Source organism: uncultured Marinococcus sp. (assembly GCF_947493875.1).
Lineage (GTDB): Bacteria > Bacillota > Bacilli > Bacillales > Marinococcaceae > Marinococcus.
Genome location: NZ_CANLSU010000005.1, coordinates 1 through 55767, shown reverse-complemented (window position 1 = coordinate 55767; position 55767 = coordinate 1). Strand labels below are relative to the sequence as shown.

Here is a 55767-nt window from a genome sequence, read left to right as displayed (position 1 = left end):
AACGAATGCCACAAGTACCTAAAGTATTAACCATCGCCGGAACAGATCCCACCGGCGGTGCGGGAATTCAGGCTGATCTGAAGGCGTTTCAGGAGTGTGAAGCCTATGGAATGTCTGCTATTACGAGCGTTCTCGCACAGAACACGACCGGGGTCCAGCGGGTGGAGCATATGAGCATCAGCCTGCTGCAGGCCCAGCTGGATTCCGTATTTGACGACATTATGCCGGATGCGGTCAAAACCGGGATGATCGCGACTCCAGATATGATCCGCACCACGGTGAACATGCTGAAAAAATATGATCTACCGGTGGTTATTGACCCGGTGATGGTGGCCACAAGCGGAGATTCCCTGGCTGAGAAGGAGACGCTTGAGGTAATGAAAAATGAATTTCTTCCTCTGGCCGCGGTCGTTACGCCGAATATGGCAGAGGCTGCAAGTCTGACGGACTCTCAGGTTCATTCCCTGGAGGAGATGGAAGCGGCTGCAAAAACAATCGTTGACGAACTGGGGGCGAGGGCAGCGCTTGTAAAAGGCGGCCATATGAAGGAGGATGCGGTTGATATTTTGTACGTCGATGGGGAAATTCATTATTTCCGCTCCCCCCGGACAGATACCAAGCACACGCACGGCACAGGCTGTACACTGTCAGCCGCGATCGCCGCAAAGCTTGCGCGTGGTAAGTCCATTTATTTAGCTGTCCAGGAAAGCAAGGAATATATTACCAATGCGATTGCACACCCTCTTGAAATCGGTAAAGGCAATGGACCGGTTAATCACTGGGGAGCGCGCGTTCCACTCGATCAACTACTAAAATAAAGAAATGAGGGATCGGCATGAAAGCAAAGGAAGTTATGAGCCTGCTTGAGGAAGTACGAAAAACGCGGCCGCTGATTCATAATATTACGAACACAGTAGTAACCAATTTTACCGCGAATGGACTGCTGTCCATGGGCGTATCCCCGGTAATGGCAAACGCCCCGGAGGAAGCAGCGGAAATGGCTAAAGCGGCGAATGCGCTCGTATTAAATATCGGCACGCTGAACCGGGAACAGGTGAAAGCAATGCGCATCGCTGGGAAAGCGGCGAATGATAAAGGGATTCCGGTCGTTTTGGACCCGGTAGGTGCCGGAGCAACTGCTTACCGTACGGAAACGGCACTGGCGCTGCTCGAAGAACTGGATGTGGCACTGATCAGGGCTAACGCAGGAGAAATGGCCGCGCTGCTCGGTGAAAGCGGAAACGTCCAGGGCGTGGATGCTTCGGGGGAAGCAGATAACCCCGTGCTCGCGAAAGAAGCTGCCAGAAGGTTTGGAGCAATTGCAGCGGTGACCGGAGTGGAAGACGCGGTCGCTCATCAGGGGGAAGTGTTTATCGTGCAGAATGGGCACACGCTGCTGACAAGAGTAACCGGCACCGGCTGCCTTCTCAGCTCGATCGCAGCCTCCTTTTTAACCGTCCAGCATTCGGCCGGGGCAGTGGCAGCTGCGCTTGCCTATTACGGCGCAGCGGCAGAAATCGCAGGCAGCTTAACGACAAGGGAAGGCCCGGGCTCCTTTCAAATTGAGCTATTGAATGCCCTGCATGCAACGCAGGAAATGGATCTGCGCCACTACATCCGCGTCAAACAGGAATCATAGGGGGCTGAAACCATGGATAAAGAGATGCTGAAGCTGTATTTTATTATGGGAAGCAACAATACGGGCGGAAGAAATCCGGAGCAGGTATTGCAGGAAGCTCTTCAGGGCGGCATCACGTGCTTCCAGTTCCGCGAAAAGGGCCAGGGGGCGCTGCCCGAAGAGGAAAAGTGGCGGCTGGGCCGGAAGATGAAGGCTCAATGTGCTGCCTTTCATGTTCCGTTTATTGTAAATGACAACGTGGACATGGCGATCCGGCTTGAAGCAGACGGGATTCATATCGGGCAGGAGGACGATCCGGCCTCCAAAGTCAAGGAACGCTGCCCTTCCCGTATGATGGTTGGAGTGTCTGTGCGTACTGTTGAAGAAGCGCACCGGGCCGCTGCAGACGGGGCAGATTACCTGGGCGTGGGTCCGATGTTTGCGACTGATACGAAAGAAGATGCCAAAGCTCCAGTCGGACTTGAAGGCATTCGCCGGCTCCGGGCGGAAGGTATTACTCTTCCGATTGTAGGGATCGGTGGCATCGACGCCTCCAACGCCGCTGCTATTGTGGAGGCGGGGGCTGACGGAGTGTCGCTGATCTCTGCCATCAGTCTGGCAGAGGAGCCGGAGAAGGCCGCAAGGGAGCTTCGCAGCCGTCTGGGTGGATCAGCCAAAAAGCAGGAAAAATAAAAGGACCGGCGGGGAGCTTTGAGTTGACCCGCCGGTCCTTTGTGTTATATATGCTCTTGTAAGGTTTGTACGACGTCTTTTAATGTTTCTTTTTCTCCTACATTTCCCGGAAATATTACATATGGAATTTTCGGAAAACGGCTCTTGGCATCTGTCTGCCAGACGGGCACACCGGGAGCAATCTGCCCGAGCACTTCTGCTTTTTTAACGAGCAGCCCCTTCGTGCCGACATCGCTTGATGTAATACCGCCCTTGGCAACGACAAATGCCGGCTGGTGAGCAGCGTTCTTCACAAAGTTTGTTACTGCATCGGAAATTTTTACGGATAGCGCCAGCTCTTCTTCTTTCCTATTTTCCCCTAAGTCAATACGCTCCCGGGAAGTGTAGACACACACCGTAGTCCCCCGCTTGATGGAGTCATCAACAATTTGCTGAACACGACGGGTTTCCCTCTGGAATGCTTCCTCATCCATCACGGCAGGGCAATAAAATTCCACGAATTGAACATCGGTCAGCTGTTTTAGAGCTTCAAGCTGCTCCGTCGATTTTTGCACATGGGAGCCAATAATAATGAGGCCGCCATTGCTGCTTTGATGCTCGAAGAGACTGCCCGCGTCTAAATAAGGCTTGCGGGTGATGCCGCCAATTTCTTTCGTAAATGTAGCCGCCGTCCGGAACAGAAAGTTTTTTTGGTGTTGCACGGACCGGAACAGGGCGGTGCAGAATACTTTTACATCTGTTTCACTGACAGCGTTGACGATAATCTTTTGAAAGGAGGCGGCCTGTTCGAGTTTAGCTTCGATCGCTTCGAAGTCGAGAGCCCGGAGCTCGTCGATGGAAATGGAAATAACGTCTTCCTTTTTAAACCGGCCGTTTGTTTTTTCTTCTACATATTCCCCTAAGTGGCTTGAAGCAAATCCGAACATCCGGTCGCTGGCAAATTCCGTTTCCGCCACGGGTATAAAGGCTTCCCCCTGCTGAATGTAGTGCACGTCGAAGGCGGTCCGCCGGTTGCCCTGTTCAAAAAAAGGAAGAAGAATTTCTCCGTCCACAGCCTTGCCTGTCCGGGATTCTAGTGTATCCTTTAAAACCTCTGTTTCAAGCGGGTAGTGGCCCCTCAGGGTGGAATCTCCCCGGCTGATCAGCAGGAACGGCTGATTTTTTTCTTCGGCCACGCGGGCGATTCGCTCTGCGATGTCGGTATGAACCTTCGTTGTTTCGGCTTCAGAGAAGGATCGCGAATTTGTAAGAATGAACACCAGCTGCCGCGCGTCTTCAAATGCCTCCCGGATCGTCTCCTCCTCCCAGTCTGTGTATACCGGTACGCCGTGGACCGTCTGCACGCCTGTGGGATCATCGTCGAGGGAGATGATTTTATGAGGTATGTTTTGGGCTGCTTCCTTAAATAAAGCATCGACGTTCTTTTCATCATAATCTGGAAGGGAGTTAATATAATCATTGATCTGTGTCATTCGTATTTTCCTCCTTTTGGCACCGAATAGTTCGCAAGCATTTCGTAATGCTGGAGCACACCGCTGTGATCGTCGGATTTTTTGCCGTGTGCCACCATGGACTCATACATTTCAGCCACGTCCGACGAAAGCGGCAGGGGAACCCCTAGGGATTTCCCGGTTTGAAGCACGTTGGAGAGATCCTTTAAATTAATGTCAATCCGTCCGCCTGCAGTAAAGTCCCGTTCGAGAATTTTCGGAATTTTTGCATCAAGCACACTGCTGCCGGCCAGTCCGTTGCGGATAGCTTCATATACTTTATCAATGTCCGCTCCTGCCTTGGAAGCAAGGAGCACGGCCTCCGACATAGCTGCCATTGTGACATTGACTAATATTTGATTGGCAAGCTTCGTGGTGGAACCGGCGCCCACCTCCCCGACGTGTGTGACGTCTGTGCCAACAGCTCGAAGAACTGGATAGACAGCGGCAAAGGCGTGATCGCCCCCGCCAGCCATGATGGAGAGCGTACCGTCTATCGCTTTCGGCTCCCCGCCGCTTACCGGCGCATCCAGAAAAGCTGCTTCTTTTCCCTGAAGCTTTTCTGCCCAGCGTCTGGAATCCACGGGGGAAACAGAGCTCATATCAACAACGACGGCTCCTTTTTTCACGACCGGCAGAATATCATTTATTACTTCGTCGAGTATGGCTGTGGTTGGGAGCATGGTGATAATAATGTCACTGCCTTCGGCTGCTTCTATAGCGGAATCGACGGCCTCTCCTCCTGCTTCCGTGACCCGCTGCCTGGCTGTGGGGTGAATATCAAACCCCTTCAGCGTAAAACCAGCCTTTAGAAGATTTTCAGCCATCGGCCCTCCCATAATGCCTAAACCAATTTGTCCAATATTCATATCATTGCGCTCCTTTAGTTTTTGTGATGGGAAAACATTTTTTATTAAAATTGATAAGGTTTATATTGGAATTATTGTACACAATTTTGTTTTTATTGTATACATTAACAGGTAAGTTGTTTTAATTTCTATGAAATAGGTATAATGAGAATAAGAAATGAAGACAGAAGATTGCATTAGAAAGGGTGGGGCAACGATGAAGCAACAGCATTCTGCTTCAGATACGGCGTACGAAAAAATACGGGATGCCATATTTGAGGATAAATATGAACGCGGGGAAAAATTGACGGAAGTAAAACTGGCAGATGAACTTGGAGTCAGCCGGACGCCTGTAAGGGACGCCATGCGCAAGCTCGAAGAGGAGGGCTTGATTAAGGATAAGCGGGTGATTAACCCGACGATTAAAGATTTAATGAATACATTTGATGTGCGGATGCTGCTCGAAGGGTTTGCTGTCCGCCAGGCTGCCCGTTACATGGGGCCTGACCGGATGGAGGAACTGAAAAAATGTGTGGAGGCGGCAAAGCAGGGAACAACAGAAGAAATTATGGAAGCAAATAAAGAGTTTCACGACATTATTGTAAGGGCGAGCAATAACGACGTATTAATTGATACAATCGAGCGGATGCAGTCGGTCATTTTTTTGTTCCGGAGAACAGTGGTGTACCATCAGAGGCCGCGTCTGATTGAAGAGCACGAGGCGATCCTTGAAGCGATTCAAAACCATGAGGAGGATAAAGCAGAAGCATTGATGAAAAGTCATTTAAAGAAGGATCTGGATTTTTCTATCCATTCCTGGTGAGAGCCGGCGAAATACATCCGCAGCCCCCTTTCCGGAAAGAAAAATAAACCCCATGCAGACAGGTGGGATAAAAACCTTTCTGCATAGGGGTGAAGCGGGCATTTTTATTCATTGAATGATACTGAAATGACCCGTTTTTCCCAATCGCTTTTTTCAGCAAGCTCCAGCAGACGAATGACTCTGCTCGCTTCAATGGCGGTCACCGGATTTTTACCATCCTCCTGGATGGCCTGGGCTATCTGTTCATAATAGGATTCATACGATCCCTGATGCGTAGGAATTTTTTCCGTACCTCCATATGCATCAGTAAACGTACCATAGTAAGCTTCATTCTCCACAGCCCATCCCCGGTCGCCGGGCATTTTTCCATTGATCAGCATATCCTCCTGGGGATCAAAGCCGTATTTTACAAAGCTGCCTTTTGTTCCGTGCACAATATACCGTGGGACCTCTCCGACGGCAAGAAGGCTGGATTGTAAAATAACCCGCTGGTTTGGATATCCGAGAATCACGTGAAAATAATCGGTATTGTTTGTCTTCGGGCGCTGGATTTCAAGGTCGGCGAAAATTGTTTCCGGCATGCCAAACAGTTCAAGCGCCTGATCAATGAAATGAGCGCCTAAGTCAAACCAGCTGCCCGAGCCTGGCAGGTCCTGTTCGCGCCAGAGACCCTCCACCTCCGGGGCGTAGTCGTTCCATGCAGCCTGAAAGGTATGAATATCGCCAAGTGCCCCTGCTTCCATCAGGGAACGAATCGTTAAAAAATCACCGTCCCAACGGCGGTTGTGATATACACTCAAAACGACATCATTCGCTTCGGCGAGCTCTGTCAGCTCTACGGCTTCCTCATATGTAGGCACGAATGGTTTTTCCAGAACAACGTGCTTGCCGTTTTCAATTGCAGCTTTAGCCAAAGGGTAATGCGTGGTGTTTGGACTCGTAATGACAACAAGATCAATATCCTCGCGCTGGCAGGCTTCCTCTGCTTCATCGGTCACTTCAACACCCGGAAGCCGCTCATGTACCTTTTCTGCACTCGATGATGAAACAAGCCGGATATTAAAGTGATCGCTTTTTTCAATAATAGGTGTATGAAACACAGAACCTGAAAAACCAAAAGCGATGATAGCAGTATTGATCGGCTGCATGACTGACGACCTCCTCAAAAGTTATTAATAAACTTTTCCCCCCGGACCGGAAAAGGAAACGTCACCATCACAGAAAAAAGCGGCAGTCGCCCTGCCGCTTTAAAGTGTTTCGTATGAACATGCTATTTCCATTTCGGCTGGTCAAAAAATTTCGGACGATACTTTGCGATAACAAACAGAATAATCACAGTAATAATGGTTTGCGGAATTAAATACGAAGCGTTGTACAGTGCTGAATAAGCCACAACAGGTGTACCTTCCGGGGCGTAGCTGCCAAACCAGATGACGCCTGAGACAAAGTGGTCGATATAGCGAAGCAGCGCTCCAAAGACAATGCCAATAAGCATCAAAAGATAAGGAATACGTTCACGGAAAACAGCGTGGGTCGTGAAAATAGCGGCAAAGCCGAGCACGGTATAGGCGATTGGGTATTCAAGCACAAGCTGAACGGGATGGACGATGGTTGCCCCCTGCAGAAGCTGGAGCATTCCTGCCAAAAATCCTGTCGCAATCCCTGCTTTCCAACCACGGCGAAAAGCCATCAGAAAAATAGGAACCATAATAAAAGAAATCGAACCGCCGGCGAGCCACGGTCCGCCGAATTCAAGAAATCCTAAAATAAAAGAGAGAGCAGCCATGAATGCTGTTTCTATCATAATTGCCAAACGTTTACCCCTCTCCAACGATGAACACCTCCCTAGAAATTACCGATACTATCTTAGCATAATAGGAAAAAGAAAGAAACGCCAAGCAGGCGGGTTTGTCTGATATAATATGAAAAGAAGGAAGAAACAGGGAGAGGGGTTACATGGAAACATCGACAGATATGCTGAGGGAGTATTTAAAGGGCAGTGGAGCCGCCTGTACGGTGACCCTGCTGTTATTTATATTTTATACAATTATACTGGGAGAAGTGCAGCTTTTCCCCAATCTGGCCTTTCTTTTAGCAGTATGCACGTATCTTGGCTCGATCGTCGGCGTTCTGCTGCTCAAGCTCGTGGAGCCGTATCAGTATCATATTCTGTATCCAATTCTGGGTACGTTTTTTTTCGGTTTTCTTGGCATTTTCTACGGCGTATCAATTATCTACGCCTACCAGCTTGACGGCTTTTTTGTCATTGTAACAATGGCTTCCTCGATGTCATTTTTTATTTCCCAGTTTGTGAAGGCACAGACGATTGTCTGGATCATGGCAGGCTCCGGACCGTTTTTTTTAGCGGTCATCATGTTTTCAAATCAATTAGCCCGTTCGCTCGGGCAGTGAAGGAGGAAAAGCAGTGAACTATCACGGCAGACAGTTTGCAGGCATAGAAAACAGCGCAGGTGGAGAGGTCTCAGGTCAGACCGTTTTTCATTACGAGCAGGACGGGTCAGTGCTTCGGGCCCGCTATTCTGGAGGCGAAGTCGTTTCCGGTGTTTTAATTGGAAAGGTGTATGCCAATGGCGAGCTGGAATTCCGCTACAATCACGTAAACGAGGACTGGAGCCTCCGCGGCGGCAAGTGTTACTCAGTCCCGCAAGTGCTGGAAGACGGAAGAATCCGCCTGCATGAACAGTGGCAGTGGCAGGATGAAAGCAGTGAAGAGGGGACGTCCATCGTAGAGGAATTAAAAAGCGATATGGTTTAAAATGCTGGCATAGGAGGAAAAGTATGTTCGACTACGCATTATATAAAGGAGACTTTCAGCATGGAACATACTTCAATTGCCGGCACGAATCTGCGTCCGTCCCGGATAGGGCTCGGAACGTGGGCGATTGGCGGCACGCAGTGGGGTGGAACAGATGAAAAGCAGTCGATTGATACGATTCATGCAGCGCTTGATAAAGGCATCACCCTTGTGGATACTGCTCCTGCTTACGGGTTCGGAGAATCAGAAAAAATCGTAGGGAGGGCGCTGCAGCAGGATAATAAACGGCAAAATGTCGTACTGTCGAGCAAGTGCGCGATGAACTGGAACGAGGATGGCGTCTTCCGGGACGGCACAGCTGCCAGGATCCGTCAGGAAATTGATGATTCCCTGCAGCGGCTGCAGACAGACCACATCGATATTTATCACGTGCACTGGCCGGATCCTAAAGCGGATATGACCGAAACGGCAGGAGCCATGAAAGAGATTCTCGATGCAGGAAAAATCCGCGCGATAGCGGTCAGCAATTTCACTGTTGAGCAGCTCGAAGAATTTCAAAAAACGGCGCCGGTTCATGTTATTCAGCCGCCGTATAATATTTTCGAACGGGGCATTGAGGAAGATATTCTCCCATATGCCGAAAAACAGGACATTTCCACACTGCTGTACGGTTCACTGTGCCGTGGGCTGTTAAGCGGTAAAATGACAGAAAACACGACATTTGAAGGTGATGACCTCCGTAACGGAGACCCTAAGTTTCAGTCGGACCGTTTTCCGCAGTACATTGCGGCGGTAAATGAACTCGATCAATACGTGCAGAATAAATACGACAAGCGCGTGATTCATCTGGCTGTCCGCTGGGTGCTCGACCAGCCTGGCACAAGCACAGCCCTTTGGGGCGGACGCCGCCCGGACCAGATGAACGGCATTGAGGAAATTATGAACTGGCAGCTCGACCAGACAGATATGAAAGCCGTGAACGAAATTGTAAACAAGCATGTAAAAGACCCGGTGGGACCCGAATTTATGGCCCCTCCGACCAGGTAAGAATCTAAAAATGCTGCGCCCAGGCGCGGCATTTTTTATGTAAATAAAGGATTCCCGGGAAAGGCCAGCGAAGAGGTGCATAAAAAGATGAATTTGCCAAACAGAAAAGATGCTTTGAGCCATTACCCCCAGCTTCTTTAATCATGTCAACATTGCTCCTGTCGTATTTGTATTTTCCTTTAATTGTGTTTACGCAGAAATCCCAATAAAATAAAGATGTAAGCGAATACTAAAAATGAATGGTCCATACTTCAACAAGAAATCATTTCATTATTGTCATCAATATATGTGGACCTGAAAAGGGGGAAACACAATGAGTGCATCAACAGAAAGTGCACCGCAGAAAAAAAGCATCCGTTCAAGGATTCAAAAGTTCGGCAGCTTTTTAAGCAGTATGATTATGCCGAATATTGGTGCTTTTATTGCATGGGGGCTGATTACGGCATTGTTTATCGAATCGGGGTGGCTGCCAAACGAAACATTGGCAGCGCTGGTAGACCCGATGATTATTTATCTGCTTCCGCTTTTGATTGGTTACACAGGCGGTAAAATTGTTCACGACGTGCGCGGCGGGGTCGTTGGCGCGGTGGCAACCATCGGTGTTATTGCAGGGGCCGACATTCCGATGTTTCTCGGAGCCATGGCGATGGGCCCTCTTGGCGGTATTGCCATTAAAGGATTCGACAAGCTGGTAGAAGGAAAGATCCGCCAGGGCTTTGAAATGCTGGTGAACAACTTTTCTGCAGGGATTATCGGCTTCTTCCTGGCTATCTTTGGCCTTCTTGCCATCGGGCCGATTGTGGAATGGTTAACTGGCGTTTTAAGCGGAGCGGTGGACTTCCTGGTCAATACAGGCCTGCTGCCGTTAACGAGCATTATTATTGAACCGGCGAAGGTTCTGTTTTTAAACAACGCTATTAACCACGGTGTGTTAAGTCCGATTGCAGCAGAACAGGTGGCATCTGCGGGCAAATCGATTTTGTACCTGCTTGAGCCAAACCCAGGGCCTGGTGTAGGGATCCTGCTTGCATTTGCGATATTTGGAACAGGCATTTCAAAGGCTTCCGCTCCAGGCGCTATGGTTATTCAATTCCTGGGCGGTATTCATGAAATTTACTTCCCGTATGTATTGTCAAAGCCTCTGACCATTCTTGCAGCTATCGCAGGCGGCATGACCGGGGTATTCACGTTCTCCCTGTTCAATGTTGGTCTCACAAGCGTTCCGTCACCAGGAAGTATCTTTCCGGTACTCGGACTCGCAGCTCCTGGAGACACCTTAGGAGTTCTGTTGGGCGTAGTGCTTTCAGCGGCGGTTTCATTTATTATTGCTTCTTTGATTCTGAAGTTCAGCTCCAATGAAGGAGAAACTCTTGAAGAATCCACAGCGAAAATGGAAAGCATGAAAGGCAAGAAAAGCTCGGCAGCCTCTGCACTTCATTCCAATGCAGATACAGCCGAAGCAGGTACAGGTGCTTATTTGGATAAAGATGTTAACAAAATTGTCTTTGCCTGCGACGCCGGCATGGGCTCAAGTGCCATGGGGGCGTCGGTCATGAAGGACAAAGTGAAAAAGGCCGGGCTTGATATCAGCGTTACGAACACCTCGATCTCGAATATTCCGGACGACGCGGACCTGATTATCACGCACAAGGATTTGACTGAACGGGCGCGGCAGAAACGGCCGGATGCTGAACACGTTTCAGTGGAAAACTTCCTCGGAAGCGACAAGTACGATGAGGTAGTCGAAGACCTTAAGCAGAAAAAAGGCGTGGAGGAAGGCTCCTCAGCTGGAACAGCAGCAGACGCAAAGCCGCCGGTTAACAAAATCATCTTTGCCTGCGATGCCGGTATGGGCTCGAGTGCCATGGGAGCATCGGTTATGAAGGACAAGGTGAAAAAGGCGGGACTCGATATTAGTGTATCGAACACCTCGATCTCGAACATTCCGGACAACGCGGACCTGATCATTACGCATAAGGATTTGACTGAACGGGCGCGGCAGAAACGGCCGGACGCTGAACACGTTTCAGTGGAAAACTTCCTCGGAAGCGACAAGTACGACGAAGTAGTTGAAGATTTGAAAACAAGAGAATAAGGAGGGAAACCGATGGAATACCTTACGGGCCGGGAACGGGAACTGCTGCTGCATCTTCTGCACCATCAGGAGCTGAAGCCAGTGGCTGAAATAGCTGAAGAGATGAATGTAAGCTCCCGTACTATCCATCGGGACCTTGATAAGCTGGAGGACTGGATTGCCGGCGAACAGGTTGAACTTGAAAGACGGACCGGAAGCGGTGTGCGGCTGAAGGGGGCGGAGGAGAATCTTGAAGAAATCAGACTCCGCCTCCAGCGTCCTGCCGTTATTGAATATACGCCGGATGAACGACGTACGCTGCTGATCTGTCTCATTCTGGAGTCAGACGGGCCCGTGAAATTAACGGCGCTTGGCGCAGAACTAAAAGTAACTATAGCAACGATCAGCCAGGATTTGGATAAACTCAAAGACTGGCTTGAGCTATTTTCCCTCATCCTTGTGAGACGAAGGGGCTACGGGGTGGAGGTTCAGGGCCCGGAAGCGGCTAAGCGCCGGGCGATGAGCAGCCTGATTGCAGAAAATGTGGAAGAAAAGGAGCTGCTCAGCTCAATCCGTCACCACATTTATGAACGAAATGTGCAAACCGAACAGGGGCGTGTAGCTGCACGTCTGCTTGATATGGTTGGAGAAAACCACTGGTCGACGGTGGAGCAGGTGCTGTCGAATATGCAGGACCAGCTTCCGCAGAATTTTGCCGACAGTGCCTATATCGGTTTAATTGTCCATCTCACCCTTGCTATTGAGCGCATCTCGGTGGGAGAGAGCATTGACATTAATGCGGATTACATGGAGAACCTGCGTGAAACGAAAGAGTTTGCGATTGCAGAAGCTATTATTCAAAAGCTTGAGCGTGTACTTGAGCTTTCCATTCCAGAAGCAGAAATCGGCTATATTACGATGCATCTGCGGGGGGCAAAGCTTCGGACGCCGGTGGAAAACCAGCTGGAGGTAGAGCACATGCCAGTGGCTATGAAAGCAAAAGCGTTAATTCAGGAGATGGAAAGGTTAACGGAGGAGCCACTTGGGAAAAACCATTCCCTGTACGAAGGGCTGGTGGCTCATCTCGAGCCGGCCCTGTACCGGCTTAGTGAAAACATGAGAATCCATAATCCGTTGATGGAATCTATTAAAGAGAATTATGCTGATTTGTTTGCAAAGCTTCGTCAGGCAGCTGATACCGTGTTTACGGAGAGCTATCTCCCGGATGCCGAGGTTGGTTTTCTCGTTCTTCATTTTGGAACGGCGATAGAGCATGAAGAAGCTGCCTCTCCTCTCCATGCGCTTGTGGTGTGCTCGAGCGGTATCGGCTCCTCGAAGCTGCTCGAAAGCCGGCTGCGGAAAGAGGTGCCCGTGCTCGGAGATCTCGAAAATGTGAGTCTGCTCGATCTCGAGGAAATGAATATGGACGACTATGATTTGATTATCTCTACGATTCCACTGGATCCTCAGCCGCTTCCTCATTTAGTTGTTCATCCTTTTTTAAATGAAGAAGATACAAAGGCAGTCCTCCGGGCAGCGGACTCCATCTACCGGCAGCAGAGCAGAGCCGGGGTGTCAGTGAAGCGGAAGGAAGCACTTGAAACGCCGCTCAGCTTATATGAAATACAGCTTTGTGCGGATTTAACCGTACAGATGTATCACCATTTTTATATGAGAAAAGTGATGGGCGGAAAGAACGCCGAAGAGGCAGTTCACTGGATCATGGGCGAGGTAAAGAAAGAAAATATCGTTCAGGATGCCGAAAGCATCGCAGAGGAAATCTGGGAAAAGCAGGCGAAGGGGTTTGCGATTCCAGGAACCAATGTGGCGTTGTTTCATACTCGAAGCACTCTGGTGAATCAACCGTCGCTGACGTTGTGGGAGCTCGAAGAACCGGAGGCGCTTACAGCCATGGATGGCAGAATCACGGACGTTGATCGTCTTTTGGTCATGCTTGCACCGGAGCAGGAACGAAAAGAAGTGTTTGAGCTGATGAGTGTCATCAGCGAAGAAATGCTGATGAACCCCGATCGGCTGGATGTCCTCAGGAGTGGAGAAGAAATTGACATTCAAAAGCATATTGATGAAGTTTTTCGGGAATGGTTGAAACGGAAAATAAATTAAGGAGAAGGAGAGAAATCATATGACTAAACCAGTACTGCAGCAGGAAAATGTGAAATTGAACGTATCGCTCGGGGGAAAAGAGGAAGCCATTCGTGAAGCGGGGGGCGTTCTTGTTGATAACGGATACGTGCAGCAAAAGTATATTGACAGCATGCTCGAGCGTGAAAAAGTGACATCGACCTTTATGGGAAACGGCGTTGCAATTCCGCACGGTACGGAGGATTCGCGCGAATGGGTGGACCATTCCGGGTTGTCAGTGGTCCAGGTGCCGGACGGAGTGGATTTTGACGGCAATGAAGTAAGAATTCTGATTGGTATCGCCGGCAAAGGTGATGAACATCTAAACATTTTATCGAAGATTGCAATTGTGTGTTCCGACGAAGACAATATCGAAAAAATGGTCCAGGCTTCCTCTAAGGAAGAGCTGCTTGATGTAATCGGAGAGGTTGAACTTTCATGATCGCGGTACAGATAGGCGCTGGAAACATCGGCCGTGGGTTTATCGGACAGGTGCTGTCTGATGCCGGATACGAGCTGTATTTTGCTGATGTTAATGATTCCCTGATCGATCAGCTGAAGGAAAAGGGCGAATATGTGGTGGAGCTCGCTGAAGACGGAGCTTCTGCGCAGACCATTTCAGGAGTGCAGGCCTTTCACAGTGCGAAAGAGGAAGACGCTCTTGTACAGAAGCTGGCGGAAGCGGATTTGATTACGACGGCTGTCGGACCGGCAGTATTAAAGCATGTAGCTCCCGTTATTGCAAAAGCATTAAAGCAAAAAGCTGCTGAAGGAAACGCCAGCCCGGTCAATATTATCGCCTGCGAAAACATGGTGGCCGGAACAGCGGAATTAAGGAAATACATCTGGGAGCAGCTGACGGAGGACGAAAAAACAGAAGCCGGCAGTTTTGCCGGATTCGCCAATGCTGCCGTGGACCGTATTGTACCTAACCAGCCTGAGGGTCAGGGGCTGAAGGTAGTCGTTGAACCATTTTTAGAATGGGCGGTGGAAGAACCTTCGCTGAAAGGAAAAACGCCGGACATCCCGGCTGTGACCTACGTGGATGACCTCACTCCGTATATTGAGCGGAAGCTGTTTACGGTAAACACCGGCCATGCAGCGCTTGCCTACGTCGGCTTCCTGTACGGATGTGAAACGACGAAAGAAGCGATGGAGCACCCGGAGGTCTCAGGCGCCTTTGAAGCAGCGATCCGGGAAACAGGCCGCCTGCTTCAAATCAAACACGGGTTCGGTGAAAAAGAACAGAACGAATACCAGGCAAAAATCAAAGGGCGGTTTTCAAACGAGTATCTTTCCGATCCGGTGACCCGGGTGGGCCGCGGGCCGATCCGGAAGCTCGGTCCAAAGGATCGTTTAGTCCGTCCTGCGGTGGAGCTGCAGGAAGCCGGGGAGCGTCCGGAGGCCCTGGCATTTGTTATCGCTGCTGCCCTTCAGTTCAATGTAACTGAAGACGGGGAGGCTGTGGAGCTCCAAAACACCATCGACCGTGAAGGATACAAAGGAGCTTTGAGCCATTACGCTGAGCTTCCTGTACATCACCCGCTGGTTGAATTGGTTGCCGGGTATCTTCCGGAACAATAACAGTAAATAGAGAAGCAGAAGTGCCCAATTGGACGCTTCTGCTTCTTTTAGTTTACATGGGCAAATCTCCTCCAGAGCCCGCGCCGTTGGTCAGGTTTCCTGCGCTTTTCCTTGTCCAGCTCCGGAAACCAACGGCGGCATCCTCTTCAGAGCTTCGCCAAAGGGAAAGACCTCCTTTGGGCAAACCTCCTCCAGAGCCCGCGCCGTTGGTCAGGTTTCCTGCACTTTTCCGGTTAAGAGCAGGCGGATGTCATTTTCGCTCAGCGTGTTCAGGCTGGTCTGCTCATCTGTGATGACCTGATCATACAGGTGGCGTTTTTCCTCCTGCATGTGCTGGATTTTTTCTTCGATGGTTTCATGAGTGATAAGACGAATGACCTGAACTGTCTTAGTCTGGCCGAGGCGGTGGGCACGGTCAGCTGCCTGCATTTCCACCGCCGGGTTCCACCATAGGTCATACAAAACTACGGTATCCGCCCCGGTAAGGTTGAGACCGGTTCCGCCGGCGCGTAATGAAATCAAGAAGACGTCCGGTCCTTCTTCTTCGTTGAAGGCTTCAGCAAGACGTACCCGCTCCTCTCCCGGAGTGCTCCCATCAAGATAATAGTAATCGATGCCTTCTTCTGCCAGCCGGCTTTTGATAAGAGCAAGCATGGAGGTGAACTGGGAAAATATAAGAATCCGCTGACCGCCTGCTGCACCTTCATGAAGAATGCGCACGAGTTCCTCAAGCTTTCCGGAGGAGCTTTGGTAATCGGGCTCCACGAGCGAGGGATGGCAGCAGATCTGCCGCAGGCGGGTCAACAGAGAAAGAAGATGCATCCGGTTGGTGTCCGCTCCTTCTTCAAGGAGAGCATCCGCTTCCTGCTGCACGTTCTGCAGCGTTTTTTTGTATATGTCCGCCTGAGTCGTTAAAAGGTCACAGTAGGTCGTCGTTTCAACTTTTTCAGGAAGCTCCTGGAGCACTTCTTTCTTTGTGCGGCGCATAATAAAGGGAGACGCTCTGTCCCGAACCTCTTCAGGACTCCAGGAGGAAAACAGTTTTTTGCTTGGAAACAGCCCGGGCATCACGACGCTGAATATCGCCCGCAGCTCATCAAGTCTGTTTTCCACCGGGGTTCCGCTCAGTGCAAAGCAGTATTTGCTCCGGAGCTGCTTCACGGCTTTTGCTGTTTTAGACCCGGCATTTTTGACCGCCTGGGCCTCGTCCAGGAAAATGCCGCGGAAAAACGTTTCTCCGTACCACTCAACGTCCCGGCGGATCAAAGGATAGGAGGTAATGAAAATATCGCTTTGCTGCTGGATCTGCTGCTCGCGTTCTTTTTTGCTGCCGGAAACGACGGTCACTCTTAACGATGGAAAAAAGCGCTCGGTTTCCTTTTTCCAGTTATATAAAAGTGAGGAGGGGGCGATAATAACAAACGGTTCTCCTCCAGGATTTTCCCTGTATTCTGTCGCAATAAAGCCAAGTGCCTGCAGCGTTTTCCCAAGCCCCATGTCGTCTGCCAGAATACCGCCAAAGCGGTAGGCGGCGAGCTGCTTCATCCACTGAATCCCCTCACGCTGATACGTCCGCAGCTTTACACCGAGCGGCTCGGCAAGCGCTGTATCTTTTTCAGCAGCACGCCGGATGTTTTCAAGCATGGCATCGACATCAAGAGTCGTCTGCCAGCGGGGGGTGCCGGATAGGTGTTTGTCCAGATTGAACGCCTGGTGGGCCGGATAGCGCACTGAATCATCTTCTTCGGCCCGGTCCGGCTTTGGCATCTGCTGCAAGGCACGGGCGAGACGCTGCAGCATTTCATCATCGAGAGGCAGGTACCGGTCGTCTTCTGTTTTATAAAATTCCTCCCCCTCCTGGAGAGCTCTCCAGATCCCAGGCGTCTCTAAAGCGTCTGTTACAGACGAGGTGAGTGACAGCTCCATCCATCCCTCCTCGGCATGAATGTCGGAAAATAACGAGAGGCTGTCCCCGGGGATAAGCATATTTTCAACTTCCTCACTCATGAAGATATCCATATACGGCCGCAGAGCTGCCAGCTCCTTTGATAAAAAACCAATAATATTTTTCGGTGAAGAAAGGGTCAACCGGTCATTTTCCTGGAGGAATCCCTTCTGCTGCAGCCGTTGGAGCTGGAGTTGTTCCTGCTGCCGGTCCCGGGGTATAAAATAAGAATCTTCGAAAGATGGAGCGGAGTCCGTGCGAAATGCACTATACTCTTTAACCCCGTAGCGATAGATTAAGTCTCCGGTAATCTCCCCACGGGGCCCTTTTGAGAGATACAGGGCTGTCAGCAGTGGTTCTGTGTGCAGGTTTTCCTGCAGCTTCTCATCCATCTCCAGGCAGCGGTGGTTCATTAACGGAGCCCCCCAGTGTAAAAAGGTATCGATAAATTCCTGACGGGAAAAAACGAGGCGCTTTGCTTCTGTCTGCATGAGTATTCGCTGGGCAGCGGCTGCGGTTCGCGCCAGTTCCTTTTCCGGGTAGTACAGCTGTCCGTCCCATAAACAGTATCTGCTGTGGCTGATAAAAAATGGTGCTTCCTGTTGTGGCGTGGAAAAAATCAGCGCATCGGATTCTTTTTCATAGCTTAGAAAAAATGAATAAGGCCAATTTTCTATTACACTCCAGGGCCTTTCCCCGTAAGTGTCTGTGATATAGGCATTCGGACAGGCTTCGAGCAGGCCGAAAAGCTTTTCGACCGCATAAGGCGGTATCGCGATTTCTTTTTTCGCCCCGCTTCTTGCTATCCACTGATCCTGAAATGAAGATCCCCATTCCTCGTATCGAAGCACGGAAGCAAGCAGCTGAAGGACATGAAGATCTTCTTCTGAAAAATAGTGGAAAACAGGATCAAATGCTAAAGAAGGAGCCAGTCGGAAGGGAGTATCATTTTTCATTGCTTCAATAAACTGATGAATATTTTTCACGGCGTACCGTTGGTTTTCTCCAATTTTCACCTGAACGACTGGAAATAAAACCTCGGGTCTCCGGTTATCAACAGGAAAAGAGATTAAAAAGTCAGCATGTATTTGGGTGCCTATATCCTCGACCCGTGACTGGAAGGGCGAAAAGTATTCCAGAAACTGGTCTTTCACTGCGTCGCTTTCGTCTGAGGCAGCGAGGCCGGGCGAAGCCGGCGGACTGGTGAAGGCAGGGGCCTCGAGGAGCAGAGCAATGAGATGACGGCAGGGAGCGGACGAGGAATGATAAAAACGGTCGCAGGAACAGTACATTTCCTGAATGGTATGACTTCCGTCAACAGCAATAAAAACGTCTTCCGGAAAAGGAGTGTCCTTTACGACTGCTTCAATCTGCCGGGTCTGCATCAGGGTTTCTTCTGTCATATGGGCAATTTTATATAAATCATACAGCCGTTTTCCTTCTGAGTATGTAGTTTCATCGGTCATCTGGCGTATAGCGTCCGCGGCAAATAAAGCCAATCTTCACCCTCCTTGCAACGCTGGAAATACTATCTTCCGTACGTTCTTTCCTGCCCGTATTTTAGCATATTACTGCCTGAAAAAGGGAATAAAAGTACATACAATCACGCCTGCAGCAGGTATAATATAAAGAAAGAGATCGTCGGAAGGAGAGATTCTTATGGATATCAGGCAGCTGATTCATGAAGCGAAACAGGAGGCGTGGGCGTTTTTCGCCCATACAGACCCCGCACATGACTATTGGCACACTGAGCGGGTCGCAGCGCTTGCAGGGGACATCGCTGAAAAAGAAGGGGCGGATCCTGATATATGCATCCTGGCAGCCTGGCTTCATGACATAGGGGACGAAAAGCTTCTCGAAGAAGGGGAAGACGGAGAACAAAAAATCATGCGCTGGCTGGAGCACAATGAAGCCGACGAAGAATTAAAGCAGCATGTTATGCAGATTGTTTCTTCTATTTCCTTCCGGCACCATAAAGAACGGGCCCCGGAGACTCTTGAAGGGAAGGTTGTGCAGGACGCAGACCGTCTGGATGCCCTGGGCGCCATCGGAATTGCCCGTACGTTTGCATATACCGGGCACATCCATCAGCCGCTGCATGATCCGCGTCCGGAATACCGGAACGAGCGAAACAGCGCGATTCAGCACTTTTTTGATAAGCTGCTGAGGCTTAAAGGTATGATGAATACGGATACTGGTCTTGCCATTGCAACCAAACGCCAGCGGTTTATGGTCAGCTATCTGGAGGAATTTTACAGCGAATGGGAAAGAAAGGCATAAAAATGGGGCTGGCCGGTTTTACGGACAGCCCTTTTTTAATTAGGATGAAGGGGCATTTGTGACGTATTCCAAAATTTCTTCGGGGCGTTCAAAACGAAGTGTCGGCGAAGTGTTTTCCGGGTGAACCGCGCCCCAGCCAGCTAGACCGAAAGCCGTGCCTGCTTTTTCGGCACTTTCACTGTCGTGCTGCGTGTCGCCAATATAGATAGTATTGGAGGCCTCTGCTCCGCTTGTTTCCATGAAGGCCCGAAGCGGCTCTGGGGAAGGCTTATGATGGACGGTGTCGTCGGCACTGATAATGTAAGAAGCAAACTGCTGCAGACCGAATGGTTTCATTTCATGCTCAAAGGCCTCGCGAGTTTTAGAGGTGACAATGCCAACCTGATAGCCCTGAATGTTCAGTCCTTCGAGAAGCTCCTGAATGCCGGGGAAAATATCAATCAAAAACCGGTTTTCCTCAAGGTACGCAGCCCATTTTTCCTGCACCGTGCGTCGCTCATCCTCCTGCAGGCCCAGCCGGTTTAAAACGTCCTTCTCCGGAATGCCGAGAAGCGGCCGCAGGTTTTCGTTTTCAATAATTTCCCCCGTGGTTTCCTCCACAGCACGCCTCAGTGATTTAATAATGGCGTCCTCTGTATTAATAAGTGTTCCGTCTACATCAAAAACAAAAGTACCGTACATATTGACTCCTCCTAATAGATATCTCGTTACTTGGTTTTCCCGAGTTTTCCGATTTTCAATCAACGGAAAAAAGCCCGGCATGAGAGAGCGTTTACATAAAAAACCTTCATGTAATCTATTGAAAAATTGATGTGATATGCTACACTTTGATGGTTCGTGACGTTGGTTTTCATACAGATGAAAGCCTGAAAAAAGAAAGCATGTGAGACGCGCAACAGGCCGGAATGTCCACATGCAACAAGGATAAAGAGTATAAAAAAAGAGAGGAGAAAAAAGTTTGAATTTTTCACAACTGAAAATGGAGTGGCTCGGAAACATTAAAGGGGACGTGCTGGCAGGGATTGTCGTTGCGCTCGCTTTAATACCGGAGGCAATTGCCTTTTCAATCATTGCCGGCGTAGACCCACAGGTTGGGCTTTATGCTTCTTTCAGTATGGCGGTAATGATTGCAATTGTAGGCGGAAGACCCGGGATGATCTCAGCAGCGACGGGCGCTATGGCTCTTTTGATGGTAACGCTGGTTGCTGATCATGGCCTGCAGCATCTGCTTGCGACCACCATATTGACTGGAATCATTCAGCTTCTGATTGGTTTCAGCGGACTGGCCCGCTGGATGAAATTCATTCCAAGGTCGGTGATGGTTGGTTTTGTGAATGCTCTCGCTATTCTGATTTTCCTTGCCCAAATAGAGCATTTCCGGGGAAATGGCTTTTGGCCATTTGTTCTGGCAGGTATTGCCCTTGCTATTATTTACCTGTTTCCTAAACTTACCGGCGCTGTGCCTTCAACGCTTGTAGCTATCATTGTCGTCAGCATGGTGACCGTGTTTGGAGGTATTAATGCCAGTACAGTAGGAGACATGGGCACGCTTCCAAGCTCCTTCCCTGTGTTTCTTCTTCCAGATATACCTCTGACGCTTGAAACGCTGATGATTATTCTGCCATACGCTCTGTCATTATCAGTCGTTGGTTTGTTGGAATCACTGCTGACTGCGACCATCGTAGATGATATGACAGATTCAGAAAGCAACAAGAACCAGGAAGCGCGCGGACAGGGGATTTCCAACGTCGTTACCGGCTTCTTCGGCGGTATGGCATCGTGCGCTATGATCGGGCAGTCGGTGATTAACGTAAAATCTGGCGGGAGAGGCCGGCTTTCTGCTTTTGTAGCAGGTGTATTCCTGCTGTTTCTGATCCTCGTGCTTCAGGGGCTTGTCGTTCAGATACCAATGGCAGCACTTGCAGGCGTTATGATTATGGTATCGATCAGCACATTCGACTGGGGCTCGCTTCCAATGCTTGCGAAAGCACCTAAGACCGACTCTATTGTTATGATCGTTGTGGTTGCTACAGTCGTGTATACGCATAATCTTGCGATCGGCGTGGTTGCCGGCGTTATTTTGAGTGCTGTGTTCTTTGCAGCCAAAATATCAAAGGTTCATGTGAGTAAAACCATTAAGGACGAAACGATCCGTGTGTACCATGTGGACGGCCCGTTGTTTTTCGCTTCAGTGACGGACTTTGTGAAGAGCTTTGATTACAAAGAGAATTTCGATAGAGTGGAAATTGATTTATCACGAACCCACCTTTGGGATGACTCTGCAGTCGAAGCGATTGAAAAGGTCAGACTGAAGTTTAAACAGGAAGGCACGAAAGTATACTTTACGAGCATTAACGAGGAAAGCTCAGAATTAATGCGCAAGCTGGAAGGAATGTCTTCCGGTCACTAAGAAATAAGTTAAGGATACAGAACTGTTAATGGAGAGGGGAATGTCTGTGTACCAAAAAGTATTACTCGCAGCAGATGGATCCGACCATGCCCGCCGTGCTTCAGGGCATGCGGTAAAGCTATTAAAAAATGTGCCGGACGGAAAATTGGATGTTATTTATATTATTGATAAAGATCAATCCAAATCGGACGTGCTGCATTACGGAAATAAAGAAATTATTCAGATGAAGCGTCGGGAACAGCTTGAAGATCTCGAAAACGACCTGAAAGAAGCAGGTATTTCTTATGAGGTTCATATCGAGCACGGGGAACCGGGGCCGACCATTGTCTCCTTTGCGAATAGCGGAGCGTATGACTGCCTTGTGATCGGGAGCCGGGGACTTAACCAGCTGCAGACGATGGTGCTTGGCAGCGTCAGCCACAAAGTGGTAAAGCGTGTGCAATGTCCGGTGCTTGTCGTAAAATAAAACCGTCTGCTGTGGCTTTTTACCACAGCAGACGGTTTTTTTATTGGATGCTTTTAGCGCGGCTCTGCTTTTCGTTTCGTGGAAGAGAGTACATAGTCATACACAGCCTGAGCGACTCCGTGATCATCATTATGACTCGTTTCTTCATCCGCAAGCAGCTTTACATCCTGTTCGGAATTTTCCATCGCGATGGCAGTATCGGCGTAGCGGAACATGGACACGTCGTTAAAGTTGTCACCGATCGCAAACGTGACCGCTTCCTCCCAGCCTGCCTGTATACGCAGGTGATGGAGACCGGCCCCTTTTTCGGTATTTGGGTGCATAAATTCCAGGTTGTCCCGGCCTGAAGATGTAATGGAAACGTCCTGGCGGATTTTCCACGCGCTTCGGACGGCAGCAAGCTTATCCTCGAGCGGGGAGAGCATCAAGAATTTATAAACGTGTACATCTTCGCCCTCAATGTCTTCGAGTGAGCGGAGCTGATGCATGTGGAAGCGCCCGGTATTGTATTCTTCTTTTCGTTTAAACTCTGCCATGCGGTCTTCATAGTCGTCGTCTTCTTTTACGAGCTCATGAGCATCCTCCATAAAATACTGCCAGCCCTTCGGCATATAAAACATGCCTTTGTTCGTGTAAACATGAAAATAGACGCCAAAGTCTTCAAGCGACCGCACGACGCGGAGTGCTGTTTCCTTTTCCATGACGTTTTCGTATACTACGGAGCGGCCCTGGTTTACGATGGCCCCGTTCAGCGAAACGATGCCATCAGCTTTAACTCCGGCGTCTTCAAGCAGATGCTCTACATCCTCAATTCCTCTGCCGGTGGCAATCACGAGCTTGTGTCCTTCAGCCCGCATCCGGTTTAACGCCTTGGCATTCTGCTCAGATATATATTTTTTTGAATGGAGAAGAGTTCCATCCATATCAATTGCTACTACGTTCATTCCTGTCACCTCTTATGTAACGCCCGGGGCGTCCGAATTATACATTCAGAATAACACGAAAGTTCAAATGAAAGTTAATAATAGTTGACGAATTGGCTGGAAGGAGCTATACTCCTTAATTGGAAGATAATTTGACAATCAAAAATGACTCGTATAATCGAACGAACTGGGTTCGATGTTTCTACCGGGAGCCGATTTTCCCGACTACGTGTCTCTGTGTGATCCTTCACGCAGGGGCACTTTTTTATGGTTAAAAATCATATATAGGAAACTAAAGGAGAATGGAATCATGCTAAAAAAATTATTTCAGCTGGAGGACCATCAGACAACGGTAAAAAAAGAATGGACGGCGGGCTTAACCTCCTTTTTTACCATTGCTTATATATTAATCGTCAATCCGGCTATTTTATCTGATACAGGAATGCCGTACGAATTCGCCCTACTGGCTACGGCGCTCGTGACAGCTTTTGGATGTCTGCTTATCGGGCTGTGGGGCAATGCCCCGATCATTTTGACACCGGGCATGGGAGTGAACGCTTTTTTCGCGTATACGCTCGTGATTGGAATGGGCTGGACGTGGCAGCAGGGGCTTGCCATTGTCCTTCTTTCAGGGGTTTTGTTTTTAATAACGGCGTTGACGCCGCTTGCAGGAAAGCTGGCAAAAGCGGTGCCGCTGTCGCTCAAGCAGGGCATCACAGTCGGTATCGGCGTGTTTTTAACCTTTATCGGCCTGCAAAAGGGCGGGCTCGTGCAGGGGGACGCGGAAACATTTGTCGCACTTGGCAATCTGGCAGAGCCATCTGCGATGCTGACGCTTTTTGGTCTCATAATCATGCTGATGCTTGTCGTCCGCAAAGTGAAGGGTGCTTTTCTCATCGGCATTGCTGTTATATCACTTGTCGCGGGGCTGTTTGGGCTCAGCAGCAGCGACGCTGGAGAAGCGGCGGCAGCTACCGGAGGCTACGCATCGGTATTTACTGCAGCTGACTTTTCCGCATGGTCGTCTATTCCGTTTTGGACGGCGGTTTTTTCTTTGACTATGATTATCGTTTTTGAAAGCATGGGGCTTTTACACGGCCTGCTGGAGCGGAAAGAAAAGTTTGGCCGTTCTTATCAGGCGGCAGCGGTTACGGCATTTGGCAGCGGCTTTCTCGGTACGTCGCCGACAATTCCAGCCGCAGAAAGCGCTGCGGGAGTGGCAGAAGGAGGGAAAACAGGACTGACGGCGGTCGTCACCGGCCTGCTGTTTTTAGTGGCTCTCCTCTTCACACCGCTCCTGGGATTTATTCCTGAAAGCGCGATTGCTCCTGTTCTGATTATTGTCGGGGGGATGATGGTGCAGGAAATCCGCCATATTTCCTTTGATGATGCCTCCGAATGGTTCCCGGCCTATTTGGTCATCGGGATCATCCCGCTTACGTACTCCATTGCGGATGGCATTGCCTTTGGCTTCATAGCGTACCCGCTGCTGAAAATGGCACTTGGAAGCCCGCGGGCCGTTTCGCCGGTCATGTACGCTATTTCATTTCTCTTTTTCCTTCATTATGTATTTACCTACATGGTGTAGCCCCCGCCTCCTGGGCGGGAATTTTTTATTGGCAGAAGCGGTAAAAACGCTTACGATAGATAAAGGAGATGCATACACCATAGAATTACATACATTTTTTCGAGGAAAAGAGATCCAATACGGGGGTACGTTGCGTAAGCTGAGTACATACCTCTTTTCCCGAGCATTTTGAAAAAAGGAGAAGGCCTATGTCGAAGTTATCGGATAACGATTTATATGAGCGCATACGAGAACGTGACAGAGAAGCGCTTGAACTTCTGTATGATCGTTACGAACGGCTGCTTTATTCATTTGCTTACCGGATGACTAAGGATCAGCAGATAGCCGAAGAGATCATGCAGGATGTTTTTATGAAAATATGGCAGGGGAAGGGAAGTGCCGTCTATCAGAAAGAAAAAGGCTCTCTTTCCTCCTGGCTGCTTACGATTACACGCAACGCCTCGATTGATGCCATTCGCCGGAGAAAACCGGAAGTGGAATGGGATCCGAGGGATTCAAAAGAGGAAACGACAGGGGTGGAAGAGCAGGTGGAGCTGAAAGAAAGCAACGAAGAGCTTGAACAGGCGATCGCGCTTCTTTCAGAGGACCAACAAAAAATTGTCCGCCTGTTTTATTTTCAGGGGCTGTCCCAGCGTAAGATTGCAGAATCCTGCGATATACCGCTTGGTACTGTAAAGGGCCGGATCAGGCTTGCCCTAAAGAAATTAAAAGAACACCTCTCCAGGGAACGGAGGGTTGATTATGGCGAGTAATAAACAAGACTGGTTGTTTGATTATATAAATGGTCTCTTGACTTCAGAAGAAGAACGGGAGTTTGAAGCCTGGCTTGAAACCGATGAGGAAACGAGGCAGGAGCTTGAGGAAATGCAGGCGATTATGGGAGAACTGCCCCAGCATATCGAACCGCAGGACCCGCCGGCCGGTATGAAAAACCGGGTTATGGAGCATGTCGTCGGAAGAGAGCCAAAAGAGGAAATCACGACGGCAAAACCAAAAAGAAAATGGAGCGCTTTGGCAGGCGCACTGGCCGCTGTACTGCTTGCTTCCATAGGCACGAACGTTTACCTTGGCACGCAGTGGCAGCAGGCAGCTGAAGAACGCGAAGAGCTCGCCGGAGACCTTGGAGAAATGCAAACGGCTCTTTCAGAGCTTGAAGATTCTTCACAGCAAACGGGTGAAGTGATTGCTTCCCAGGAATTTGCCGCGACAGAAAATTCGCAGGGAAGCGGGACGGTCACGCTGCTTAATACTGAACAGCAGGGCGAAATGGCTGTACACGTAGAAGGACTCGAAAACCTTAATAATAGTGAAGTCTACCAGGTGTGGATGATTGGAAGCGATCAGACGATTCCTGCCGGCTCCTTTACTACAAATGAAAATGGCAGCGGCTCCGTAGTTGTACCTTCAGATGCCGTTAATGAAGAGTGGGACGCTGTAGCGATCACAAAAGAACCTCAGCCAAACAATGAAACTCCGCAGGGAGAAGTGGTCCTCGAGGCTCCACTGTCCTAAGGGGCTGCGAAAAAACCGGAAGAAATTCCGGTTTTTTTGTATGTTCAGGCACGCTCCCGCCATGGGAGCAAAGCGCCGTAAAACAATAATAGTGCCCAAAGCACTCGCAATTTATGATCCAGTCATATATTTGTTTCGTTAGCTGAACGAAAATCTAATATAAAAGGGAAGCTGATCTATCATACCAATCTGAACTGCCTGCTGAAGCTTAACACTTTATGTTCAGAGAGGCTGCCCTTTAATGGGCAGTCTTTTTGTGTACAGGCATCAAAAATGGTATGTATAAGATACTAATAAAAGGGAAAAGAAACAATGCATGGAATAAGCTCATTAAGAAGGGAGAAAGTGAAACGGATGAACTGGAAAATAATCGCAGCCGCAGGGACGGCGCTTGTCGCCGCTGGGTGCTCCGGAGGCTCAGAAGAAAGTGAAACATCATGGGAGGAAAAGGATTGGGAGGAAATTGAGGAAGAAGCCGCTGGAACTACCGTGGAATTACATATGTGGGGCGGCGACCAGGGAACCAATGAATACATAGATGAGTGGGTGGCCCCGCGTCTGGAGGAGCAGTACGACATTACGCTGAATCGGAATCCGATTGAAACCGAAGACGCGCTGCAAAACCTTTATTCTGAAAAAGAAGCGGGAACCGAAGAAGGCACGATGGATATCATTTGGCTGAACGGCGAAAATTTCCGTAACGCAAAGGACAACGAGCTTTTATACGGCTCCTTTGCAAACGCTCTTCCGAACGTGGAGGATCATATTGATATGGAGGCTGATACAAACGCATACGATTTCGGCACGCCGGTGGAAGGAATGGAGGTACCCTGGGGTTCGGTGCAGTTTACCTTTATGTATGATACTGAAAAGGTTGATACTCCTCCAGACAGTATTGAAGAGCTGGCCGCCTGGGTGGAGGACAACCCGGGAGAGTTCACGTATCCGGAAGCGACTGACTTTACCGGGAATGCGTTTTTGCGCCATTTTATTTACAATAACGTCGAAGCCGAAGAAGTCATTGAACAGGGCTATGATGAAGAATGGATCGATGAACAAACAGGCAGTATGTGGGAGACTCTGCGGGAGATGGAGCCGGATTTATGGCGAGACGGCGAAACGTATCCGTCGTCGCTCAGCCAGCTGGACCGGCTGTACCGGGACGGCGAAGTGTCTATGACTATGGGCTATAACGAAGCAAGAGCGGAAAGCCTGATCCAGGACGGCACGTTTCCGGAAACAACGGATACCTTTGTGTTTGACAACAATTCGATCGGAAACACTCACTACCTGTCGATTCCATTTAACAGCACAAATGTGCCGGGAGCGATGACTGCGATCAATTATCTAGTGTCCCCGGAAGCCCAGCTGCAGAAACAGGCACCGTCGATGTGGGGGGACAGTACCGTGCTTGACCTTGATACGCTCTCAGAGGACATGCGCCAGGAATTTATTGAGCAGGACCGCGGCGATTCCGTGCTGGATACCGAAGTACTGAATGATGCTTATCAGCCGGAAATGGATGCGGGTTATGTAGAGTGGACCGAAGACCGGTGGGAAAATGAAATTGTTCAAAGGTAAAAGCATGATAGCTATGCTTTTACCGGCACTTCTTGCTACGGCAGGGCTTTCTTTCTACGCGGTCGCGGTACTGTGGATGCGGCTGGGCGCAGAAGAGAGTCCGTTAGCTGTCCTTAATGACGTAGCTTTGCTGCCTTCTTTTTGGGAAAGCATCAGCTTCAGTCTTGGAGTGACGACCGTCTCCACCCTTCTGTCTCTAGGGATCGGGGTGGCGGCCTCTAAGCTGCTGTTTGGGAAAAAGCGAAGCGCCGGCGCCGGGGCGCTGTTCTGGATTCCGATGGCTGTGCCCCATTTTGTGGGAGCGTATCTGGTCATCTGGTTTTTTTCACAAAGCGGGTGGACGGCGTCTCTCATGCAGCAGCTGGGATGGATCGATAATAGAACAGAGTTCCCCATCCTGACAAATGATACTGGCGGCATCGGCATTATTTTATCCTACATATGGAAAGAGGTGCCCTTCGTAGTACTGATGACAGCGCCGGTCTATCTGGAGATGAATAATTCGGTAAAGCATGCGGTGGCAACGCTTGGCGGCGGGCCATTCCGCAAGTTTAAGGACGGGGAATGGCCTTATTTAAAAGCAGTCACCCTGGAAACGGGAGTAATTCTGTTTGCGTTTGTATTCGGTGCCTTTGAAGTGCCGGGACTGGTGGGAGCGACCCGCCCGGAAATGATTGGTGTTACCATTTTTGAATGGTACAGCGGCGGTAACTGGGAGGAACGTCCTTATGCCTACGCAGTATCGGCCTGGATTGGCGTGGTATTCATTGCTCTTAGCGCTCTTCTAATGTGGTATACTCGCCGGCTTCGTATCCGGATATGGAGGGGGGAGTAGCATGAAAAGAAAAGCAGCGGCAGCCGCTTTTGCACTTTGCTTTGCAGTTCCTTTGCTTGCGCTCGTTGTACAGAGTTTTGCGGCGGAATGGCCGTTTGGGGAAATTTGGCCGCTGGCATGGACGCTTGATGGCTGGAGAGTGCCGTTTAGCGACCCGCTGCTTGCAGAGGCCTGGGGACGGACGATTCTTATTGCCCTTTGTGTGGCGGCTCTGAATCTGGTGATTGGCATGCCGGCGGCTAAAGCGCTTGTCGTCCGGGAATTCAGGGGAAAGGAACTGATAGATGCCATGCTTTTAATTCCTGTGCTTCTTCCCATCACAGCCCTTGCTGTCGGACTGCACATTTTTGCTTTGCAAAGCGGTACAGCAAATACATGGTACGGGGTCGCTTTTTTTCATCTGCTCCCGACACTTCCGTACACAATTCGTATCATTCGTGCCGGCTATGAGCGGATAGGAAGAAGCCAGTATGAACAATCGAGAAGCCTTGGCGGCGGGGCAGCTGCCAGATTTTTGCTGATTGAGTTTCCTCAGATGACTGCTTCTGTGCGTGCAGCTGTCTTTTTTGCAGTCGTTATTTCTGTCAGCCAGTTTGCCCTGACTGTTATTATAGGAGGAGGAACGGTTACGACCATGGCGGTATTGTATTATCCATACACAAACAGTGCGGCACCGTCAGCTGTCAGCGCCTTTTCGTTAATGGCAGTCGCGCTTCCGGCGGCAGTCGCGCTTGCTGCTGACGGAGTGCTCAGAGTCAGTACGAAAATTTTAAAATCGTGGTAGGGGTAGGGAAATATGTCATACGTGTCAGTTCAGAACGGAAGCAAGATCTATCAGGAAAACCAGGTGCTCCAGAACGTAAACCTCGAGCTGAAAGAGGGGGAAAATAGAAGCCTGGTCGGGAAATCCGGAACAGGAAAATCAACGCTTTTACGCTGCATCGCCGGTATCGATACATTTTCAAGCGGTACGGTAATAATTGATGGAGTAAATGTAAATGAAAGGCCGGCAGAGAAGCGCCCTGTCGTTTTAATGTTTCAGCAGCCGCTGCTTTTTCCTCATTTAACGATTCTGCAAAATGTTACGTACGGTTTGAGGATGAAGCGAATACCCAAAAAAGAACGCACAAAAGCCGGCAGGCAGCTACTCGAAAAAATGGAAATAGCGGAGCTTGAAGTACTGTATCCGTATCAATGCTCCGGAGGACAGCAGCAGCGTGTGGCTCTTGCAAGGGCAATAGCAGTAACGCCGAAAGTACTGCTGCTTGATGAACCATTTTCGAGCCTGGACAGTTCTTTACGTAAAACGATGCGCCGCTGGGTGAAAGGAATACTTGAGCAGGAGAACATCACCTCCATGTTTGTGACGCACGACCGGGAGGAGGCGTTCGACATGGGAGAGAGTGTCAGTGTCATGGCTGGCGGAGAAGTTATAGAAACAGGTGATAGAGACAAACTCATGCGGGTGCCGGAGCGAAAAGAGACCGCTTCGCTGCTTGCAGATGGATGGTGGTTTCCGGAGAAAGGCTTTGTCCCGGCTGAAGCTTTGCGGGTGACAAAGGAAGCGGGGAAGGATTATTTCGCAGCTGAGGCAGGGCCGGTAAAAAAACAGTACGGGCTGTGGATTCAGACGTTTTATGAAGTCGGAGGCGCCCAATCTGTGACCCTGGCTGTGAATGAACCATTTCGCGGAAGAACATTTATAACCCCGGCTTGAAAAGGAGGCAGCGTATGAGCATTAAAAGTATTATAAAATATGTTGTCTTTCTGACAGCTGTTGTGACAATCGCCTGGTTGAACGCCGAAGTGTTCCGGTTCTCGCCGCAGGCGGTAAGGGATGAAATTTTAATACTCGGTGCCTGGGCTCCTGTTATTTACATTGCGGCCTGTATGCTCCGGCCGCTTATTTTATTTCCAGCTTCGATTATGTCGCTTGCCGGCGGGCTCGCTTTTGGTCCGGCTGCAGGCGTGATATACATCTTAATTGGCGGGACCAGCGGGGCTCTGCTCGCATACGGAGTCGGGAGGCTGCTCGGGAAAGAATTGTTTCAGACAAAAATTAAAGGAAAAATGGAAGTCTGGAGAAGGAAGCTCGAAGCGGAAGGCTTCCGGGCAACGCTTTTGATGAGGCTTCTGCCCATATTGAATTTTGACCTTGTGAGCTACGTATGCGGACTGTCCAGAGTCCGACTGTCTTCCTATACCGCAGCTACCGTTATTGGACTGCTGCCGGGAGCAGTTGGCTACAGCTTTTTAGGCTCGGGACTGTTAACCGGGGAATGGAAATATATAGTGGGAGCGGTCAGCGTTTTTGCAGCTCTTTTAACCGTAGTTGTCATTTTACGGAAAAAAGGGTATGAAAATAATATAAACAATGTAAATGGGGATCTGCAATGATTGATACACACGCCCGGAAATGGGCAGACCCGGTCATAGACAAAACCGCCGATTGGTTTCTGAACCGGCGTTGGACAGCCAATCAGGTAACTGTTCTTGCATTTGGCATCGGGGTGCTTACAGGACCGCTTATTTATTTTGATGCTGCGTGGGCAGCCTTTATCTGCCTCTGGATTTCAGGGTTTTTAGACACCGTGGATGGTGCAATGGCGAGAAAAACCAGTCCGTCGGCGTTTGGAACGGTGCTTGATATTACGTTTGACCGCCTTGTGGAAGCGAGTGTTCTGCTTGGGCTGGCCTTCCGGTATCCGGATTTAATGTGGCTGCTGCTTCTGTTAAGTGTCTCCATACTGTTTTCGATTACCGTGTTTTTAACAGTGGGAAACATGTCAGAACGGAGCGGAATCAAATCGTTTTATTACCAGGCGGGACTAGCCGAGCGGACCGAGGGATTTATTTTGTTTTCCGTCATGATGCTTTTTCCGGCTATTTTACTTTATTCCACTGCTTTATTTTTATTTGTCGAAACATTTACCGCTCTGCAGAGACTGCTGGAAGCAAAACGATTATTAAAGGAGCAGGATGAAAATGCCGCAGATTGACTACGATTTAATAGTGCTTGGAGGCGGGTCCGGCGGGCTGACCGTGGCGTCCGGAGCGGCGCAGTTTGGCATGAGGACCGCTTTGGTCGACGACCGGGAAAACCTTGGAGGGGAATGCCTCCATGCCGGTTGTATACCGTCGAAAGCATTTGTGACCGTTGGAAGAGAAATACAGAACGCCCGGAAAGCAGCAGAAGAATTCGGTCTGCAGCTGGATGGAAACGCTGATTTTGAACGGGTGAAAGAAAGAGTGAGAAACGCGGTAGCCGATGTGCAGGAGCTTGATGATATAAGCGGATTCGAAGCGCTTGGGATTGATGTATACATGCGGCGCGGGGAATTTATGGATCCGCATCACCTGTACCTTGAGGATGGAAGTGTCCTTGGCGGAAAAAGAATCGTCATTGCTACCGGCTCGAGTCCGAATGTGCCTCCTATTGAAAATCTGGAGCTTCTGCCTTACTACACGAACGAAACGATTTTCGAGGCGGAGAAGCTGCCGGAAAAACTGGTGTGTGTCGGAGGCGGCCCGGTTGGTATGGAGCTTGCCCAGACGCTCGCACGAATCGGCTCTTCTGTGACGGCGGTAGACTCGGGGGATCGCATTTTCTCAAAAGAAGAAAAGGAAATTGCTGAACGGGCGCAGAAGGAATTAGAGAAGGACATCCATTTTATTCCCAACACCCGGGTGGTACGGCTCGAAAAAGAAAATGGGCGTGTGTATGCTGTTACAGAAGGAGAAACCGAACAGAAGATCGAAGCGGATGCGCTTTTGCTTGCGGCAGGGCGTGTGCCGAACACCAATAACATAGGATTAGAAAAAGCCGGTGTGAGGGTAAAGAAAGATAGGAGCATCGACGTCTCGGATACCATGCAGACGTCTGTGCCGCATATCTACGCCATTGGCGATGCAAGCGGAGGCTATATGTTTACGCACGCGGCCGGTATGGAAGGCCAGACGGTGGTCTCCAACGCTGTTTTTGGGCTGCGCCGGAAAATTAATTATAATGCGCTCCCCTGGGCGTATTATACTGAGCCGGAGATTTTTCATCTGGGTGTGACCGAAGAAGAAGCTAAACAGCTTGAAGGCGTAGACGCCCGTATTTACCGTATTGAAGGAAAACAGGTGGACCGGTTTCTGGCTGAAGGCGACCCGGTTCCTTTAGTGAAAATTATTACTGATCAAAAAGGAAACATCATCGGAGCGCATGCTGTCGGACGCCATGCGGCTGATTGGATGCAGCAGGTCACCGCAGCAAAAACGTGGAAGAAGAAGCTGCGTTCATTTTCGAGTGTGGTTTATCCGTATCCGGCTCATGGAGACATCGTGAAAAAAGCAGCGGATGAATACTGGCGGAAGGCTTTGTTTAACAGTCCGGTCAACAAGGTACTTAAAAAGTATGTAGCATGGTTTCGGTAATTGAAAAGACAGAGGAGGAAATACAGTGACTAAACGAGTAATATTCGTCGGAGCAGGCCACACCCATCTTTCCGTGATAAAAGAGTGGAAAAAAAAGAAAAAAGACGTAGAGTGGATTCTTATTTCCCCGGGACAGTACCAGTATTATTCAGGCATGTACTCAGGCTATATGGAAGGGCGCTACGCCATCGAAGACATCCGTGTTCCGCTTCGGTCATTCTGTAACGAAAACGGGGGCACGTTTGTTTCGGCCAAGGTTACTTCCATTGATCCGGAGCAGAATATTGTGCTCACCAATGCAGGTAAAGTTATGCATTTTGACTATTTGTCCGTAGATATCGGTGCCCAGCCAAAAGGGCTTGAAATTCCACATGTGCAAAAGCATGCGGAGGTCCTAAAAGCTAATGAAAACTTCTCGGAAGCAGTGGAAAGCATACGGACAAGCCATCACCCGGTTATTGTCGGCGGCGGTTATGCTGGAGTCGAGATGGCATTCACCACGCAGGCATGGAGAAGTAAAAACAAGCTTCAGGCGCCGGTGAAAATTATTTCGGGAAGTAAACTCCTTCCGGAAGACACAGAGGAAACGCGGCAGCAGGTGTATGATCTTCTTGATAAGAGAGGGATTGAATACTTTGAAAACGAAGAAGTGCACCAGGTGACAGACCGGACGGTGGAAACAGATTCGCTGTCCTTTCCTTATGAAGACCTGCTGTGGATGACCGGACCAAAAGCACCGGCCTGGTTTGAAGCCTCCCGGCTGCCGGTCGACAGCGAAGGCTATCTGCTCGTAAACGAACACCTGCAGTTAGTAGCGTATCCGCAAATATTCGGAGTGGGGGACTGCGTTACCATTGCCGGACATGAAGACATTCCGAAAAATGGAATATCGGCTGTTAAAGAAGCACCTGTGCTTCTTGAGAACATTAAGCGTTCCCTGAAAGGCAAAAAGCTGACCAAGTATTCGCCGCAAAAAAATTATATGGCGATTCTAAATCTCGGACGCAAGCAGGGGCTGATGATTTACGGTGACAAAGCCCGTGCAGGTAAAGCACCGTTTAAAATCAAGCACCGGATCGACAAAAAATTCATCAAAGAACTACAGCCCTCAAGAAAAGCGTAGATGCCCGATCAGGTGCGACAGGCACTTCCCGGCCGCGCAGAGCAGCCTGCTGCTCGTAGTCGGACGGAAAGTGACCCGAGCGGCTGGGCATCGAAGCTGGACAGGAAGAAAAGCGTAAGAAGCCGGTTAGTGACGCGGGATCTGGAAGCTCTTTTGCCAAGTGGTTCTTTCACTTGGAAAGAAGAGCTGAAGAGACCTGCCGCCACTGGCTTCTGAAGCTGGACAGAGAAAAGCGTAGATGCCCGCTGAAGGCATGAAATAAAAATCCTTTGTATAACGTAAAAAACGGAGTGCCTGGTGAAAAGGCAGTCCGTTTTGCTATCTTCCTACGTCGTCTGGCTGGAAACGAAATAGGAATTTTCGTGGAAGGAAATATCAGGATATTTGTCCTTTGCCATGTTTAACTGGAACTCATTTTCAAACAGAGCAACCAGCCGGTCGTTTCGGTCTAGAGCCAAATTCTTTTGTTTTCTGGCGAAGGTATTCATTGCCTCCGCTGGGCCGTCGACCCACCTGGCCACTGATAATGGAAGATTTTCCATCTTAATATGAGCGTTATATTCATTGTTCAGCCGGTGCTCGAGTACTTCGAACTGAAGCACACCGACTACTCCGACAATCTGCTGCTCCGGCACCCACTGATACGTTTTAAACAGCTGGATGGCCCCTTCCTCGGTTAATTGCTGAAGGCCTTTTTCAAATGATTTGTGCTTCATCGCATCTTTAACAGAAATCGAAGCGAAGTGTTCAGGAGAAAAGTGAGGCATTTCTTCAAAAGAGAAGGTGCCTGCTTCTGCAAGTGTGTCGCCAATCCGGAAGGTGCCCGGATCGTACAGACCGATAATATCGCCGGCGTAGGCTTCCTGAACGATACTGCGGTCCTTGGCAAGAAACTGCGTTGGCTGGTGCAGCTTCATGTTCTTGCCGATGCGGACGTGGTTGACCTGCATACCTGGAGAATATTTGCCCGATGTAATTCTCATAAAGGCAATCCGGTCGCGGTGTTTTGGATTCATGTTCGCCTGGATCTTGAAAATAAATCCGGAAAAATTGTCACTGAGCGGGGAAACGAAGCCCTGATCGCTTTCCCTTCCGACGGGAGCGGGTGCCCATTCCATGAAATACTCCAGGAAATTCTGCACTCCGAAATTTGAAACAGCGCTGCCGAAAAAGACAGGCGTGAGTTCACCACTTTTGATACGCTCTTCATCGTACGCATCCCCCGCTACATCAAGAAGCTCAATTTCCTCCTGAAAAGCAGCCAGGAGCTGTGGATCAATTCGCTCCTTCAGCTTAGGATCGTCGGTGCCGTTTACATAAACGACTTCCGTCTGGGACGGGGAATCCGGATTGAACCATTCTACTTTTTTGGCATGGCGGTCGTAGATACCGTGAAAGTCCTGGCCCATACCGATCGGCCAGTTAACCGGGTACGAACGGATACCTAAAATGTCTTCCATTTCTTCCATCAACTCGAACGGGTCCCGTCCCTGGCGGTCGAGCTTGTTAATAAAGGTGAAGATGGGAATGCCTCTCATGCTGCAGACCTTAAACAGCTTTTTAGTCTGTGCCTCGACCCCTTTGGCCGCGTCGATAAGCATGGTTGCCGAATCGGCTGCGGTCAGCGTACGGTACGTATCTTCGCTGAAGTCTTCGTGACCGGGAGTGTCGAGAATATTGATGCGGTGCCCTTCATAGTTGAACTCCATCACGGAGCTTGTGACAGAGATGCCGCGCTGCTTTTCGATTTCCATCCAGTCACTTGTGGCGTGACGCTGGTTTTTCTTTCCTTTAACGCTTCCGGCTTCGCGGATAGCGCCTCCAAAGTACAGAAGCTTTTCTGTTAAGGTCGTTTTCCCGGCATCCGGGTGCGAAATAATGGCAAACGTCTTTCGCGATTCGATTTCGTTTTTCCATGTAGCCATTCGTTATATCCATCCTTCGTTTAAATTTGCTGATCATCTGTCCGCGTTCGTAAGCACTCTTCCTATCTTAATAGATAATCTTCGTTTTCGGCAACAACGAGGAGGGGGCACTGCCATAGTAATTATTTCGATAAGATAAGTTTTAGATTTAATTAATGTAAAATGTAGGACAATAGCCGCAAAAATTTGTAAAATTCCTTTGAAATGTTTATTTTCAAGAAATTAATGGTAAAATTTTATTATAACGTTATCATTTATAAGAGGTGAATGACATGAGATTTAAAAGAACAGCCGTCGTCGGTGCTCTGTCAGCAACACTTATTTTCCCATTAACCGCTCTTGGACAGGATACATACATTGTAGAGTCCGGAGACACTTTAAATACGATTGCCGGGGAGCACGGAGTGAGTGTAGAAGCGCTCATGGAAGAAAACAGTAACATTCAGAACCCTAATGTGATTAATGTAGGCCAGAGCATTGCTATACCGGAAAGCGAAAGCAGCTCTTCAGAAAGCAGTTCAGCTGAAACCTCAGAGGCTGTCTCTTCTCAAAGTGAGTCAGAATTTGAACAGGAAGTGGTGCGGCTGACGAACGAAGTCCGGGCAGAGAACGGACTTGAGCCGGTGGAAGCAGACAGCTCCCTGCAAAGCGTAGCGGACGCAAAATCTCAGGACATGATTGAAAATGATTATTTTGCCCATGAGAGTCCGACATACGGCAGTCCTTTTGAAATGATGCAGGAATTCGGCGTCAGCTATGACGGAGCCGGAGAAAACATTGCAGCTGGACAGGACACGCCGCAGGATGTCGTGGATGCATGGATGGATTCACCGGGACACCGTGATAACATTTTAAATCCGGACTTCACGCATATCGCAATTGGCTATGAAGAAGGCGGAGAATACGGGCAATACTGGACGCAGATGTTTTTGGAAAAATAAAGAGTTAAGAGCGGCTGCCTTTTGGCAGGCGCTTTTTTTGTGTTTATGTCATGACAAAAAGCAGGCTTTTCCCATATGAAAAGTACCTGCTTTTTATTGAACCCATGCTTCAGCCCAGTCCTGGATCGCATTAATAACCGGCTCGAGATCCTCCCCCTTACTCGTCAGCTGGTATTGAACGCGCACAGGCTTTTCCGGAAAAACACTGCGTTCGACCACACCCTTTTCTTCAAGCTCCTTCAGCCGTTCTGTAATCAGTCGGTCGCTCATGTCCGGAATTTCTCTTTTTATATCTTTGAAGCGGAGCGGTCCCTGAAGAAGGACTAGGATCAACAGGCCCGTCCATTTTTTTCCGAGCAGCTCCGCTGCAAATTCATATTTTGGGCAGATGGAAGTCTTCTGCATAATAGTTCACCTCTTTATGAACATAGTACCACAAAATCATTGTTTCGTAGAGGAGGGGCTGGGGTATAGCTTGAAGGGTGAGTTGACAGTGCAGATTTTTTCATGTACTTTCGAAAAGTAAGTAACTTTATAAATATAAGTGATAGAGGTGTTTTTCGATGAGTAAAGTATTGGTACCATTTTATAGTTCCTATGGACATATACACGAAATGGCAAAAGCAGTAGCAAAAGGCGCGGAAGAAACAGGCGCAGAAGTAAGGATTGTAAGAATTCCCGAATCCCAAATGGCTAAGGAAGGAATGTCCACGCAGGATGCCTACGTAGAGGCGCAAAATAAACAGGCGGATATTCCTGAAGCTACAACAGACGATCTCGTATGGGCTGACGGCGTTGTATGGGGTATTCCTACACGCTTTGGCAATATGCCGGCACAGGTGAAGCAATTTATGGATGCAGCTGGCGGCCTTTGGGCCAACGGTTCACTTGAAGGCAAGGTAGCAGGCATCTTTACGAGTACAAATACAGCTCACGGCGGTCAGGAAACAACAATTATCACGTCGGTCGTGCCGCTTCTTCATTTCGGGTTCATCTTTGTCGGTCTTCCTTATGGAGAGAATCCGGAAATGGCTGAACGCGACTTTGTCGGCGGAACGCCGTACGGTGCTTCTACGCTTGCTGGTCCGGACGGAACACGGATGCCAAGCGAAGGCGAGTTGACAATGGGCGGCCGTTTAGGTGCCCGCGTGGCCAGAGTCTCAGAGAAGCTTAGCAATTAAGAGAAAGCAAAAAAGCGTCCGCATGTGCGGGCGCTTTTTTTATATCTGGCGTTAATTACTGCCGTAAAGCTCGGAAGGATCCGTTGCTTCTATAGGCTGGTCGATTTCACGGTGGCCGTAAAAGTCTGTGACGACTTCGCCGTCAATGAGAATCTGAGTCTGACCGTATCCAAACTGGTCCATGAGCGCTGCCAGCTGTTCTACAAATGCGAGCTCGAGAGTACTGCCGACTGTAGTAGCGTCAAGGACGGAAGGCTCGAAGGAAACATAGGCAGTATTGTCTTTAAATTCCACAAACTGTACTTCGGTCTCCACTGGAAGCGGACTTGTGGCATCCTCTGTTTCAGGGCCGTCGAGCCATGCCTGCATAGCTTCAAACGGCAGGTCGTTTTCAGATGCTGCTTCCAGGCTTCGGTTTTCAGAAATTGTTTCCATTAAATCACCGTCGAGGTAGTAAACAGTCACTTCCTCTGTGACAGCCTCTTCCTCCCCGGAAGCTGAAGTGCTGTTTGCTTCTGTATCTGTAGTTTCGGCAGTCTCTGTGGAGCCTGATGGGGCTTCTTCTTCGCTGTTGGTGGTATCTTCAGAAGCACTTTCTTCTACCGCTTCTTCTTCGCTGTTGGCTGTGTCTTCAGAAGCGTTTTCTTCTGCCGCTTCATTTTCAGGTGAAGTGTCTTCGCTGGCAGTGTCTGCGGAGTCCGGGTTCTCCTCTTCATTTTCTGCGACAGCTTCTTCTGTAGTTGCGCTGTCTTCTGCTTCTTCCTTCTCCCCAGCTTTGGAAGCAGTCTCTTTATCTGTCTGCTCTTCATTTTTTGTGGTGTCACTTTCTGCTTTCTCTTCTTCGTTGGCTTCAACAGATGCTGTCTCCGTTGCTTTTTCATTGTTTTCTTCATTTCCGCTATTTTCGGTACCGCAGGCACTGAGAGTAATAATAGCTGTGGCAGCAACTGCTAAAAATGAGAATCTTTTCATGGAATCCCCCCAGGTCGAATATTAAATTTAGTTTACAAATAATACAATGTTGTTACATAATTATACCATGTTTCAAAATAAAGAAAGGTTCAAATCCCCCAAATGAACATAAACAGGACTTTACTAATGTTAAACCAGAGCATGAAAGCGGCGGGGGGTTTTTCAGAAAAAGACGCGGAAATGCTATAATAGTGCGAAGTATTTTGCTAATATCTTATGAGGCATCAGCATAAGAATGAAACTTTGAATATACATAAACAGAAAACGGGTGGAAACGTAATTCTATTTTCCGTTTCTATTAATAAAATTACCGGTGTAACTAATAAAGACAGGGAACGTCTACATTAAGGAAGTGTTCATCATGCATGATGAGTTTGAAAGGCTATATGAACAATATCATCACTCCCTTTTCCAATATTTATTTTATATGGTCCGAGATCGTGAAACAGCTGAGGAGCTTGTCCAGGAAGTTTACATTAAAGTGCTGCATTCCTTTGAAACATTTGAAGGCAAAAGCAGTGAAAAAACCTGGCTTTATTCCATTGCCAGACATGTTGGCATAGACTGGATCCGCAAGCAAAACAGAAAAAAGCGGAAATGGCTGGGAGTGCTTGGTCCTTTATCAAAAGAAGAAATGCGGGACCCAGCTCCTCTTCCTGATGAGATTCTTACTGCAAAAGACGATGTGCGTGAAATTTATGAATGCATGAAAGCATGCTCTGCGGATCAGAGGCAGGTGCTTATACTGCGTTACGTGGAATCGCTCTCGATCAAAGAAGCAGCTGAAGTGCTCGGGTGGTCGGAGAGTAAAGTGAAAACGACCCAGCACCGGGCCGTGAAAAAAATACAGGAGCTAATGGAAAGCAGGGAAAATTTAGAAGAAAGGAGGGCAGGAGATTGAAGAAGCATAATCGTTCCAGGGAACGGATTGAACATTCATTAAAGCAAATGCCCCGTGTGAAGGATAAACGATCCAAAAATGAAATCTATCATAATATTCAGGATCGGCTGGACTCAAAGAAAAGACACCGTACGCACCGGCGCTGGCCAGTTCCTGTTTTTACATCGGCGGCAGTTCTCCTACTCGCAATACTTATCGTTCCGGGAATATGGTGGACTTCGAATCAGACGGCTTCCCCTTCTCAAGAAGAAAACGCTGAAGACGAGAATGAGGCCGGAGATTCAGAGTCAGCCGAACAGCATGAATCGGAAAATACTGCTGAAAACGATACAGACAGCAGAGAAGATGAAGAGCCTGAGCCGGCAGAGAGCGGCACAGAAGATGCCCCGCCAAAGATTCAGGAGGATACGGAAGAAAGCGGTGAAATGCCGGGTGGTTATGTAGCCGCGCTTACGAAGGAAGAAGGCAGCGGCGGTGTGAACGCTGTGACTATCCCTTTTGAAAGTGCCCGGGGAGCGGTTATTGTCCCGTTAACGTTTGTAGCAGAAGCGGACCTAAAAGAGCTTTTGAGCTTTATCACTGAAGAAGTGGACGGCAATGAATTCGGGCTCGGCCCTGCTATGACCGAAAAGGTATCCTGGGAGAATGCAGAGAATGGCAGTCTCGAAGCGGCAGTATCCTCTGAAACCACGGCTTTGGAATCCGGACAGATCGAACGCGGCATTGAAGAGCTCGCCCGTTATTTGGGGGAAAAAGATATAGAAGTATCAAATATACCCGATGAAGGCAGTGGAAGTGAAGAAGAAATAAATGTCCGGGATATTGATGAGAATCGCGGCTATTATTTATATGATGTAAATGACGCCTCTTATTTAGTGACTGGTGAAGGAGCGGGTGTTTCTACTACGAATGAAAATGGGAGTCTGCTATCTTTAGAGGAAACGCTGGCGAAAATGAATGAAGGACCTGAAATTTCAGAAGTGAGAGCTCCGATCCCTGGCTCTCTTACTGTAGGAAATGTGGAAGGCGAAGGAGAATCAGTAACTATTACTCTGAGTGGCTCGCTCGAAGATGCGTCTGGCGAGGAGCAGGCGATGATTGATGCGGTGGGGCTGGCGGCAGCGGATTTTGGGTATGAAACCATAAAATTTATCTCTGAGAACAGTGACACTCTCGGAGAAGTTCCGCTGAACCAAAAATGGGAAGTCCCTGCAGCACCTAATACAATTGAGTGGAAAGCAAGCTGATTAAAAATTTATTGGAGAGTGTAGGAAATTCCCAATTATTTCATGTATAATAACAATGTACATTTTGAATACATTGGAGGCCGCTTAACTCATGGAATATGATGCCAATATTAAAAACAGACTCCGCCGTGTCGAAGGGCAGGTGCGGGGTGTTCTTCGAATGATGGAAGAAGGGCAGGACTGCCGGGACACCGTAGGACAGATGTCAGCTGCACGTTCTGCAATGGACCGTGCGATTGGCGTAATTGTCAGTGAAAATCTGGAGCAGTGCATGCGCGAACAAATGGAGCGCGGAGAAGACACCAATGAATCTGTCCAGGAAGCTATCAATCTGCTTGTGAAAAGCAGATAAACGAAAAAGAGGCCACTTCTGCGGGAAGGGGCCTCTTTTCTATCTGGGGAAGCGGTTGTTATATAGAGATGAAAGCATGCTTTTGCCGCGCCACTGTTCAGCTTCTTCCGCTTTTGTTTGTCCAGCTACGCCCCGCAGTCGCTTATTCCGTTGGCCACCCTGGCTTCCTTGGCTCTGGCCAAGTCCAGCCAGGGAACAGGCCAGTCGGATAAGACTCCTGTGCCGCGGGGCTTCGCTTTTCTTGATGTCCAGCTTCAATGCCCAGCCTCTCGGAATTACTTTCCGTCCGACTTCGAGCAGCGGGCTGCTCTGCGCGGCCGGGAAGTATCCTTCGCGGATCTCGGGGCATTTCCGCTTTTCTTGATGTCCAGCTCCAGAAGCCAGTGACGGCAGGTCTCTTCAGCTCTTCTTTCCAAGTGAAAGAGCCACTTGTCAAAAGAGCCTCCAGATCCCGCGTCACTGTTCAGCTTCTTCCGCTTTTCTTTTTACATTAACGCTGCGATGACGAGCTGCAGCACACGTAAAAGAACGGCCCCAACAATGACGTAGGCGACAATTAGGGCGATTCGTCTTCCTGCTTTCTGGGCAGTCACCGCGCGTACTTTCCGGCGCGGTCTGCGGCTCCCGGAAGAAGGTCCATAGCCTTGAGAGAAATAAAATGGGACTACATTTTTTAAGAACAAAGGAATCAGCCCGAATCCAGCGACGAATCCAAATACGTGTGCCCATATATTGACTCCGGAATTCAGCAAAGTGAATACCATGCCTATCACAAGAAGAACCACAACTATCTGGGCGCTTGAAGGGTCAATAAGGTGCCGGCGGTTCATCATAATAAATACATAAGCGCCAAACAGGCCGTAAATAGCTCCGGAGGCCCCAAGGTGTGAAAGGTAAAGCGAACCAAAAAACAGCGTAGCAATATTTCCAATGACTCCGGCTGTTAAATAAAATGCCAGAAATTTGAGGCGGCCGAGCATGAATTCAAGCGGCGGTCCGAACAGCAGCAAAGCAAAGGAGTTAAAAAGCACGTGCCCCAAAGACGTATGTAAAAACACTGGAGTAAGAAGGCGCCAGTAGTCTCCGCTCTGAATAGCGAAGTTGTTGCCGACCATTAAATAATAGACAACTTCCCCGAACGGAATCAGACCGTTCGTTAATTCCGAAAGATTCACCCAGAAAAACAACAGCAGGTGGATCGCTAATATTACTGAAATTACAGGGTAGCGTCTTATAAATGTAGAAAAAGTCTCGTGGCGGATAAACAAGTGGGTTAGTCCCCTTTCTGTTGACGGGTATACTAAATCGTATAAGTATGTACGGTCAGTGTAGCATGAATAAATAAAGGAATACACGAAAAGCGTTGCGGGAAGGGAGAAAGTAATGATTAAAGGAATTGGCATTGATATCATTGAATTAGAGCGGATTGAGCGCTCTTTAGAACAAAAGAAATTTTTGCCGCGAATTTTAAATGAAGACGAATTACAGGCCTGCGAGCGTTTTTCCGGTAAACGACTGGTAGAATTCACAGCAGGAAGGTTTGCTGCCAAAGAAGCGTTTGTGAAGGCAGCAGGCACTGGCATTTCTTCGGAGACGGGTTTTCACGATATTACAGTGAGCAATGGAGAGCGGGGGGAACCGCTGCTTTGCTGCACTGGCTACGAGGCCTATATTATTCATGTTTCTATCAGTCATTCGCGGGACAGCGCTGTGGCTCAGGTTATTATTGAAGAAAGGAGCGAATAGGATGCAGGTCGTAACAAGCAAAGAGATGCAGGAGCTCGATCAATACACCATCGAAACACTTGGAATGAAAGAAGAGCTGCTGATGGAAAACGCGGGAAGAGCAGCAGCAGGTGAGATTCATGATATGTATCCTGAAGCACAAACGGCTGTTATCTTTGCCGGAAAAGGAAACAATGGAGGGGACGGTTTTGTTATCGGCAGGACACTATCGTCTCTTGGATGGAATGTTTATGTGTATCTGCTGGCAGAAGAGAACGCCCTTTCCGGAGGAGCGCTGTACCATAAAGACCTGTACCGTGCGTGCGGGCTTCCGCTGGCAGCAGGTAACGGTTTCCCTGAACCGGATTTGCCGGGGGAGGGGGTCATTTATATTGATGCGATGCTCGGTACCGGGATTCACGGAGAACTGAAGGAGCCTTTTTATTCTGCCGCAAAGTGGCTGAACAGCACAACGGCACCGGTGGTAGCTGTGGACATCCCTACTGGAGTACCGGCGAACGAGGAAGAACTGCCTAATATGGCCGTGAATGCAGACGCTACGGTAATTCTTGAAGCTCCTACATTGAGCACGTATCTGTATCCGGCGAGGCACTATTACGGAGAGCTTCGAGTTGTACCGATCGGCGTACCGGAAGCTTCGTGGAAAGCATTGGATCAGAAAAGACAGACATGGGATTTAACCAATGCAGCCAAAAGTCTGCCGGAGCGGACACAGGAGTCTCACAAGGGCGATAATGGCAAAGGGCTGCTGATAGCAGGAGCCTATAATATGCCCGGGGCCCCGGCCATCGCATCGAACGCCTGCCTTCATGCCGGCATTGGTCTTCTGACTACGAGCGTTCCGGCGTCTGCATTGAGTGCCGTTGCTTCTCATGTGCTTGAAGCAACCTACTTCCCGCTGCCTGAAACAGAAGACGGCCAGGTCGCCGATTTACAGAAAACGCCGTTTCCCTGGGACGGGATGGACGGTGTTGCAGCCGGCTCCGGGCTTGGTCGTACAGAAAGCACGAGAGTATTAACGAAGCGTCTGCTGACAGAAACACAAACGCCACTCGTGCTGGATGCCGACGGACTTTATTTTCTACCGGAGCTGGAGACGGAAATGATCAACAGAGAACACCCGCTGATTCTGACTCCGCATCCTGGTGAAATGGGCCGTCTGACAGGCCTTTCTCCAAAGCAAATCAATGCAGAACGGTTTACGGTCTCACGCGAATACGCTCGTAAATTCGGCTGCTACCTTGTGCTGAAGGGGCCAAATACGATTATTACTACCCCTGAAGGCAGACAGTATGTGAATACTAGTGGCAGCAGTGCCCTTGCTAAAGGAGGGTCAGGGGATGCGCTGACCGGCATTGTGCTTGCCATGATGCTTCAGGGCCCAACGGTGGAAGAAGGAGTTTGTAATGCTGTTTACACCCACGGTCTGGCTGCAGAAATTGCGATAAAAGCAGGAATATCGGATTATTCGTTTACTGCATCCAATTTAATCGATTATCTGCCAAAAGCCCTGACTTTCATTCAGGCACAAAAGAAACGATAGAAAAGAGGAGTCATCATGGCGTTTTCCAGCGAATCCTACCGGAATACGTGGGTGGAGATCAACACAGAAAATATTAAATACAACATCCGTGAAGTACGGAAGCTTCATGCTGAGAACGTGGCTGTAATGGCTGTGGTTAAAGCGGACGGCTACGGGCACGGGGCGGCAGAAACTGCTTTGGCAGCAGCGGAGGCGGGAGCGTCCTATTTTGGGGTGGCGCTGCTTGAAGAAGCGCTCGAGCTGCGGAATGCCGGCATAAAACTGCCTATCCTTGTGCTTGGCAGAACACGGCCGCAGGACGCCGCGGTGGCTGCCCGCCACGATATCCGGCTCACGGTCTTTCAGGAAGAATGGTTAAAAGAGGCTTCCCGGTATACAGTCGGGGAATCGCTTTTAATTCATATGAAAGTAGACACTGGAATGGGGCGGCTGGGATTGATAAATGACGAAGATATCACTTCTTTTCTGGCTGCCGTAACCAGCACTCCCTCTATAGAAATGGAAGGAATGTATACGCATTTCGCTACTGCTGATGAACTGGAGACTACTTATTTTGAACAGCAGTATGCCCGTTTTTCCCAGGTCGTTGCCCTGGTACAGCAGATGGGGAACGCCCCCCGGCTGATTCACTGTGGTAACAGTGCAGCAGCTATGCGTTTTCCGGAGCGCTGCTTTAATATGGTCCGGTTCGGTATTTCGATGTATGGATTGACTCCTGCAGCAGATATTACCGGGCATCTTCCATTTACACTGAAGGAGGCATTCACGCTTCACAGCCGTCTGACGCAGGTGAAGGAAGTACCGCCGGGCACGAGCATCAGCTACGGAGCAACGTACACCTCCACGGAAAATGAATGGATCGGTACTGTGCCTATTGGCTATGCAGACGGATGGCTGAGAGCGCATGCTGAAAATCAGGGGGAGGTATTGGCAGGAGGAATCCGCGTCCCTATTGTAGGACGGATCTGTATGGACCAGATGATGGTGCGGCTGCCGCATGAGTTCCCAGTGGATACGGTAGTGACATTGATTGGCAGCCAGAAAGAGGAAACGATCAGCGTCACGGAAGTAGCCAGCCGCCTTGGAACGATTACATACGAAGTTCCCTGCATTATCAGTAAACGCGTACCCCGGGTATATACTCCCGAAAACAGGTTTGAACCCTGAATTTATGAAAAACGCGCTTTGCAAACAGCATATAGAAATGCTATGATGAATTAAGTAATTATTAAGGGATGGGAATCTAAAAGGGTCAACCTGGAGGTGTGTGGAGTGCATCAGAAAAGCACTAAGCAGATTAAGGTCAGCCTGCCTGACTATCTTCTTGACGAACTTGATGGAATGATTGAAGAGGGGCAGCAGAGCGCAAACCGCAATGAATTTATTCATCAAGCCACGGAGATGTATTTAAAAGAACGCCAACGTCTGGAGTTTCAAGAAGCGATGAAGCAAGGGTATGAAGAAATGAGCAGTATCAATTTGAATATTGCTGCTGAGTCATTTCAGGCAGAAACAGAAGTGGATCACTCTTTGAATCGCCGATTGCTTAGCGGAATCTGAAACACTCGAAATTATATTTCTTCTTTTAAAGAAACAGAAATGAATATAAAAGCTGTTTGCCTGTCTGTGATAGGCAGGCAGCTTTTTTATTGTAATAAATTTTATTCAGGAATATATATGATTGCAGCCATAATTGTTTGCGCTAAAGTATTATACATGGAATAATACTAAATAGAGTATGATAGTGCACAGGTGTGCCGTTAACAAATAATATAACAATACAAAGTGTGCACCAGTCCGGGCATTAATACATGAAATTTATTCCAGCCCGTAAATGGAAATGGACAGACTAGATGGAGGAATTCACGATGCATTCATCTGTAGTGCAGGCTATCAATGACCATCAGGAACAGTTGGTTTCCAAATGGAAAGAAGAGATGGCCCGGGTTCAGGAAGAATATTTTAAAAACTCCCTTCCTGATGATTTGGTATTCACAAACAACGAAGAATTTATTGATGTGCTGTACAGCTCAGTCCGTTTAGAGCGGTCGGAAGCCGAGGGTAAAATTAAGCATTTTGCGGAGCGGCTTATTCAGACCGACTGGCCACTGAGCTATTTTACGCAGGGGATGCAGGTGTTCCGGCGCATCGTTACTGCCTATATTGTTCCATATATTAATAATGCAGAAAAAGACAGCGTGCGCTTGATTGTAGAAGTGGAAGAATGGGTGGATGCGATTGTGAACCAGCTGGTTGATGATTATTCCGATTCTTGGATAAAGACGCTCGAGCTTCAGCAGATGGCTCTGAATGAACTTTCTGCTCCGCTTATTCCTGTCTTTGAAAAGGTTAGTGTCATGCCATTAATTGGAGCGATTGACACCGAGCGGGCAAAGCTTATTATGGAGAATTTGCTCGACGGTATTATTCAGCATCGTTCCCAGGTGGTTTTGATTGATATAACCGGCGTGCCGGTAGTGGATACTATGGTGGCAAACCATATTATTCAGGCCTCTAAAGCGGTGAGGCTGGTAGGGGCGGAATGCATTCTGGTCGGTATCCGCCCGGAAATTGCCCAGACAATTGTGAATCTGGGTATTGATCTGAGTACCTTCCCGACGAAGAGCAGCCTGCGCAAGGGTATTGAATCAGCGCTTGAGCTGACGCAGCGCAAAATGGTTCAGATAGAGAATGGAGCAGAATGGAGGGCATAAATCGATGCGGATTCCAATCTTAAAACTAAGTCATTATTTATTAATTTCAGTGCAAGTAGATCTAGATGATCAAACAGCTCTTCAGTTTCAGGAAGATCTGCTTAGCAAAATTCACGAAGAGGGATCTACAGGCGTAGTAATTGATTTAACCTCAGTGGATATGATTGATTCATTTATCGCTAAAGTGCTGGGCGACGTCGTGGAAATGTCCAATTTAATGGGAGCAAAAGTTGTTCTGACGGGGATTCAGCCGGCAGTGGCGATAACCCTGATAGATATGGGCATTATGCTTGAAGAAGTACCAACAGCGCTAGATCTTGAGCAGGGACTTGAGAAACTTCAACAGGAATTGGAGGGGTAAGCATGAGTATCCAATCCAGCGTTGAAGTGCAGACCGAATGGGGAATCGTATCAGCCAGGCAGGCTGGACGGAATTTAGCTAAGGAAATAGGATTTGGCGGTGTGGATCAGGCTCGGATAACGACAGCTATTTCAGAGCTGGCAAGAAACATTTACCTGTACGCTGAAAAAGGGGAAATCGTTATCGAAGCGGTGGAAGAAACCCGCGGGACCCAGAAAAAGAAGGGTATAAAGATTACGGCGAAGGACCGCGGCCCCGGCATTAAGAACATAAGAGAAGTAATGGAAGACGGATATACTACTTCGGGTGGTTTAGGAGCCGGACTTCCAGGAGTGAGAAGACTAATGGATGATTTTGACGTTGACTCCGTGATGGAAGAGGGGACAACGATAACGGCAATCAAATGGCTCCGTTAAGGAGGAAAAACGTTGGCTGAGTCGAAAGAATTGTTACATGATCAATACGCGAATATTTTACGGGCGTATTTAGAAGAACATAGCGAACAGGGGCTTTATTACGCCCAGCAGTTCAGCAAGAGAGTGCTTGAGGAACAGATTTCTCCGGAAGAAGTGGTCAGCCTTCATCTGGAGGTGCTGGAGGAATTCTTTCCGGATCTTCCTAAAGGAGCTCACGAATCATTTGAGCTTCTTCTCGAAGTAATGATGGGCTACGGCCTGGCCTACCGGGAACACCAGAGCCTTCGTGACAAAACAAAGGAGCTCGAAGCAGAAATTAACGTGGCTGCGAATATGCAGCAGACGTTTCTCCCGGATGAAATCCCACACGTAAACGGTTTGGATGTAGGGGTTCTAAGTGTTCCGGCTTCGAAAATGAGCGGTGATTATTATCATTTTGTTAAAGACGACCACGACTGTGTCGGGCTTGCGATCGCTGATATTATCGGTAAAGGGATACCGGCTGCTTTATGTATGTCGATGATCAAGTACACGATGGACAGTTACCCGGAGCAGCGTCTGCAGCCCGGGGCTTTACTTGAAAACGTAAACCGGGTGGTGGAGCAGAACATTGCTTCGAACATGTTCATTACGATGATGTACGGATCATATGATTCGCGTTCCCACCAGTTTAATTATGCTGGGGCTGGGCATGAACCCGGCTTCTACTATAAGGCAGCTGAAGATACGTTTGAAGAGCTTCATGCCAAAGGAATCGTTCTTGGAATTAAACGCAACACCAACTATAAGGAATATCAACTCACGGTGGATCCGGGAGATTTTGTTGTGCTCTTATCAGACGGCGTCACCGAATGTCGGACCGATGACGGCTTTATTGAGCGTGAAGCCATCACGCGGCTCATTCGCACGTATCAGCACCTGCCTGCCCAGGAGATTGTAAATCACGTATTTTATGAGCTGGAAAGAGCCCAGGGCTTTCAGCTTCGTGACGATTTTACATTAATTATACTGCGCAGAAATGTTTAACCAGATTGTGATTTGGGAAAAATGAAAAGGATGCACATTTAAAAATCGTGATTTATATATAGCAGCATGGTTATGAGGAGGTTTACTAAATGAATTTATCGACAGAAGTGATAGAGAAATCGGATAAAAAGAAAATTTTGAAAGTAGCCGGAGAAGTCGATGCTTATACGGCCCCGGAACTGAAAGCAAATCTGAACCCGCTGACAGAAGAAGAAGGCGCAGAAGTGGTAGTGGATCTGACAGAGGTAAGCTACATCGACAGCACCGGCCTCGGAATATTTATCGGAGCCCTGAAGTCAGCTGAAAATCATGACGCGACGCTGCGTCTGACAGGACTGAATGAACGTGTGAAGCGCTTGTTTACCATTACCGGACTTGATGAAGTAATCACTATTGATGATGAAAATACAGAGGAGGCCAAATAATGGAACGCCAGTCAGATTATTTGGAAATGACCCTTCCGGCCAAGCCTCAATATGTTGGGATCGCCCGGCTGACAGTTTCAGGGCTCGCAAACCGCCTCGGTTTTTCTTACGATGACATTGAGGACATTAAAATTGCGATAGCGGAAGCATGCACAAATGTTGTCAACCACGCGTACGAAGAAACCGGGAATATGCACCTGTCCTGTAATGTGTTTGAAGACCGGGTGGAAATGGTCGTGGCAGACACAGGCCAAAGCTTTGTTCTTGAAGAACTGGATCAAAACCTCGGCCCCGTGGACAGCAGGAAACCGATCGATGAACTGAAAGAGGGGGGACTTGGACTGTTCCTCATAGACACATTGATGGATAAAGTAGAAATCAGCGGCGAAAATGGAGTGGCTATTTCTATGACAAAGTTTCTGCAAAGAGACGAGGTGGAAAATAATGTCGACGGAGTCTCAACCGAAACAAACGCGCAAGAACAAAAATAACGGTACGAGTGAAGAAGTTTATGAATGGATCCGCCAGTTTCAGGAAGACCCGACGGAAGAAATTCAAACGAAGCTGGTACAGCATTATGAACCGCTTGTACAGTCTTTATCGAGAAAGTTTTCCCGGGGACAGGATCACGATGACGACCTTTATCAGGTGGGTATGATCGGTCTTCTGGCAGCACTGCGCCGTTTTGACGACTCTTTTAACAGGAGTTTTGAATCGTTTGCGGTCCCAACAATTGTAGGGGAAATCAAACGGTTCATCCGTGATAAAACATGGAGTGTGCACGTGCCGCGCCGTATTAAGGAACTGGGACCGAGAATCAAAAAAGCCGTGGAAGAGCTGACAACCCGTCTGCAGCGTTCTCCGTATGTAGACGAAATTGCCGAGTACCTCGAAGTAAGTGAAGAAGAAGTGCTCGAAACCATGGAAATGGGCAAAAGCTATCAGGCTTTATCTGTGGACCGTTCCATAGAAGCAGATCAGGAAGGCAGTGCTGTCACGCTGCTGGACCTTGTCGGCGCCAATGAAGAAGGATATGAAAAAACAGATCAGCAGCTTCTGCTTCAAAAAGCTTTTGCGGTTTTAACAGACAGAGAAAAAGAGATACTGCGGTGCACGTATTTTGAAAACTTGAGCCAAAAAGAAACGGGAGAACAGCTGGGTATTTCTCAGATGCACGTTTCAAGGCTGCAGCGAAGGGCTCTGCAGAAGCTTCGTGAATCCATAAGAGTGGAGCCTTCGGAGTGCCTGTAATGACGGACTCCACCTCGAATACACAAGTAAATACCGCGGTCTTTCAAAAGACGAAGCCGGGCAACCGAGTGTGTGGGGACAGCTACCTCGTAGTCGAAACAGAGGACTTTTTTCTCTGCTCTGTGACGGATGGCCTGGGCAGCGGTGAAGGTGCCAGACAGTCCGCAGAGATAGCCATGAATATTATCCGGGCTCATAAACAAGAGTCTATTCCTATGCTGTTGGAGCGCTGTAACCGGGCCCTTGTTTCGGAACGGGGAGTGGTTCTTGCGATCATTAAAGTCTGCTATCAGGAGCAGGAGTTGACTTATGGAAGCATCGGTAATATTACCTGCTATATCAGTGCTGATAATGAAGAGATTTTTCGGCCGATCCCAACCAAGGGTTATCTTTCGGGCAGGAAGTTTCAATATCGGCTTGAGTACGTTCCTTTCGATAAGGGGATCTCTTTTGTTCTTCACTCGGACGGCATGACTGTGACTCCTGAAGACCAACGCGCTTTGCCTTATATGCGTTCGGTAGAGGAATACAAAAACAGGCTTGCCGAAAAAGCTGAAAATGAAAACGACGATGTCACTTTAATGGTTGGCGCGTTAGGTTAAAGCTCTTTCATCACTGCTGGTGGTGGAAGGGTTTTTTGTGTATAACGAGCGAAAGCAGATCAGGCGTTTTGATGTTATGATGAACTTGCCCCTTACATAAGAAGGCGTGCGGTATAGTATAATAAGTGTAGATTTCAATGGATTGTACGCTGGACAGGAGGAAATATAAATGGAAAAAGAGATGAGCGGTGTCACGTCCCAAATAGCTTCCAATCTTCAGATAAGGGAAAAGCATGTCACAAACATTATACATATGATTGAAGAGGGCAATACGGTTCCTTTCATTGCCCGCTACCGTAAAGAGCAGACCGGTGCCTCGGACGAAATGGTGATCCGGGATGTTCAGCAGGCCTGGAATTATGCGAATCAATTGGCCGAGCGTAAGGAGGAAGTACTGCGGCTGATTGATAAGCAGGAAAAATTAACGCCGGAGTTAAGACAATCCATCAATGAAGCTGTACAGCTTCAGGAAGTGGAAGACCTGTACCGTCCTTATAAACAGAAAAGAAGAACGAAGGCGACGGCAGCGAAAGAAAAAGGGCTTGAGCCGTTAGCGGAATGGCTCATGTCACAGCCAAAAGAAGGTATACCGGAGGAACAGGCGCAAGCGTTTGTAAACGAAGAATCCGGAGTGGCAGACGCCACAGCAGCACTTGAAGGTGCCAGGCATATTATCTCTGAACAAATTGCCGATGATGCCGGCATCCGCCACAGTGTTCGCGAGATCAGCTACAAGCAGGGGAGGCTTCAGTCCGCGGCTAAAGATGAAACCAAGGATGAACGCGGTATTTACAGCATGTACTACGATCATGAAGAAGCACTGGCGAAGGCCCCGTCGCACCGTGTGTTAGCCATGAACCGCGGAGAAAGTGAAGGAGTACTGAAAATTTCCCTCCAGGCACCAGAGGACAGGATACTTTCGTCTATAGAAAAAAAAGTGGTAAAGCGTTTTGGTTCGCCCGCTGTTCCGCAGCTGAACGAAGCGATCGAAGACAGCTACAAACGCTTGATCGGGCCGGCAGTCGAGCGGGAGCTTCGGAAGGTCAAAACAGAAGAAGCGGAAACGCAGGCGATTTCTGTCTTCTCCGAAAATCTTCGAAATCTCCTGCTGCAGCCGCCAATGAAGGGGAAAACAGTACTTGGCGTCGACCCGGCATACCGTACCGGCTGTAAATTGTCAGTCGTAGATGGCAACGGAAGATTGCTTGAGGTGGGGGTGATCTATCCGGTTCCGCCGAGAAATAAAGTAGCCGAAGCGAAGAAAGAGGTATTTGGCTTAATTGAAAAATACGGCATACAGGTTATAGCTATCGGCAACGGTACGGCTTCAAGGGAAACAGAAGAATTTATCGCGGGAGTCGTGGAGGAAGCGGGCGAAGACGTCTCGTATATTATTGTGAACGAAGCCGGTGCGAGCGTGTATTCTGCTTCGGAGGTTGCCCGGGAAGAATTTCCGGATCTTCAGGTTGAGGAACGAAGTGCAGCTTCCATTGCAAGAAGGCTCCAGGATCCGTTGGCGGAGCTTGTGAAAATAGACCCTAAATCCATTGGGGTAGGGCAGTACCAGCATGACGTTTCGCAGGCAAAGCTGAATGAGTCATTGACGTTTGTCGTAGAGACAGCAGTAAACCAGGTGGGCGTGGACGTGAACAGTGCCTCGGGCAGTCTGCTTCAATACGTGGCTGGCCTTTCTAAAGCGGTGGCAAACAATGTGATAAAGCAAAGAGAAGCGCTTGAAGGCTTTACAAGCCGTAAAGAGCTGCAGAAGGTCCCGAGACTTGGAGCAAAAACATACGAGCAGGCAGCAGGCTTTTTACGTGTGCCGGAGTCTTCGAACCCATTCGACCGTACGGCTATTCACCCGGAAAGCTATCAGACGGCAGAACGTCTGCTTAGTCATCTGGAACTTGAAGCAGCGCAGGCCGGCACAGAAGAAATGAAGGCAGTCCTGGAAAATCAGGAGGTGCACCAGCTGGCTGCAGCCCTCGACGTAGGCGTTCCTACACTTCAGGACATTATAGAGGATTTAAAAAGGCCCAACCGCGACCCTCGTGATACATTTTCGAAGCCTCTCCTGAAAAAAGGCATCATGACTCTTGATGACCTTGAAAAAGGTATGGAGCTCCAGGGCACAGTTCGAAATGTAGTGGATTTTGGGGCTTTCATTGATATAGGCGTCAAAGAGGATGGTCTCGTGCACATATCAAAGCTTGCGAACCGTTTTATCAAGCATCCGATGGAGGTAGTATCGGTAGGGGAAATAGTTACGGTATGGGTGGAAGATATTGATCAAAAACGGGGACGTGTAGCACTGACGATGGTAAACTAAATAGGAAATAAAAACAGAGGGCGCCCATACCTTCTGTTTTTTTAAGGAGGAAAAAATGACTGACGAAGAATTAACCGCGTTGACGCAGGAGATATCGGCAGAAAAATTTCAAAAGCTGTTTAAACACCGTGCCTCGTTTAACCAAAGGCTGCGTACCACTGGAGGAAGATATATGCTTTCTACAGGAAATATCGAAGTGAATCCCAGGTCGATGAACGATTATGGGCGTCAGGAAGTCATTGATATTGTAAAACATGAGTTGTGCCATTATCATTTACACTTGGAAGGGAAAGGGTACAAACATCAAGACGGTGAATTTCAGGAGCTGCTGAAGCGGGTGAAAGGCACCATGCACTGCCGTTCTTTGGAACAATACCGGTTAAAACAGAAAAAACGTTATCAGTATGCCTGTAAAAGCTGTCAAATTTCTTTTAAAAGAACGAGGCAGCTGGACACACGAAAATATGTCTGTGCAGCCTGCAAAGGAACATTGAAAAAAATATAGAAAAACCTTGACCAGTGTTTTTTCTATGTGATACATTATAAAAGTCGCTTGAGAGAGGGCGCTTCAAAAACCGGCAAAAAAAGCTGTAAATTCCCTTTTAAAAGCGTATTGACATTACATAATAGATCTTGTAGAATTTTCTTTGTCTCAAAAAAGAAATATTCACATTCCGCAGTAGCTCAGTGGTAGAGCAATCGGCTGTTAACCGATTGGTCGCAGGTTCGAATCCTGCCTGCGGAGCCATTGGAGAAGTACCCAAGTGGCTGAAGGGACTCCCCTGCTAAGGGAGTAGGTCGTGTAAACGGCGCGAGGGTTCAAATCCCTCCTTCTCCGCCATTTACTATGGCCCGTTGGTCAAGTGGTTAAGACACCGCCCTTTCACGGCGGTAACACGGGTTCGAATCCCGTACGGGTCACCAACATGGAGGATTAGCTCAGCTGGGAGAGCACCTGCCTTACAAGCAGGGGGTCGGCAGTTCGATCCTGTCATCCTCCACCATTTTCTTTATACAATTGAGGGCCTGTGGTGTAGCGGTTAACATGCCTGCCTGTCACGCAGGAGATCGCGGGTTCAAATCCCGTCAGGCCCGCCATTTTTACCCAATATATTGGGCCATAGCCAAGCGGTAAGGCATCGGGTTTTGGTCCCGTGATGCGCTGGTTCGAATCCAGCTGGCCCAGCCAACAACATGCGGGTGTGGCGGAATCGGCAGACGCGCTAGATTTAGGATCTAGTGTCCTTGTGACGTGGGGGTTCAAGTCCCTTCACCCGCACCATTATATATTTATCGGTACGCGGTCGTGGCGGAATCGGCAGACGCGCTAGGTTGAGGGCCTAGTGGGAGTTTATCCCGTGGAGGTTCAAGTCCTCTCGACCGCACCATAATATGCGCCTGTAGCTCAGTTGGATAGAGCGTCTGACTACGGATCAGAAGGCCAGGGGTTCAAGTCCTCTCAGGCGCACCATTTACTTATGTTTTTCGGCAGCAACTGCGGGAAGTAGCTCAGCTTGGTAGAGCACTTGGTTTGGGACCAAGGGGTCGCAGGTTCGAATCCTGTCTTCCCGACCATTTATTTGCGGGTGTAGTTTAGTGGTAAAACCTCAGCCTTCCAAGCTGATGTCGTGGGTTCGATTCCCATCACCCGCTCCATT

General features: G+C 48.9%; 56 protein-coding genes, 11 tRNA genes, 1 pseudogene and 1 riboswitch. Of the genes and pseudogenes, 56 read left to right on the top strand and 12 right to left on the bottom strand.

The window, feature by feature from the left end; translation table 11 throughout:
• Positions 1-5: 5 nt before the first annotated feature.
• From thiD to thiE, 3 genes are read left to right on the top strand one after another with little or no spacing between them, the layout of a single operon-like run.
• A complete protein-coding gene (gene thiD / locus Q0757_RS10760) occupies positions 6-818 on the top strand; it encodes a bifunctional hydroxymethylpyrimidine kinase/phosphomethylpyrimidine kinase (protein WP_298787164.1) in 813 nt (270 codons plus the stop codon).
• 17 nt (positions 819-835) lie between these two features.
• Positions 836-1639, top strand: a complete 804-nt coding sequence (gene thiM, locus Q0757_RS10755) for a hydroxyethylthiazole kinase (protein ID WP_298787163.1) — start codon at positions 836-838, stop codon at positions 1637-1639.
• Positions 1640-1651: 12 nt separating this feature from the next.
• On the top strand, positions 1652-2311 hold the full coding sequence (gene thiE, locus Q0757_RS10750; RefSeq protein ID WP_298787161.1) for a thiamine phosphate synthase: 660 nt from the start codon (positions 1652-1654) through the stop codon (positions 2309-2311).
• 44 nt (positions 2312-2355) lie between these two features.
• On the opposite strand, the gene Q0757_RS10745 is transcribed toward thiE, so the two are convergent.
• Together Q0757_RS10745 and Q0757_RS10740 are read right to left on the bottom strand one after the other, a co-directional pair.
• Positions 2356-3783: a four-carbon acid sugar kinase family protein gene (locus Q0757_RS10745; protein ID WP_298787157.1), complete on the bottom strand. Its 1428-nt coding sequence runs from the start codon at positions 3781-3783 to the stop codon at positions 2356-2358.
• The gene (locus Q0757_RS10740) at positions 3780-4715 is read right to left on the bottom strand and encodes an NAD(P)-binding domain-containing protein (protein WP_298787588.1); all 936 of its coding nucleotides are present in this window, start codon (positions 4713-4715) and stop codon (positions 3780-3782) included. The genes Q0757_RS10745 and Q0757_RS10740 overlap by 4 nt, the downstream gene beginning before the upstream one ends.
• 151 nt (positions 4716-4866) lie before the next feature.
• Here Q0757_RS10740 and Q0757_RS10735 point away from each other — a divergent pair, with 151 nt between their 5' ends.
• The gene (locus Q0757_RS10735; protein ID WP_298787155.1) at positions 4867-5472 is read left to right on the top strand and encodes a GntR family transcriptional regulator; all 606 of its coding nucleotides are present in this window, start codon (positions 4867-4869) and stop codon (positions 5470-5472) included.
• A 104-nt stretch (positions 5473-5576) separates the two neighbouring features.
• Here Q0757_RS10735 and Q0757_RS10730 read toward each other — a convergent pair whose 3' ends face one another.
• Positions 5577-6620 carry an oxidoreductase gene (locus Q0757_RS10730; protein ID WP_298787153.1) on the bottom strand — a complete coding sequence of 348 codons (1044 nt, stop codon included), beginning with the start codon at positions 6618-6620 and terminating at the stop codon, positions 5577-5579.
• Between the two features lie 122 nt (positions 6621-6742).
• A complete protein-coding gene (thiT, locus tag Q0757_RS10725; RefSeq protein ID WP_298787586.1) occupies positions 6743-7276 on the bottom strand; it encodes an energy-coupled thiamine transporter ThiT in 534 nt (177 codons plus the stop codon).
• A 152-nt stretch (positions 7277-7428) separates the two neighbouring features.
• Here thiT and Q0757_RS10720 point away from each other — a divergent pair, with 152 nt between their 5' ends.
• The 3 genes from Q0757_RS10720 to Q0757_RS10710 are packed head-to-tail and all read left to right on the top strand — an operon-like array spanning position 7429 to position 9295.
• Entirely contained in the window at positions 7429-7884 is a 456-nt protein-coding gene (locus Q0757_RS10720; protein WP_298787151.1) for a hypothetical protein, read from the top strand.
• A 13-nt stretch (positions 7885-7897) separates the two neighbouring features.
• Complete coding sequence (locus tag Q0757_RS10715; RefSeq protein ID WP_298787149.1) at positions 7898-8248, top strand: n-acetylglutamate synthase; 351 nt, start codon at positions 7898-7900, stop codon at positions 8246-8248.
• 60 nt (positions 8249-8308) lie between these two features.
• Positions 8309-9295, top strand: coding sequence for an aldo/keto reductase (locus Q0757_RS10710; protein WP_298787147.1), 987 nt, complete (start codon positions 8309-8311; stop codon positions 9293-9295).
• Positions 9296-9299: 4 nt separating this feature from the next.
• On the opposite strand, the gene Q0757_RS10705 is transcribed toward Q0757_RS10710, so the two are convergent.
• Positions 9300-9440, bottom strand: coding sequence for a hypothetical protein (locus Q0757_RS10705; RefSeq protein ID WP_298787145.1), 141 nt, complete (start codon positions 9438-9440; stop codon positions 9300-9302).
• A gap of 168 nt (positions 9441-9608) precedes the next feature.
• Between Q0757_RS10705 and Q0757_RS10700 the strand changes: the two are divergent.
• From Q0757_RS10700 to Q0757_RS10685, 5 genes and pseudogenes are all read left to right on the top strand, one after another.
• Positions 9609-11060 (top strand): annotated as a pseudogene (locus Q0757_RS10700) (PTS mannitol transporter subunit IICB); the annotation flags it as partial.
• Between the two features lie 3 nt (positions 11061-11063).
• Complete coding sequence (locus Q0757_RS17000) at positions 11064-11390, top strand: hypothetical protein (protein ID WP_366139537.1); 327 nt, start codon at positions 11064-11066, stop codon at positions 11388-11390.
• A 12-nt stretch (positions 11391-11402) separates the two neighbouring features.
• Positions 11403-13493 (top strand): BglG family transcription antiterminator, encoded by a 2091-nt coding sequence (locus Q0757_RS10695; protein WP_298787141.1) that lies wholly within the window; start codon positions 11403-11405, stop codon positions 13491-13493.
• 19 nt (positions 13494-13512) lie between these two features.
• Positions 13513-13953 carry a PTS sugar transporter subunit IIA gene (locus tag Q0757_RS10690; RefSeq protein WP_298787140.1) on the top strand — a complete coding sequence of 147 codons (441 nt, stop codon included), beginning with the start codon at positions 13513-13515 and terminating at the stop codon, positions 13951-13953.
• Complete coding sequence (locus Q0757_RS10685) at positions 13950-15095, top strand: mannitol-1-phosphate 5-dehydrogenase (RefSeq protein ID WP_298787138.1); 1146 nt, start codon at positions 13950-13952, stop codon at positions 15093-15095. The genes Q0757_RS10690 and Q0757_RS10685 overlap by 4 nt, the downstream gene beginning before the upstream one ends.
• Before the next feature lie 210 nt (positions 15096-15305).
• Here the strand turns inward: Q0757_RS10685 and Q0757_RS10680 are convergent, their stop codons facing one another.
• Positions 15306-18539, bottom strand: a complete 3234-nt coding sequence (locus Q0757_RS10680) for a DEAD/DEAH box helicase (protein WP_298787116.1) — start codon at positions 18537-18539, stop codon at positions 15306-15308.
• A 160-nt stretch (positions 18540-18699) separates the two neighbouring features.
• Here Q0757_RS10680 and Q0757_RS10675 point away from each other — a divergent pair, with 160 nt between their 5' ends.
• Positions 18700-19320, top strand: coding sequence for an HD domain-containing protein (locus Q0757_RS10675; RefSeq protein ID WP_298787114.1), 621 nt, complete (start codon positions 18700-18702; stop codon positions 19318-19320).
• Positions 19321-19359: 39 nt separating this feature from the next.
• Here the strand turns inward: Q0757_RS10675 and Q0757_RS10670 are convergent, their stop codons facing one another.
• Positions 19360-20001: an HAD family hydrolase gene (locus Q0757_RS10670; protein ID WP_298787112.1), complete on the bottom strand. Its 642-nt coding sequence runs from the start codon at positions 19999-20001 to the stop codon at positions 19360-19362.
• 277 nt (positions 20002-20278) lie between these two features.
• On the opposite strand from Q0757_RS10670, the gene Q0757_RS10665 reads away from it, so the two are divergent.
• Positions 20279-21730, top strand: coding sequence for a SulP family inorganic anion transporter (locus Q0757_RS10665; protein WP_298787110.1), 1452 nt, complete (start codon positions 20279-20281; stop codon positions 21728-21730).
• 46 nt (positions 21731-21776) lie between these two features.
• Positions 21777-22196, top strand: a complete 420-nt coding sequence (locus tag Q0757_RS10660; RefSeq protein WP_298787108.1) for a universal stress protein — start codon at positions 21777-21779, stop codon at positions 22194-22196.
• A gap of 53 nt (positions 22197-22249) precedes the next feature.
• Here the strand turns inward: Q0757_RS10660 and Q0757_RS10655 are convergent, their stop codons facing one another.
• Positions 22250-23140, bottom strand: coding sequence for a Cof-type HAD-IIB family hydrolase (locus Q0757_RS10655; RefSeq protein WP_298787106.1), 891 nt, complete (start codon positions 23138-23140; stop codon positions 22250-22252).
• A gap of 129 nt (positions 23141-23269) precedes the next feature.
• A riboswitch (purine riboswitch) is annotated at positions 23270-23367 on the top strand.
• 62 nt (positions 23368-23429) lie between these two features.
• Here Q0757_RS10655 and Q0757_RS10650 point away from each other — a divergent pair.
• From Q0757_RS10650 to Q0757_RS10600, 11 genes are all read left to right on the top strand, one after another.
• Complete coding sequence (locus Q0757_RS10650; RefSeq protein ID WP_298787104.1) at positions 23430-24707, top strand: NCS2 family permease; 1278 nt, start codon at positions 23430-23432, stop codon at positions 24705-24707.
• Positions 24708-24895: 188 nt separating this feature from the next.
• The gene (locus tag Q0757_RS10645; protein ID WP_298787102.1) at positions 24896-25459 is read left to right on the top strand and encodes an RNA polymerase sigma factor; all 564 of its coding nucleotides are present in this window, start codon (positions 24896-24898) and stop codon (positions 25457-25459) included.
• Entirely contained in the window at positions 25449-26219 is a 771-nt protein-coding gene (locus Q0757_RS10640; RefSeq protein ID WP_298787100.1) for an anti-sigma factor domain-containing protein, read from the top strand. Before Q0757_RS10645 ends, Q0757_RS10640 begins: the two co-directional genes overlap by 11 nt.
• 354 nt (positions 26220-26573) lie before the next feature.
• Positions 26574-27800 (top strand): ABC transporter substrate-binding protein, encoded by a 1227-nt coding sequence (locus Q0757_RS10635; protein ID WP_298787098.1) that lies wholly within the window; start codon positions 26574-26576, stop codon positions 27798-27800.
• Entirely contained in the window at positions 27781-28635 is an 855-nt protein-coding gene (locus tag Q0757_RS10630) for an ABC transporter permease subunit (protein ID WP_298787096.1), read from the top strand. The genes Q0757_RS10635 and Q0757_RS10630 overlap by 20 nt, the downstream gene beginning before the upstream one ends.
• 1 nt (position 28636) lies before the next feature.
• Positions 28637-29419: an ABC transporter permease gene (locus tag Q0757_RS10625; RefSeq protein ID WP_298787094.1), complete on the top strand. Its 783-nt coding sequence runs from the start codon at positions 28637-28639 to the stop codon at positions 29417-29419.
• 12 nt (positions 29420-29431) lie between these two features.
• Positions 29432-30352 carry an ABC transporter ATP-binding protein gene (locus tag Q0757_RS10620; RefSeq protein WP_298787092.1) on the top strand — a complete coding sequence of 307 codons (921 nt, stop codon included), beginning with the start codon at positions 29432-29434 and terminating at the stop codon, positions 30350-30352.
• A 14-nt stretch (positions 30353-30366) separates the two neighbouring features.
• Entirely contained in the window at positions 30367-31032 is a 666-nt protein-coding gene (locus tag Q0757_RS10615; protein ID WP_298787090.1) for a TVP38/TMEM64 family protein, read from the top strand.
• Positions 31029-31634, top strand: coding sequence for a CDP-alcohol phosphatidyltransferase family protein (locus Q0757_RS10610; protein WP_298787088.1), 606 nt, complete (start codon positions 31029-31031; stop codon positions 31632-31634). Before Q0757_RS10615 ends, Q0757_RS10610 begins: the two co-directional genes overlap by 4 nt.
• Positions 31621-33054, top strand: coding sequence for an NAD(P)/FAD-dependent oxidoreductase (locus Q0757_RS10605; protein WP_298787086.1), 1434 nt, complete (start codon positions 31621-31623; stop codon positions 33052-33054). Before Q0757_RS10610 ends, Q0757_RS10605 begins: the two co-directional genes overlap by 14 nt.
• A 25-nt stretch (positions 33055-33079) precedes the next feature.
• Complete coding sequence (locus Q0757_RS10600; protein WP_298787084.1) at positions 33080-34177, top strand: NAD(P)/FAD-dependent oxidoreductase; 1098 nt, start codon at positions 33080-33082, stop codon at positions 34175-34177.
• A 326-nt stretch (positions 34178-34503) separates the two neighbouring features.
• On the opposite strand, the gene Q0757_RS10595 is transcribed toward Q0757_RS10600, so the two are convergent.
• The gene (locus Q0757_RS10595; protein ID WP_298787082.1) at positions 34504-36102 is read right to left on the bottom strand and encodes a peptide chain release factor 3; all 1599 of its coding nucleotides are present in this window, start codon (positions 36100-36102) and stop codon (positions 34504-34506) included.
• Positions 36103-36374: 272 nt separating this feature from the next.
• On the opposite strand from Q0757_RS10595, the gene Q0757_RS10590 reads away from it, so the two are divergent.
• Positions 36375-37043 carry a CAP domain-containing protein gene (locus tag Q0757_RS10590; protein WP_298787080.1) on the top strand — a complete coding sequence of 223 codons (669 nt, stop codon included), beginning with the start codon at positions 36375-36377 and terminating at the stop codon, positions 37041-37043.
• A gap of 93 nt (positions 37044-37136) precedes the next feature.
• On the opposite strand, the gene Q0757_RS10585 is transcribed toward Q0757_RS10590, so the two are convergent.
• Positions 37137-37448, bottom strand: coding sequence for a helix-turn-helix domain-containing protein (locus tag Q0757_RS10585; protein ID WP_298787078.1), 312 nt, complete (start codon positions 37446-37448; stop codon positions 37137-37139).
• Positions 37449-37606: 158 nt separating this feature from the next.
• Between Q0757_RS10585 and wrbA the strand changes: the two genes are divergently transcribed.
• Positions 37607-38224, top strand: a complete 618-nt coding sequence (gene wrbA, locus Q0757_RS10580; RefSeq protein ID WP_298787077.1) for an NAD(P)H:quinone oxidoreductase — start codon at positions 37607-37609, stop codon at positions 38222-38224.
• 51 nt (positions 38225-38275) lie between these two features.
• On the opposite strand, the gene Q0757_RS10575 is transcribed toward wrbA, so the two are convergent.
• The gene (locus Q0757_RS10575) at positions 38276-39196 is read right to left on the bottom strand and encodes a GerMN domain-containing protein (RefSeq protein WP_298787076.1); all 921 of its coding nucleotides are present in this window, start codon (positions 39194-39196) and stop codon (positions 38276-38278) included.
• Positions 39197-39557: 361 nt separating this feature from the next.
• Here Q0757_RS10575 and Q0757_RS10570 point away from each other — a divergent pair, with 361 nt between their 5' ends.
• The 3 genes from Q0757_RS10570 to Q0757_RS10560 all read left to right on the top strand — a co-directional run bounded on the left by Q0757_RS10570 (position 39558) and on the right by Q0757_RS10560 (position 41696).
• Complete coding sequence (locus Q0757_RS10570) at positions 39558-40097, top strand: RNA polymerase sigma factor SigX (protein WP_298787075.1); 540 nt, start codon at positions 39558-39560, stop codon at positions 40095-40097.
• Entirely contained in the window at positions 40094-41344 is a 1251-nt protein-coding gene (locus tag Q0757_RS10565; RefSeq protein WP_298787073.1) for a hypothetical protein, read from the top strand. Before Q0757_RS10570 ends, Q0757_RS10565 begins: the two co-directional genes overlap by 4 nt.
• Before the next feature lie 91 nt (positions 41345-41435).
• Positions 41436-41696, top strand: a complete 261-nt coding sequence (locus Q0757_RS10560; RefSeq protein ID WP_022792597.1) for a metal-sensitive transcriptional regulator — start codon at positions 41436-41438, stop codon at positions 41694-41696.
• A 485-nt stretch (positions 41697-42181) separates the two neighbouring features.
• On the opposite strand, the gene Q0757_RS10555 is transcribed toward Q0757_RS10560, so the two are convergent.
• Positions 42182-42964 (bottom strand): rhomboid family intramembrane serine protease, encoded by a 783-nt coding sequence (locus Q0757_RS10555; protein WP_298787067.1) that lies wholly within the window; start codon positions 42962-42964, stop codon positions 42182-42184.
• 115 nt (positions 42965-43079) lie between these two features.
• Between Q0757_RS10555 and acpS the strand changes: the two genes are divergently transcribed.
• The 25 genes from acpS to Q0757_RS10430 all read left to right on the top strand — a co-directional run bounded on the left by acpS (position 43080) and on the right by Q0757_RS10430 (position 55765).
• Positions 43080-43442: a holo-ACP synthase gene (acpS, locus tag Q0757_RS10550; protein WP_298787065.1), complete on the top strand. Its 363-nt coding sequence runs from the start codon at positions 43080-43082 to the stop codon at positions 43440-43442.
• A 1-nt stretch (position 43443) separates the two neighbouring features.
• Positions 43444-44985: an NAD(P)H-hydrate dehydratase gene (locus Q0757_RS10545; RefSeq protein WP_298787063.1), complete on the top strand. Its 1542-nt coding sequence runs from the start codon at positions 43444-43446 to the stop codon at positions 44983-44985.
• A gap of 15 nt (positions 44986-45000) precedes the next feature.
• Complete coding sequence (alr, locus tag Q0757_RS10540; RefSeq protein ID WP_298787061.1) at positions 45001-46152, top strand: alanine racemase; 1152 nt, start codon at positions 45001-45003, stop codon at positions 46150-46152.
• A gap of 105 nt (positions 46153-46257) precedes the next feature.
• On the top strand, positions 46258-46545 hold the full coding sequence (locus tag Q0757_RS10535) for a CopG family ribbon-helix-helix protein (protein ID WP_022792602.1): 288 nt from the start codon (positions 46258-46260) through the stop codon (positions 46543-46545).
• Positions 46546-46853: 308 nt separating this feature from the next.
• Entirely contained in the window at positions 46854-47699 is an 846-nt protein-coding gene (locus tag Q0757_RS10530; RefSeq protein ID WP_298787058.1) for an STAS domain-containing protein, read from the top strand.
• A 4-nt stretch (positions 47700-47703) separates the two neighbouring features.
• Entirely contained in the window at positions 47704-48060 is a 357-nt protein-coding gene (locus tag Q0757_RS10525; RefSeq protein ID WP_022792604.1) for an STAS domain-containing protein, read from the top strand.
• Between the two features lie 2 nt (positions 48061-48062).
• On the top strand, positions 48063-48476 hold the full coding sequence (locus Q0757_RS10520; RefSeq protein ID WP_022792605.1) for an anti-sigma regulatory factor: 414 nt from the start codon (positions 48063-48065) through the stop codon (positions 48474-48476).
• A 12-nt stretch (positions 48477-48488) separates the two neighbouring features.
• Positions 48489-49502, top strand: coding sequence for a PP2C family protein-serine/threonine phosphatase (locus Q0757_RS10515; protein WP_298787049.1), 1014 nt, complete (start codon positions 48489-48491; stop codon positions 49500-49502).
• Positions 49503-49591: 89 nt separating this feature from the next.
• Positions 49592-49927 (top strand): STAS domain-containing protein, encoded by a 336-nt coding sequence (locus tag Q0757_RS10510; RefSeq protein ID WP_091612336.1) that lies wholly within the window; start codon positions 49592-49594, stop codon positions 49925-49927.
• Positions 49927-50418, top strand: coding sequence for an anti-sigma B factor RsbW (gene rsbW, locus Q0757_RS10505; protein ID WP_022792608.1), 492 nt, complete (start codon positions 49927-49929; stop codon positions 50416-50418). The genes Q0757_RS10510 and rsbW overlap by 1 nt, the downstream gene beginning before the upstream one ends.
• Positions 50372-51178: an RNA polymerase sigma factor SigB gene (gene sigB / locus Q0757_RS10500; protein WP_022792609.1), complete on the top strand. Its 807-nt coding sequence runs from the start codon at positions 50372-50374 to the stop codon at positions 51176-51178. Before rsbW ends, sigB begins: the two co-directional genes overlap by 47 nt.
• Positions 51178-51780 (top strand): PP2C family serine/threonine-protein phosphatase, encoded by a 603-nt coding sequence (locus Q0757_RS10495; protein ID WP_298787584.1) that lies wholly within the window; start codon positions 51178-51180, stop codon positions 51778-51780. Before sigB ends, Q0757_RS10495 begins: the two co-directional genes overlap by 1 nt.
• A 169-nt stretch (positions 51781-51949) precedes the next feature.
• The gene (locus Q0757_RS10490) at positions 51950-54109 is read left to right on the top strand and encodes a Tex family protein (RefSeq protein WP_298787041.1); all 2160 of its coding nucleotides are present in this window, start codon (positions 51950-51952) and stop codon (positions 54107-54109) included.
• Positions 54110-54164: 55 nt separating this feature from the next.
• Complete coding sequence (locus Q0757_RS10485) at positions 54165-54614, top strand: SprT family protein (protein ID WP_298787039.1); 450 nt, start codon at positions 54165-54167, stop codon at positions 54612-54614.
• Positions 54615-54782: 168 nt separating this feature from the next.
• Positions 54783-54857: transfer RNA gene (locus Q0757_RS10480), tRNA-Asn, on the top strand.
• Positions 54858-54859: 2 nt separating this feature from the next.
• Positions 54860-54950, top strand: a tRNA-Ser gene (locus Q0757_RS10475).
• An 8-nt stretch (positions 54951-54958) separates the two neighbouring features.
• Positions 54959-55033, top strand: a tRNA-Glu gene (locus Q0757_RS10470).
• A 4-nt stretch (positions 55034-55037) separates the two neighbouring features.
• Positions 55038-55113, top strand: a tRNA-Val gene (locus Q0757_RS10465).
• Between the two features lie 18 nt (positions 55114-55131).
• Positions 55132-55207, top strand: a tRNA-Asp gene (locus tag Q0757_RS10460).
• A gap of 16 nt (positions 55208-55223) precedes the next feature.
• A tRNA-Gln gene (locus Q0757_RS10455) sits at positions 55224-55298 on the top strand.
• Between the two features lie 7 nt (positions 55299-55305).
• Positions 55306-55391 (top strand) — tRNA-Leu (locus Q0757_RS10450).
• A gap of 18 nt (positions 55392-55409) precedes the next feature.
• Positions 55410-55497 (top strand) — tRNA-Leu (locus tag Q0757_RS10445).
• Positions 55498-55503: 6 nt separating this feature from the next.
• A tRNA-Arg gene (locus Q0757_RS10440) sits at positions 55504-55580 on the top strand.
• Positions 55581-55607: 27 nt separating this feature from the next.
• Positions 55608-55684, top strand: a tRNA-Pro gene (locus Q0757_RS10435).
• 7 nt (positions 55685-55691) lie between these two features.
• Positions 55692-55765 (top strand) — tRNA-Gly (locus Q0757_RS10430).
• Positions 55766-55767 lie beyond the last annotated feature (2 nt).

Bases quoted from the DNA above. Each gene is read 5' to 3' on its own strand.
- thiD (WP_298787164.1), top strand. From the start codon at position 6: ATGCCACAAGTACCTAAAGTATTAACCATCGCCGGAACAGATCCCACC.
- thiM (WP_298787163.1), top strand. From the start codon at position 836: ATGAAAGCAAAGGAAGTTATGAGCCTGCTTGAGGAAGTACGAAAAACG.
- thiE (WP_298787161.1), top strand. From the start codon at position 1,652: ATGGATAAAGAGATGCTGAAGCTGTATTTTATTATGGGAAGCAACAAT.
- Q0757_RS10745 (WP_298787157.1), bottom strand. From the start codon at position 3,783: ATGACACAGATCAATGATTATATTAACTCCCTTCCAGATTATGATGAA.
- Q0757_RS10735 (WP_298787155.1), top strand. From the start codon at position 4,867: ATGAAGCAACAGCATTCTGCTTCAGATACGGCGTACGAAAAAATACGG.
- Q0757_RS10730 (WP_298787153.1), bottom strand. From the start codon at position 6,620: ATGCAGCCGATCAATACTGCTATCATCGCTTTTGGTTTTTCAGGTTCT.
- thiT (WP_298787586.1), bottom strand. From the start codon at position 7,276: ATGATAGAAACAGCATTCATGGCTGCTCTCTCTTTTATTTTAGGATTT.
- Q0757_RS10720 (WP_298787151.1), top strand. From the start codon at position 7,429: ATGGAAACATCGACAGATATGCTGAGGGAGTATTTAAAGGGCAGTGGA.
- Q0757_RS10710 (WP_298787147.1), top strand. From the start codon at position 8,309: ATGGAACATACTTCAATTGCCGGCACGAATCTGCGTCCGTCCCGGATA.
- Q0757_RS10705 (WP_298787145.1), bottom strand. From the start codon at position 9,440: ATGATTAAAGAAGCTGGGGGTAATGGCTCAAAGCATCTTTTCTGTTTG.
- Q0757_RS10695 (WP_298787141.1), top strand. From the start codon at position 11,403: ATGGAATACCTTACGGGCCGGGAACGGGAACTGCTGCTGCATCTTCTG.
- Q0757_RS10690 (WP_298787140.1), top strand. From the start codon at position 13,513: ATGACTAAACCAGTACTGCAGCAGGAAAATGTGAAATTGAACGTATCG.
- Q0757_RS10685 (WP_298787138.1), top strand. From the start codon at position 13,950: ATGATCGCGGTACAGATAGGCGCTGGAAACATCGGCCGTGGGTTTATC.
- Q0757_RS10675 (WP_298787114.1), top strand. From the start codon at position 18,700: ATGGATATCAGGCAGCTGATTCATGAAGCGAAACAGGAGGCGTGGGCG.
- Q0757_RS10670 (WP_298787112.1), bottom strand. From the start codon at position 20,001: ATGTACGGTACTTTTGTTTTTGATGTAGACGGAACACTTATTAATACA.
- Q0757_RS10655 (WP_298787106.1), bottom strand. From the start codon at position 23,140: ATGAACGTAGTAGCAATTGATATGGATGGAACTCTTCTCCATTCAAAA.
- Q0757_RS10650 (WP_298787104.1), top strand. From the start codon at position 23,430: ATGCTAAAAAAATTATTTCAGCTGGAGGACCATCAGACAACGGTAAAA.
- Q0757_RS10645 (WP_298787102.1), top strand. From the start codon at position 24,896: ATGTCGAAGTTATCGGATAACGATTTATATGAGCGCATACGAGAACGT.
- Q0757_RS10640 (WP_298787100.1), top strand. From the start codon at position 25,449: ATGGCGAGTAATAAACAAGACTGGTTGTTTGATTATATAAATGGTCTC.
- Q0757_RS10635 (WP_298787098.1), top strand. From the start codon at position 26,574: ATGAACTGGAAAATAATCGCAGCCGCAGGGACGGCGCTTGTCGCCGCT.
- Q0757_RS10630 (WP_298787096.1), top strand. From the start codon at position 27,781: ATGAAATTGTTCAAAGGTAAAAGCATGATAGCTATGCTTTTACCGGCA.
- Q0757_RS10625 (WP_298787094.1), top strand. From the start codon at position 28,637: ATGAAAAGAAAAGCAGCGGCAGCCGCTTTTGCACTTTGCTTTGCAGTT.
- Q0757_RS10620 (WP_298787092.1), top strand. From the start codon at position 29,432: ATGTCATACGTGTCAGTTCAGAACGGAAGCAAGATCTATCAGGAAAAC.
- Q0757_RS10615 (WP_298787090.1), top strand. From the start codon at position 30,367: ATGAGCATTAAAAGTATTATAAAATATGTTGTCTTTCTGACAGCTGTT.
- Q0757_RS10610 (WP_298787088.1), top strand. From the start codon at position 31,029: ATGATTGATACACACGCCCGGAAATGGGCAGACCCGGTCATAGACAAA.
- Q0757_RS10605 (WP_298787086.1), top strand. From the start codon at position 31,621: ATGCCGCAGATTGACTACGATTTAATAGTGCTTGGAGGCGGGTCCGGC.
- Q0757_RS10595 (WP_298787082.1), bottom strand. From the start codon at position 36,102: ATGGCTACATGGAAAAACGAAATCGAATCGCGAAAGACGTTTGCCATT.
- Q0757_RS10590 (WP_298787080.1), top strand. From the start codon at position 36,375: ATGAGATTTAAAAGAACAGCCGTCGTCGGTGCTCTGTCAGCAACACTT.
- Q0757_RS10585 (WP_298787078.1), bottom strand. From the start codon at position 37,448: ATGCAGAAGACTTCCATCTGCCCAAAATATGAATTTGCAGCGGAGCTG.
- wrbA (WP_298787077.1), top strand. From the start codon at position 37,607: ATGAGTAAAGTATTGGTACCATTTTATAGTTCCTATGGACATATACAC.
- Q0757_RS10575 (WP_298787076.1), bottom strand. From the start codon at position 39,196: ATGAAAAGATTCTCATTTTTAGCAGTTGCTGCCACAGCTATTATTACT.
- Q0757_RS10570 (WP_298787075.1), top strand. From the start codon at position 39,558: ATGCATGATGAGTTTGAAAGGCTATATGAACAATATCATCACTCCCTT.
- Q0757_RS10560 (WP_022792597.1), top strand. From the start codon at position 41,436: ATGGAATATGATGCCAATATTAAAAACAGACTCCGCCGTGTCGAAGGG.
- acpS (WP_298787065.1), top strand. From the start codon at position 43,080: ATGATTAAAGGAATTGGCATTGATATCATTGAATTAGAGCGGATTGAG.
- Q0757_RS10545 (WP_298787063.1), top strand. From the start codon at position 43,444: ATGCAGGTCGTAACAAGCAAAGAGATGCAGGAGCTCGATCAATACACC.
- alr (WP_298787061.1), top strand. From the start codon at position 45,001: ATGGCGTTTTCCAGCGAATCCTACCGGAATACGTGGGTGGAGATCAAC.
- Q0757_RS10530 (WP_298787058.1), top strand. From the start codon at position 46,854: ATGCATTCATCTGTAGTGCAGGCTATCAATGACCATCAGGAACAGTTG.
- Q0757_RS10525 (WP_022792604.1), top strand. From the start codon at position 47,704: ATGCGGATTCCAATCTTAAAACTAAGTCATTATTTATTAATTTCAGTG.
- Q0757_RS10520 (WP_022792605.1), top strand. From the start codon at position 48,063: ATGAGTATCCAATCCAGCGTTGAAGTGCAGACCGAATGGGGAATCGTA.
- Q0757_RS10510 (WP_091612336.1), top strand. From the start codon at position 49,592: ATGAATTTATCGACAGAAGTGATAGAGAAATCGGATAAAAAGAAAATT.
- rsbW (WP_022792608.1), top strand. From the start codon at position 49,927: ATGGAACGCCAGTCAGATTATTTGGAAATGACCCTTCCGGCCAAGCCT.
- sigB (WP_022792609.1), top strand. From the start codon at position 50,372: ATGTCGACGGAGTCTCAACCGAAACAAACGCGCAAGAACAAAAATAAC.
- Q0757_RS10495 (WP_298787584.1), top strand. From the start codon at position 51,178: ATGACGGACTCCACCTCGAATACACAAGTAAATACCGCGGTCTTTCAA.
- Q0757_RS10490 (WP_298787041.1), top strand. From the start codon at position 51,950: ATGGAAAAAGAGATGAGCGGTGTCACGTCCCAAATAGCTTCCAATCTT.
- Q0757_RS10485 (WP_298787039.1), top strand. From the start codon at position 54,165: ATGACTGACGAAGAATTAACCGCGTTGACGCAGGAGATATCGGCAGAA.